The organism is Alteromonas sp. KUL49 (assembly GCF_006538345.1).
Taxonomy (GTDB): Bacteria; Pseudomonadota; Gammaproteobacteria; order Enterobacterales; family Alteromonadaceae; genus Alteromonas.
Map to the genome: position 1 here is coordinate 115,343 of NZ_BJKL01000006.1, position 57,671 is coordinate 173,013.

The 57,671-nt window shown below is 44.7% G+C and carries 54 protein-coding genes, 1 tRNA gene, 3 pseudogenes and 2 riboswitches (2 of these 60 running past the window's edge); of the genes and pseudogenes, 21 read left to right on the forward strand and 37 right to left on the reverse strand.

Features of this window, described 5'->3' with window-relative positions:
- The 5 genes from EYS00_RS11900 to EYS00_RS11920 form a co-directional block, all read left to right on the forward strand.
- A protein-coding gene (locus EYS00_RS11900; protein WP_130636827.1) for a tryptophan halogenase family protein crosses the window boundary here: on the forward strand, window positions 1-940 show its 3' portion. 593 nt of this gene lie to the left of the window's left edge; only the last 940 of its 1,533 coding nucleotides appear in the window; the start codon falls outside the window, past its left edge; its stop codon occupies window positions 938-940.
- A 13-nt stretch (window positions 941-953) separates the two neighbouring features.
- Entirely contained in the window at window positions 954-1,703 is a 750-nt protein-coding gene (locus tag EYS00_RS11905) for a SapC family protein (RefSeq protein ID WP_130636829.1), read from the forward strand.
- A gap of 20 nt (window positions 1,704-1,723) precedes the next feature.
- Window positions 1,724-3,181: an SLC5 family protein gene (locus tag EYS00_RS11910; RefSeq protein WP_130636832.1), complete on the forward strand. Its 1,458-nt coding sequence runs from the start codon at window positions 1,724-1,726 to the stop codon at window positions 3,179-3,181.
- Window positions 3,182-3,404: 223 nt separating this feature from the next.
- Window positions 3,405-5,534 (forward strand): alpha-galactosidase, encoded by a 2,130-nt coding sequence (locus tag EYS00_RS11915; RefSeq protein WP_130636834.1) that lies wholly within the window; start codon window positions 3,405-3,407, stop codon window positions 5,532-5,534.
- Window positions 5,535-5,645: 111 nt separating this feature from the next.
- On the forward strand, window positions 5,646-6,935 hold the full coding sequence (locus EYS00_RS11920) for a hypothetical protein (protein ID WP_130636836.1): 1,290 nt from the start codon (window positions 5,646-5,648) through the stop codon (window positions 6,933-6,935).
- A gap of 134 nt (window positions 6,936-7,069) precedes the next feature.
- On the opposite strand, the gene EYS00_RS11925 is transcribed toward EYS00_RS11920, so the two are convergent.
- The 11 genes and pseudogenes from EYS00_RS11925 to EYS00_RS11980 form a co-directional block, all read right to left on the reverse strand.
- Window positions 7,070-8,914: a TonB-dependent siderophore receptor gene (locus EYS00_RS11925; protein ID WP_130636838.1), complete on the reverse strand. Its 1,845-nt coding sequence runs from the start codon at window positions 8,912-8,914 to the stop codon at window positions 7,070-7,072.
- Between the two features lie 135 nt (window positions 8,915-9,049).
- A riboswitch (cobalamin riboswitch) is annotated at window positions 9,050-9,213 on the reverse strand.
- Window positions 9,214-9,300: 87 nt separating this feature from the next.
- A complete protein-coding gene (locus EYS00_RS11930) occupies window positions 9,301-10,182 on the reverse strand; it encodes a cobalamin-binding protein (RefSeq protein ID WP_130636841.1) in 882 nt (293 codons plus the stop codon).
- On the reverse strand, window positions 10,182-10,787 hold the full coding sequence (cobO, locus tag EYS00_RS11935) for a cob(I)yrinic acid a,c-diamide adenosyltransferase (protein ID WP_130636843.1): 606 nt from the start codon (window positions 10,785-10,787) through the stop codon (window positions 10,182-10,184). Before cobO ends, EYS00_RS11930 begins: the two co-directional genes overlap by 1 nt.
- Window positions 10,788-10,797: 10 nt before the next feature.
- Entirely contained in the window at window positions 10,798-12,261 is a 1,464-nt protein-coding gene (locus tag EYS00_RS11940) for a cobyric acid synthase (protein WP_130637255.1), read from the reverse strand.
- Window positions 12,262-12,274: 13 nt separating this feature from the next.
- Window positions 12,275-12,925, reverse strand: coding sequence for a histidine phosphatase family protein (locus tag EYS00_RS11945; protein ID WP_130636845.1), 651 nt, complete (start codon window positions 12,923-12,925; stop codon window positions 12,275-12,277).
- Window position 12,926: 1 nt separating this feature from the next.
- Complete coding sequence (gene cobU / locus EYS00_RS11950) at window positions 12,927-13,460, reverse strand: bifunctional adenosylcobinamide kinase/adenosylcobinamide-phosphate guanylyltransferase (RefSeq protein WP_130636848.1); 534 nt, start codon at window positions 13,458-13,460, stop codon at window positions 12,927-12,929.
- Window positions 13,461-13,472: 12 nt separating this feature from the next.
- Window positions 13,473-14,239, reverse strand: a pseudogene (locus EYS00_RS11960) (adenosylcobinamide-GDP ribazoletransferase).
- Between the two features lie 3 nt (window positions 14,240-14,242).
- Window positions 14,243-15,310, reverse strand: a complete 1,068-nt coding sequence (gene cobT, locus EYS00_RS11965) for a nicotinate-nucleotide--dimethylbenzimidazole phosphoribosyltransferase (protein ID WP_130636855.1) — start codon at window positions 15,308-15,310, stop codon at window positions 14,243-14,245.
- A 12-nt stretch (window positions 15,311-15,322) separates the two neighbouring features.
- A complete protein-coding gene (locus tag EYS00_RS11970; protein ID WP_130636857.1) occupies window positions 15,323-16,327 on the reverse strand; it encodes an iron ABC transporter permease in 1,005 nt (334 codons plus the stop codon).
- The gene (locus EYS00_RS11975; RefSeq protein WP_130636859.1) at window positions 16,324-17,151 is read right to left on the reverse strand and encodes an ABC transporter ATP-binding protein; all 828 of its coding nucleotides are present in this window, start codon (window positions 17,149-17,151) and stop codon (window positions 16,324-16,326) included. Before EYS00_RS11975 ends, EYS00_RS11970 begins: the two co-directional genes overlap by 4 nt.
- Window positions 17,152-17,269: 118 nt before the next feature.
- A riboswitch (cobalamin riboswitch) is annotated at window positions 17,270-17,412 on the reverse strand.
- 41 nt (window positions 17,413-17,453) lie between these two features.
- Window positions 17,454-17,675, reverse strand: coding sequence for a hypothetical protein (locus tag EYS00_RS11980; protein ID WP_130636861.1), 222 nt, complete (start codon window positions 17,673-17,675; stop codon window positions 17,454-17,456).
- 188 nt (window positions 17,676-17,863) lie between these two features.
- Here EYS00_RS11980 and EYS00_RS11985 point away from each other — a divergent pair, with 188 nt between their 5' ends.
- Complete coding sequence (locus tag EYS00_RS11985) at window positions 17,864-18,739, forward strand: dihydrodipicolinate synthase family protein (protein WP_130636863.1); 876 nt, start codon at window positions 17,864-17,866, stop codon at window positions 18,737-18,739.
- A 14-nt stretch (window positions 18,740-18,753) separates the two neighbouring features.
- On the forward strand, window positions 18,754-19,935 hold the full coding sequence (locus tag EYS00_RS11990; protein ID WP_130636865.1) for an MFS transporter: 1,182 nt from the start codon (window positions 18,754-18,756) through the stop codon (window positions 19,933-19,935).
- A 7-nt stretch (window positions 19,936-19,942) separates the two neighbouring features.
- On the opposite strand, the gene EYS00_RS11995 is transcribed toward EYS00_RS11990, so the two are convergent.
- Genes EYS00_RS11995 through EYS00_RS12005 form a run of 3 tightly spaced genes read right to left on the reverse strand, consistent with a single transcriptional unit; the run spans window position 19,943 to window position 22,117 of the window.
- The gene (locus EYS00_RS11995; RefSeq protein ID WP_130636868.1) at window positions 19,943-20,947 is read right to left on the reverse strand and encodes a pyridoxamine 5'-phosphate oxidase family protein; all 1,005 of its coding nucleotides are present in this window, start codon (window positions 20,945-20,947) and stop codon (window positions 19,943-19,945) included.
- Between the two features lie 34 nt (window positions 20,948-20,981).
- The gene (locus tag EYS00_RS12000) at window positions 20,982-21,620 is read right to left on the reverse strand and encodes a glutathione S-transferase family protein (protein WP_130636870.1); all 639 of its coding nucleotides are present in this window, start codon (window positions 21,618-21,620) and stop codon (window positions 20,982-20,984) included.
- Window positions 21,621-21,652: 32 nt separating this feature from the next.
- Window positions 21,653-22,117: a nuclear transport factor 2 family protein gene (locus EYS00_RS12005; protein WP_130636873.1), complete on the reverse strand. Its 465-nt coding sequence runs from the start codon at window positions 22,115-22,117 to the stop codon at window positions 21,653-21,655.
- A gap of 119 nt (window positions 22,118-22,236) precedes the next feature.
- Here EYS00_RS12005 and EYS00_RS12010 point away from each other — a divergent pair, with 119 nt between their 5' ends.
- A complete protein-coding gene (locus tag EYS00_RS12010; protein ID WP_130636875.1) occupies window positions 22,237-23,133 on the forward strand; it encodes a LysR family transcriptional regulator in 897 nt (298 codons plus the stop codon).
- Window positions 23,134-23,142: 9 nt separating this feature from the next.
- On the opposite strand, the gene EYS00_RS12015 is transcribed toward EYS00_RS12010, so the two are convergent.
- Entirely contained in the window at window positions 23,143-24,033 is an 891-nt protein-coding gene (locus EYS00_RS12015; RefSeq protein ID WP_130636878.1) for an AraC family transcriptional regulator, read from the reverse strand.
- Between the two features lie 165 nt (window positions 24,034-24,198).
- On the opposite strand from EYS00_RS12015, the gene EYS00_RS12020 reads away from it, so the two are divergent.
- The 5 genes and pseudogenes from EYS00_RS12020 (at window position 24,199) to EYS00_RS12040 (ending at window position 27,998) form a co-directional block, all read left to right on the forward strand.
- A complete protein-coding gene (locus EYS00_RS12020) occupies window positions 24,199-25,149 on the forward strand; it encodes an SDR family oxidoreductase (protein WP_130636880.1) in 951 nt (316 codons plus the stop codon).
- Between the two features lie 68 nt (window positions 25,150-25,217).
- A pseudogene (locus EYS00_RS12025) lies at window positions 25,218-25,874 on the forward strand (fibrobacter succinogenes major paralogous domain-containing protein).
- Window positions 25,875-25,923: 49 nt separating this feature from the next.
- Entirely contained in the window at window positions 25,924-26,445 is a 522-nt protein-coding gene (locus tag EYS00_RS12030; RefSeq protein ID WP_130636883.1) for a hypothetical protein, read from the forward strand.
- Between the two features lie 164 nt (window positions 26,446-26,609).
- Entirely contained in the window at window positions 26,610-27,557 is a 948-nt protein-coding gene (locus EYS00_RS12035; RefSeq protein WP_130636885.1) for a DUF3034 family protein, read from the forward strand.
- A gap of 15 nt (window positions 27,558-27,572) precedes the next feature.
- Window positions 27,573-27,998 (forward strand): group 1 truncated hemoglobin, encoded by a 426-nt coding sequence (locus EYS00_RS12040; protein ID WP_130636887.1) that lies wholly within the window; start codon window positions 27,573-27,575, stop codon window positions 27,996-27,998.
- Window positions 27,999-28,054: 56 nt separating this feature from the next.
- On the opposite strand, the gene proC is transcribed toward EYS00_RS12040, so the two are convergent.
- The 8 genes and pseudogenes from proC to rimK form a co-directional block, all read right to left on the reverse strand.
- On the reverse strand, window positions 28,055-28,882 hold the full coding sequence (gene proC, locus EYS00_RS12045) for a pyrroline-5-carboxylate reductase (RefSeq protein ID WP_130636889.1): 828 nt from the start codon (window positions 28,880-28,882) through the stop codon (window positions 28,055-28,057).
- Window positions 28,883-28,885: 3 nt separating this feature from the next.
- Window positions 28,886-30,134: pseudogene (locus tag EYS00_RS12050) on the reverse strand (glutamate-5-semialdehyde dehydrogenase).
- Entirely contained in the window at window positions 30,134-31,234 is a 1,101-nt protein-coding gene (gene proB, locus EYS00_RS12055) for a glutamate 5-kinase (RefSeq protein ID WP_130636891.1), read from the reverse strand. The pseudogene EYS00_RS12050 and the gene proB overlap by 1 nt, the downstream one beginning before the upstream one ends.
- Before the next feature lie 14 nt (window positions 31,235-31,248).
- Window positions 31,249-32,748, reverse strand: coding sequence for a sodium/proline symporter PutP (gene putP, locus EYS00_RS12060; protein WP_130636893.1), 1,500 nt, complete (start codon window positions 32,746-32,748; stop codon window positions 31,249-31,251).
- A 203-nt stretch (window positions 32,749-32,951) separates the two neighbouring features.
- Complete coding sequence (locus EYS00_RS12065) at window positions 32,952-33,431, reverse strand: MarR family winged helix-turn-helix transcriptional regulator (RefSeq protein WP_130636896.1); 480 nt, start codon at window positions 33,429-33,431, stop codon at window positions 32,952-32,954.
- Window positions 33,432-33,597: 166 nt separating this feature from the next.
- Entirely contained in the window at window positions 33,598-34,023 is a 426-nt protein-coding gene (locus tag EYS00_RS12070; protein WP_130636899.1) for a RimK/LysX family protein, read from the reverse strand.
- A gap of 1 nt (window position 34,024) precedes the next feature.
- The gene (locus tag EYS00_RS12075) at window positions 34,025-35,059 is read right to left on the reverse strand and encodes a succinylglutamate desuccinylase/aspartoacylase family protein (RefSeq protein WP_130636901.1); all 1,035 of its coding nucleotides are present in this window, start codon (window positions 35,057-35,059) and stop codon (window positions 34,025-34,027) included.
- Entirely contained in the window at window positions 35,059-35,964 is a 906-nt protein-coding gene (gene rimK / locus EYS00_RS12080; protein ID WP_130636903.1) for a 30S ribosomal protein S6--L-glutamate ligase, read from the reverse strand. The genes EYS00_RS12075 and rimK overlap by 1 nt, the downstream gene beginning before the upstream one ends.
- Window positions 35,965-36,186: 222 nt before the next feature.
- Between rimK and EYS00_RS12085 the strand changes: the two genes are divergently transcribed.
- Entirely contained in the window at window positions 36,187-37,152 is a 966-nt protein-coding gene (locus EYS00_RS12085) for a zinc transporter ZntB (RefSeq protein WP_130636906.1), read from the forward strand.
- A 1-nt stretch (window position 37,153) separates the two neighbouring features.
- Here EYS00_RS12085 and EYS00_RS12090 read toward each other — a convergent pair whose 3' ends face one another.
- Window positions 37,154-38,014 (reverse strand): LysR family transcriptional regulator, encoded by an 861-nt coding sequence (locus tag EYS00_RS12090; RefSeq protein WP_207301701.1) that lies wholly within the window; start codon window positions 38,012-38,014, stop codon window positions 37,154-37,156.
- A gap of 80 nt (window positions 38,015-38,094) precedes the next feature.
- The gene (gene maoP, locus EYS00_RS12095; RefSeq protein ID WP_130636910.1) at window positions 38,095-38,466 is read right to left on the reverse strand and encodes a DUF413 domain-containing protein; all 372 of its coding nucleotides are present in this window, start codon (window positions 38,464-38,466) and stop codon (window positions 38,095-38,097) included.
- Between the two features lie 161 nt (window positions 38,467-38,627).
- On the opposite strand from maoP, the gene EYS00_RS20535 reads away from it, so the two are divergent.
- From EYS00_RS20535 to EYS00_RS20975, 3 genes are all read left to right on the forward strand, one after another.
- A complete protein-coding gene (locus tag EYS00_RS20535; protein WP_207301702.1) occupies window positions 38,628-38,771 on the forward strand; it encodes a hypothetical protein in 144 nt (47 codons plus the stop codon).
- Window positions 38,772-38,990: 219 nt separating this feature from the next.
- Window positions 38,991-39,533 (forward strand): GyrI-like domain-containing protein, encoded by a 543-nt coding sequence (locus tag EYS00_RS20970; RefSeq protein ID WP_242618755.1) that lies wholly within the window; start codon window positions 38,991-38,993, stop codon window positions 39,531-39,533.
- Between the two features lie 10 nt (window positions 39,534-39,543).
- On the forward strand, window positions 39,544-39,795 hold the full coding sequence (locus EYS00_RS20975; RefSeq protein WP_242618756.1) for a GyrI-like domain-containing protein: 252 nt from the start codon (window positions 39,544-39,546) through the stop codon (window positions 39,793-39,795).
- A gap of 190 nt (window positions 39,796-39,985) precedes the next feature.
- Here the strand turns inward: EYS00_RS20975 and EYS00_RS12105 are convergent, their stop codons facing one another.
- The 5 genes from EYS00_RS12105 to EYS00_RS12130 form a co-directional block, all read right to left on the reverse strand.
- Entirely contained in the window at window positions 39,986-40,807 is an 822-nt protein-coding gene (locus EYS00_RS12105) for a nucleotidyltransferase domain-containing protein (RefSeq protein WP_242618757.1), read from the reverse strand.
- Complete coding sequence (gene rtcA, locus EYS00_RS12110; protein ID WP_130636912.1) at window positions 40,797-41,846, reverse strand: RNA 3'-terminal phosphate cyclase; 1,050 nt, start codon at window positions 41,844-41,846, stop codon at window positions 40,797-40,799. Before rtcA ends, EYS00_RS12105 begins: the two co-directional genes overlap by 11 nt.
- Window positions 41,847-41,854: 8 nt before the next feature.
- Window positions 41,855-43,087 carry an RtcB family protein gene (locus EYS00_RS12115; RefSeq protein ID WP_130636914.1) on the reverse strand — a complete coding sequence of 411 codons (1,233 nt, stop codon included), beginning with the start codon at window positions 43,085-43,087 and terminating at the stop codon, window positions 41,855-41,857.
- Between the two features lie 88 nt (window positions 43,088-43,175).
- On the reverse strand, window positions 43,176-44,330 hold the full coding sequence (locus tag EYS00_RS12120; protein WP_130636916.1) for a slipin family protein: 1,155 nt from the start codon (window positions 44,328-44,330) through the stop codon (window positions 43,176-43,178).
- Window positions 44,331-44,578: 248 nt separating this feature from the next.
- A tRNA-Phe gene (locus EYS00_RS12130) sits at window positions 44,579-44,651 on the reverse strand.
- Window positions 44,652-44,921: 270 nt separating this feature from the next.
- Between EYS00_RS12130 and rtcR the strand changes: the two genes are divergently transcribed.
- A complete protein-coding gene (gene rtcR, locus EYS00_RS12135) occupies window positions 44,922-46,529 on the forward strand; it encodes an RNA repair transcriptional activator RtcR (protein WP_130636918.1) in 1,608 nt (535 codons plus the stop codon).
- A 37-nt stretch (window positions 46,530-46,566) separates the two neighbouring features.
- On the opposite strand, the gene EYS00_RS12140 is transcribed toward rtcR, so the two are convergent.
- From EYS00_RS12140 to EYS00_RS12170, 7 genes are all read right to left on the reverse strand, one after another.
- Window positions 46,567-47,121, reverse strand: a complete 555-nt coding sequence (locus EYS00_RS12140; protein ID WP_130636920.1) for a single-stranded DNA-binding protein — start codon at window positions 47,119-47,121, stop codon at window positions 46,567-46,569.
- A 282-nt stretch (window positions 47,122-47,403) separates the two neighbouring features.
- Entirely contained in the window at window positions 47,404-47,847 is a 444-nt protein-coding gene (locus EYS00_RS12145; RefSeq protein WP_130636922.1) for a hypothetical protein, read from the reverse strand.
- Between the two features lie 43 nt (window positions 47,848-47,890).
- Complete coding sequence (locus EYS00_RS12150; protein ID WP_130636924.1) at window positions 47,891-48,427, reverse strand: helix-turn-helix transcriptional regulator; 537 nt, start codon at window positions 48,425-48,427, stop codon at window positions 47,891-47,893.
- Between the two features lie 240 nt (window positions 48,428-48,667).
- Entirely contained in the window at window positions 48,668-50,230 is a 1,563-nt protein-coding gene (locus tag EYS00_RS12155; protein WP_130636926.1) for a sodium/sugar symporter, read from the reverse strand.
- 250 nt (window positions 50,231-50,480) lie between these two features.
- Entirely contained in the window at window positions 50,481-51,620 is a 1,140-nt protein-coding gene (gene galK / locus EYS00_RS12160) for a galactokinase (RefSeq protein ID WP_130636929.1), read from the reverse strand.
- Window positions 51,613-52,668 carry a UDP-glucose--hexose-1-phosphate uridylyltransferase gene (locus EYS00_RS12165; RefSeq protein WP_130636931.1) on the reverse strand — a complete coding sequence of 352 codons (1,056 nt, stop codon included), beginning with the start codon at window positions 52,666-52,668 and terminating at the stop codon, window positions 51,613-51,615. The genes galK and EYS00_RS12165 overlap by 8 nt, the downstream gene beginning before the upstream one ends.
- A 132-nt stretch (window positions 52,669-52,800) precedes the next feature.
- Window positions 52,801-53,823 carry an aldose epimerase family protein gene (locus EYS00_RS12170; protein ID WP_130636933.1) on the reverse strand — a complete coding sequence of 341 codons (1,023 nt, stop codon included), beginning with the start codon at window positions 53,821-53,823 and terminating at the stop codon, window positions 52,801-52,803.
- 215 nt (window positions 53,824-54,038) lie between these two features.
- On the opposite strand from EYS00_RS12170, the gene EYS00_RS12175 reads away from it, so the two are divergent.
- The 3 genes from EYS00_RS12175 to EYS00_RS12185 form a co-directional block, all read left to right on the forward strand.
- The gene (locus tag EYS00_RS12175; protein WP_130636935.1) at window positions 54,039-55,040 is read left to right on the forward strand and encodes a LacI family DNA-binding transcriptional regulator; all 1,002 of its coding nucleotides are present in this window, start codon (window positions 54,039-54,041) and stop codon (window positions 55,038-55,040) included.
- Between the two features lie 381 nt (window positions 55,041-55,421).
- Window positions 55,422-57,155 (forward strand): diguanylate cyclase, encoded by a 1,734-nt coding sequence (locus EYS00_RS12180; protein WP_130636938.1) that lies wholly within the window; start codon window positions 55,422-55,424, stop codon window positions 57,153-57,155.
- Window positions 57,156-57,172: 17 nt separating this feature from the next.
- A protein-coding gene (locus EYS00_RS12185) for a hypothetical protein (RefSeq protein ID WP_130636940.1) crosses the window boundary here: on the forward strand, window positions 57,173-57,671 show its 5' portion. It continues 80 nt past the right edge of the window; 499 of the gene's 579 nt are visible here — the first part of the coding sequence; the start codon lies at window positions 57,173-57,175; its stop codon lies beyond the right edge, outside the window.

Below are 57,671 nucleotides of genomic sequence, written 5' to 3' on the forward strand. Positions count from 1 at the left end.
CACCAACAACATTGAAAGCATCACCTTAGATAATGGTGAATGTTTATCTGCCGATTTGTTCATTGATTGCTCTGGTTTCAAATCTTTGCTGCTGGGCGAAACGCTACAAGAGCCCTTAGTGTCAACTGACGATGTGCTATTTAACAACTCTGCCTTGGCGCTTCACGTACCTTATGAGGGTGACTATGAAATCAAGCCATACACTCAAGCCACTGCACAAGAAGCGGGTTGGATTTGGGATATTGGCCTTGCTTCGCGCAGAGGCGTAGGACACGTTTATTCCACCAATTTTATTTCAGATGATAAAGCGGAGACCCTACTAAGAAACTATGTGGGTGACCAAGCGGGCGAGCTCAGTGCTCGCGTTATCCGTTTTAACTCGGGATACCGCAAAAACATCTGGAAAGGCAATGTAGTTGGTATTGGCCTTGCTGCTGGCTTTGTCGAACCACTTGAAGCCACTGCGCTCATGCTTATCGAAATTTCTGCACGATTCGTCGCAGAACAAATGCCACTTCCCAATGCAGCTATGCCCATCGTGAGTCAGCGCTTCAACAAACAAATGCAATATCGCTGGCAACGTATCATCGATTTTCTCAAGCTTCACTATATTTTCAATCAGCGAAGTGAAGACTATTGGGTGGCTAATCGCAATCCAGCAACAATTCCAGATTCACTAAAAGAAGATTTAGAAATCTGGAAGTACCGCGGACCCCAAATCGCTGATTTTTCGGCTGCTATCGAGTTGTTCCCGGCAGCTAGCTATCAATATGTTCTTTACGGAATGGGATTTTCACCAGATTTTTCTCTTCAATCTCATTTCTACAACGAGCGTGATTTAGCAACAAAGGTTATTCAGCAAAATCAGCTCATTACTCAGCAAAAACTAAGTAGCCTACCCAACCACAGAGACTATATTGCTCAGTGGTTGGCGAGCTAACGAGAATAATTACATGGCAAACTTTCAACCACTCAGCGCTGAAACGCATAACACAATCGGTGTAGACGAATCTAAATTGGCGACAACTTTTTCAACATTTCATTTGGTAAATGTTGAGGTAAAAGAAGCAGTGCAGGCTGCCAGCGAGTTTCCGCTATTCTTCACCAAAGTAGCTAACCAACAAACATGGACAATCTCAGCCGTATGCGGTTTTGCTCCGCAAGAAAACGTCTTTGAACTCAACGGGAATTGGCATGCTCAGTATACGCCGTTGAGTCTGCGCACTTTACCTTTCACTACACAGTTGATGGAAGGTAATTCCGAACCCACGATTCATATCGATGAAAGTTCGCCTTCGATAGTAACCAATGGCGGAGAAGCACTGTTTTTAGAGAGTCTTCGTCCTACTGCCTATTTAGACAACAAAAAGAAACTACTTTCTGAACGCATAGGCGCAATGCAGCAAAGTGTTGCGTTAGTTAACGAGATCAACAAGCTAGAGTTGATACAAGCAGTAGATCTTATCATTGAGTATGCCGATAACACCCAACAACGTATTGGTGGCTTGGCAACGCTCAACGAAATGAAGTTACAAAACCTTTCTCCTGGAGCACTAGAGTCCCTCAATAAACAGGGTCTGTTGTCAGTGGTTTTCAATATTCTTGGTTCTATTTTTCAAGTTAATCGAGTAATTCGACTTCATAACAATAAGTTTGCCGACCGAATGGTTAGCAACATTAAATTCGAAACTTCAAAGTCATAACTCAAACCAGGAGCTATTGAATGTTTTCCAACACACTTCAGTTGTCAGTTTTTGTTTTTGTGACAGCGCTCATTGGTTTCTTAACCTATTTGAGTTGTCGCGGACAAAATAGAAATTCACAAAACCAAAACCGAGAGTATTTTCTGGCTGGAGGCGGTCTAGCGTGGTACTTCGTTGCTGGTAGTATTACGCTTACCAACCTGAGTACAGACCAACTCGTAGGCATGAACGGTAACCAAATGGCCTTATTAGCCCTTTGGGAACTGTCTGCAGTTGTGGGGCTTTTCGTACTAGCCAAAGTGTTTTTACCTGTTTACTACAAGTTCAAATGTACCACTACCACAGAACTTCTAGAACAGAGATATGGCGACAAGCATATCCGTGCCGTAATAAGTGCCTTATTCTTCCTAGGTAGTGCTCTCATATTCTGTCCAGCAGTAATCTATTCTGGCTCTTTATTCATGCAGTCTATGTTCAACGTAGAACTGCCTCTCATGTATATCGCCGTAATATTCATTATTGTTGGTGCGCTTTATGCCATCTTCGGTGGTCTTCGTGCTGTTGCGGTATCAGATACATACTCGGGTGTATTGTTGCTTACTATGGCAGTGTTGGTGGTAATACTTGCACTTCAGGCTATCGACTATAACTTCGATGGCATTCCCGCAGAGCGTCTTACGCTAATTGGTGATGATGAATCACCTATCCCTTGGCACACACTACTTACCGGCATGATCTTTATTCAGATGTTCTATTGGGGGACTAACCAAGTTATCACTCAAAGAGCCATGGCTGCGCCGTCGCTAAAAGAGGCGCAAAAAGGTGTATTTGCTGCGGCAGGGATCCGCTTGTTAATTGTACCAGCGATCATCGTTATCCCAGGTATCGTGTCTTACAAGTTATTCGGTGACATTGGTGATAGTGCTTATGGGAGGATTGTCGCCACTTTACTACCCGACTGGTTATCTGGCGTTTTTGCTGCGGCAATGGCAGCAGCGGTACTCACCACATTTAACAGTAACTTGAACTCAGCAACAGCCTTGTATGTGTGTGATATCCACGAGAGCTACGTTAATAAGTCGCCCAACGTGCCTAAGTTGAGTGCCTTTGTAACGGTAATTTTGTGTTTAGTATCTCTCGCACTGATCCCCGTATACCAGCAAGCTGACAGTATCATTAACCTTATCCAGAAGCTTTACGGTTTATTGAGTATGCCAATTCTTTCAGTATTTATTGTTGGCCTACTGTTTAGAAACGTTCACGCATTTGCGGCTATTGGAGCTGTGGTAGTTGGCGTAGCAATGTATGCAGGTATGTCATTTGAAGTATCACCTATATACGCGCCATTTGGGCTTCACTACATCCACCTCATGTTTGTAACGCTCATCTCATGCGTATCGTTTGCCCTGATTGTTAACCGAGTTATTTTTAATCAGAAAGCTGAATTTACACTCGCGTTGTACAAGAGCGAAGCGTAAAGACATTTCTATCTTCTGTACCCGAGGGCGTACTCGCCCTCGACCTCTGTTGTAAGTAGATAAAAAGATGGAAAGTAAGTAAATATTCACTTTCCCTACAGCAGAGAGTAAACGTTTACCTTGAGAGAGTGAGCGATATTCGCTAAACCGTCTATTATGGTAAACACACCTAATAATTTCGTTAGTCTGCTTAGACTAACATCTTTGTTTTGAGAGGTTTTAAATGTCGTCTCTTCCAACATTCATCAAACTGTCTAACGAAAAGACTACGCTAATCTTTGACTGCCAAGGACGTATGCCGTCATTAATGTATTACGGTGCGGTACTTAACGATGCAACGACGCCTGCTATGTTGGGCATTCTTAGCACTCGCCAAGAAGCGAAATGTGCCCCCGTTATCGAGCCACCTATATCTTTAGTGCCTACTCATGGCGAGGGTGTAACAGGTTCACCGGGCTTACAAGTTCATGGCAGTAAAGACCAATGGTCTGCTGGCTTTGAACTCACAGCAATAGAACAAGACGGTCTAAGTGTTGTGTTCAAAGCTTCAGATAACAACCGCGAACTCACTCTTATCACAAAAGTCACCCTGGACGCAGATACCAGTGTGGTCAGCTACCAAAGCACAGTGCAGAATGATGGGAGCGATAAAGTAAACGTCAATTTCCTCAACGCAGCAAGTATTCCATTGTCTTCTCACGTAGATACCATTCGCAGCTTCGAAGGGCGTTGGTCAAGCGAGTTTGTTACCTCAGACCAAGAATGGAACTTTGGTAGTTATGTACGTGAAAACCGCCGAGGAAAAACCTCTCACGATACTTTCCCAGGCTTGATCACCTTTCCTAAAGGTACCACCGAGCAACAAGGCGAGTGCTATGGTTTTCATTTAGGCGCCTCTGCGAATCACAGTATACGCGCAGACTTGATGGCTGATGGTCGACGTTACGTTCAATTTGGTGAGCTACTCTTCCCGGGTGAAGTATCACTAGCAGAAGGTGAGAGCTACACTAGCCCAGTACTTTACAGCGGCTATGCGAGTGAAGGATTGTCACTGTTATCACAAGAGTTTCATAATTATATTCGCGCAAACATACTTACCCATTCGGCAGAATCTAAGCCCCGCCCAGTGCACTACAATACATGGGAGGGTATTTATTTTGACCATGATGTAGATACCCTGAAAACCCTTGCAGACAAAGTCGCCCCGTTAGGTATCGAACGTTTTGTTTTGGACGATGGTTGGTTTAAAGGCCGCCGTCATGACCATGCTGGGTTGGGTGATTGGTTTGTTGACGAGGCAATTTATCCTGACGGTTTAGATCCACTAATTGACCACGTAACGGGATTAGGCATGGAGTTCGGTATTTGGTTTGAGCCAGAAATGGTCAACCCAGACAGCGACTTATTCCGCGCACATCCAGAGTGGGCGTTGCAAACCAATAACAATCCTCATGTGCCATTCAGACATCAATACGTGTTGGATCTCACCAACCCTGAAGTGGTTGAGTATTTATACAAGGTCATTACCGACATACTCACCGCCTACCCTAAAATTAGCTACATCAAATGGGACATGAACCGCGACGTCAACCATCCCGGCAACCTTGATGGTCAGCCAGCCATGCATGGACAAATGCAGGCGCTTTATGAGCTTATCGACCGTGTTAAAGCCGCGCGTCCGGGTATTGAAATCGAGAGCTGTTGCTCTGGGGGCGGACGTGTAGACTTGGGTATTTTACCGCACACCGACCGCTTCTGGACTTCAGACTCTAACGATGCCCTCGACCGCTTATACATTCAACGAGGCTTTTCGTTCTTCTTCCCATCAGAAGTTATGGGTGCTCACGTAGGCCCACGAGACTGTCATATCACGGGTAGAAACCTTTCCATCGAGCTTCGTTCAGCGGTAGCTATGTTTGGACATATGGGGATTGAAATGGACCCCCGAGAACTTACCGACCACGAGCAAGAAACGTTGAAGGAAGCTATTGCCCTGTACAAAGCACATCGCCATATTACCCACGGCGGAGACTTATTCCGCATGGACGACGATGGACTTAACGTGAATTTTGGTTATGTGTCTAAAGACAAATCAGAAGCTTTGTTTGCGTATAACAGTGTAAAAGAAACCACTCGCACTACACCGAATAAGTTTCAGTTTGTTGGATTGGATCCCAACAAATCATACACACTGAGCCGTGTTTGGCCCAACACACTGAAAGAGTATTCACCGTCTATTTTGCAAAAAACTGACGGCCAAGTGTTTACCGGTGAAGCATTGATGCGCTTTGGTATGCAACTACCGGTTCTGTTCCCACAAACCTCATTAATTTACAGCGTTAAAGCAGTTTAACCATGTTTTATCAGTGTGTTGGCAAAGTTGGGCCAACACACTGGGCTTTCCCCATATTTCTTGCTAATTTGTGTTTAAAATACAACACCACACACTGCAACGGCGATATTTATGGAAGAAACTACTGGCTCTCGGAGTTGGCTTCAGCGACTTAAAGAAGAAAGTTGGGAAGCCGAACTTTTAGTATCTGCTATTGCTACATTCGCCGCCTTCCAACTGTTTCAACTCACCGACTGGACCATTTATCGGGCGGTAGATATTCTTCACCCTGATCAGTATTTCTATGCTTATACCATTGTATTTATGGGGATGATTGCCGTCAGCGTACTCGTGACCATGTTTGTCATTCATTTTATGCTGAGGTCATACTGGATAGGGCTGGTTGGGCTTAATTCTGTTTTTCCGGACTATGGCTTGGAAGACAGTGCCTACTCTAAGTTGTACACAAATAAGTTTAGAGACTTGCTCCCAAAACTTACACACACCATCGACCAAGTCGACGAGCTTTGCAGTGTAATATTCTCAGCAGCCTTTGTAAGTGTGGTGGTTTATGCTTATTTCAGTGTATTGAGTGCACTTTATCTAATGCTGTTTAACATACTCAATGAACTGATACCCACTTGGATATTGCTACTTCCCATTTTTACGCTAGTCGTACTCGCTGGTTTGCAAGGACTCCTCACCTTTCTTTCAAATATTCAAAAAATCAAAGACAACGACACTATTCAGCTCTTTCTATTCCGTATCGTTAAGCTGACCAATATGATAATGCTGGGGCCAATATACAAAAGCGCACTGCAAATAAGCATGACTTTCGGTTCAAACTTCAAGCGGAAAAAGCATATTGCCTATATGGTCATAGGCTTCGTATTTTTTGGATGTATAGTCGCAGGCATCAAATTCGCTAAATCCGATCTTACTTTATTAATAGATAGCGAAACTTATTTGTCGCAACACGTTCATCGCCCAGATGTGTATCGCAGTGACAACAGTCATTTCGAGTTTTTGATTGGCCCAGAAATTTCATCTGATGTAATTACCGACACCGTGTTGAGAGTTTTCATACCACGCATGCGCCACGAAAAAGCCATACTCAAAGAGCAATGTGAAGAGTTTGAAGCGCCGGAAGACAAGAGTGACAGAGAAGTAAGCATTCTGCGCGATGCTCACGAAACTAGCTGCTACCAGCGCTTTTACTCTATTTTAGTAAATGACCAAGAAGTTCAGAATGAGCTTCGTTATGCTTATCACCCAACGACAGGTCAACTCGGCTTTGTTACCTATATCGACTTATCCAATACTGAGCGAGGCAATCATAGCTTGATTGTGATAAAGACCTTAGGCGAGGAACTTGAGTACCATTGGAGCGTCCCTTTTTATTACTCACCCGATCAGGACTAAATAACAACAGGTAGTACAAAGTAAGGGTCGCAAAACCGAAGAAAAGAGCACAGTGTCAGTGAATAAGTGTGCCCAGCAATATGGGCACACCTAAATATACGGTGCGGGGCCATCTAGGCTCCGCGGTCACTAGCTTAGAAAGAGTAACGTACACCTGCGTTAAATGTGCGACCTGCAACGTTAAAGCCTGTTACTTCTTGGTAGTCAGTGTCTGTGAGGTTTTCAATGCGAGCAGTTAATACGAAGTTGTTAGACAAGGAGTAAGTCGCACCCAAGTCTATTACTTCGTAATCGTCCAAAGCGATACCACCCACATCAATGGCATCCTTAGATACGCGAACATTAGCCAATGCACTAAGTTTACCTTCTGCGTATTGCACACCTAAGTTAGCTAAATGTCTTGGGCGGCGTAGGCGAGCAGCGTCTGCAATATCTTTCGCGTCATTGTATGTGTAGTTGGCGATAATACTGATCGTATCCACTAACTGCCAATCGGCAATAAGCTCAATACCTTCCGAACGGGCAATACCTAGGGTTTGCACGTAGCCAGAGAAAGCTGCTAAATCAAAACTAATACCGTCTTCTACTTTTTGGTTGAAGTAGATTGCTTGGAATGTAGAGCCCTGTTCTGTGTATAACTCAGCACCAAACTCCACACCCGAAGTTTTTTCTTCTTTTAATGGCGTATCTGTTGCTGGAGAGAAACCAAAGCTATTGTTGTAGTTGATCTCAAACAAGCTTGGAGCACGGAAACCCGTGCCGTAGGCACCTCGGAACTTAACCGTATTGTCACCTAGCGATAGCAGATAAGCAGATGATACGCGGTAGCTGGTATGCTCACCAAAGTCTTCGTTGTCATCGTGACGAACACCTGCAGTGACGAACCACTGGCTGGTTAGTTCGTCTTGATACTCCACATAGTAGCCTTTTTGAATTCGGGTCAAATCGCTAGAGGTCACCGTTTCTTGCTCCCAGTCGAAGCCGTATACCAATTGACCAGTGTTTGAAATTTCGCTCTGTCCTAAGTACTCGATACGCTCGACATTACCTTTAGCGAAAAAGTCCATAACACCGGTATTGAAGGATTCGCGTTCCACTAGAGTTTTCGCGTAGGCTAACTGATGCTGACTCGTATCACCTTGGTAATTGAGTTCACCGCGAACATTTTGTTGTTCAAAATCACTTGTACAATCATGGCTGTAGCTGTCGCCAAAGCCACAACCATCGTACTCGGTCTCGCCTTCAGTATGTCTACCAACCACTCTAACCGACCAGCTATCATTAAAGCTATAACCTACTTTTCCATGAAAGGTTGAGTTGTCGTATCCATCGTCGTCCTGAAGGTCACTATCGGCGGTTCTGCGATTAAATCCATCGCTTGAAAAGTCTGCAGCAGAGAAGAAGTAGTTCACATCGTCAGTGTTACCGCCCACATTCGCACTTAAATTATAAGTGTCGAAGGTACCTGCTTCTGCAGCCACATTGCCAGCAAATGCTTCATCTGTAGCTTGGTTTTGTATATTGATAACACCACCAGCATCAGCACCATACACCATACCTTGCACACCACGAAGTATCTCTATACGCGCCAGATTACTCGTTAACAAATGCGCTAGCTGAGGCTGTACTTGTGTTCCGGTAGGGTCAGAAATATCAACACCATCAATACGTACCAAAGTTCTAAAAGCTTCTTCGCCGCGAATGCGCACGCTTGTTGCCGCGCCTGCTCCACCAGAATTAGATGCAGCAATACCTGGCTGTAACCTCAAAAGGTCAGCTAGGTTTACTACACCACGAAGTTCTATTTCTTCTTGGGTGATAAGTGTGACTGACGTTGCAAGCTCTCGCAGTGGCTCAGCAACGCGGCTCGACACAACAACATGCTCAATGCCACTGATATCGGTAGGTTGTGATTCCGCAAGTACTACACTTGAGCTCAAAGAGAGTGCAATCGCTAGCGTAAGTTTATTCGTTTTCATGTGTGCCTCAATGCGTTTTACAATAACGATTGAGGGAGGGGAAAGGTATGCAATAGCACGTTTATAAGAAGGTAGTGCTATATCAAAGCCATAGGCCAAGTCGATGCATTCCAATGAAGCCCTCCGCTCCATTCGCAAAAATAATGTACTTTAGGCCGGTGTCGGGCTCCTCTTAAAAAGAGATACCGTTGCGGGGGCAGCGGAGGCTTAACGTCACACACCACACAGTGACGCATTACCACACTTCCCGTTTAACCTATCCAGACCAGCTTGGTGAATCCTATTCAAAAACAATTAAATAGCGTCTGGCCGACAGGCACCTAAAAGCGCGGCAACATTACAAATAGTTAAGAGCAATGTCAAACGCCTGTTAGACACAGTTGATATTACTTATCTTGTTGAGCGTAGAAGTCTCTTGCGGTTTGCAGGTGGGTACACAATATCGAAAGCTCATCAAGCATACGAGTGGTCATACGATGGACTTTGTCGGAGTTTGGATGAAAGATAAACCCGTTAGCTACCGCTGACAAATAGTCGTAATCTTGCCAAGTAATTCCGTCGATAGCAGACTCTCCATGCTGAGTGGGTTGTATAATCACTTGGGGCTGTTGTTCTAACACGCTTTCTAAACCAATTTGCGGGTAGTCTTCAGCGGCGTCCATGAAGGGATTCACGCCTCCGCACAAAGCCACTTGTTGCTGGGGCCATGCATTCCCAGCCACAGTACGTAGTGGTCTTGACCACAGCTCATAGAAGACCGATACAGGAGTGGCATTGGCATATTTGCGTTTGAGTGTGTCTAGCTCACTGAGGTAGTCAGTCGCTATTTGCTCTGCAGTTTGTGACCTGCCAGTTAACTGCCCAAGCATTTTTAGCTCACTGGCCACGTCTTCTAGTTGCTCTGGGTGTGAATACACCACCTCAAATCCAAGCTGTTGTAGTCTAGCGAGGTCATCTGGTGGGTTTCCTGTTTTCCAGGCAATAATAACGTCGGGTTGAAGCTCTATAACTCGCTCTATTTGGATACGGGCATAATTGCCAATACGAGGGATTTGCTGCGCTTCGACAGGATAATCGGCGTAGTCTGTGGTACCCACAATTTGGTGTCCCGCACCTATGGCATACATCGACTCCACAATGTGCGGTGCTAATACGACAAAGCGGTGACTTTGTTTGGGATTGGTACTTTCAGCGAATGTCACTCCCGAAACAAGCAACACTGCTAAAACAGCCACTAGTTTACTCACAAACATCGTCACCTTTTTCATTACCAATCGATTCCTTGCTGTGCTTTGATACCATTATCAAAAGCATGCTTTATTGATTTAACTTCACTGACGGTATCAGCAATATCCATAACTTTGCGATGACAGGCTCTGCCCGTAACTACCACGTTTTGATGCTTTGGACGTTCACTCAATGCCGCAACCACCTCGTCTACGTCGAGGTATTTATAGGTGAGCATATAGGTAATTTCGTCCAACAGAACAAGGTCAATGGAGTCATCCTTCAACCACACTTTGGTTTGCTCCCACGCCTTCTGGGCAGCAGCTATGTCCTTTTCTTTATCTTGGGTTTCCCAAGTAAACCCAGTACCCATTACATGAAACGGTACGCCGCATTTCATCAATAGGTCGCGTTCACCACAAGGCCATGTACCTTTTACATATTGCACTACCGCCGCTGACATACCGTGCCCCACCGCTCGAGTCACTGTACCAAACCCAGAGGTAGACTTACCTTTACCGTTACCGGTAATAACAATCAGAATGCCTTTTTCTTCTTGTGCTTGAGCCACGCGCTCGTCCACTTTCGCTTTGTGTTCCTGCATTCGCGCCTTATGGCGACTTTTATCATTATTGTCAGTGGTCATTGGATTACCCTTATAAATGCATAATTTTTGATAAAATGTCCCAATTCAAATGGGTACTACACGCGTCAGCCATGCGATTAATTTCTTGCTCCTGAAGAGCGTCATAGGTTTGGGTGAGTGCAATATCAGCACCTGCCCAAGCGATGATTTCAACCAAGGTTTGAGGATTGTCAAACACACCATGAAGGTATGTACCCGCCACTTGATTATCAACGGATATGCATCCGTCGTTCTCGCTACTATTTAACTTGGCAAAAGGCACCGCGTTATCGGTAATACGAGACTGGCCAACGTGAATTTGGTAGCCCGATACTGAACAGTCTGCTGTTGAGTCACTACCGCTACTGAGCAACAATTTACCGCTATCTCGGGTGAGTTGTTTCTCTTGCTCAAGGGTAGTTTGTATGGGTAGTAACCCCAATCCATCACTCTTTCCAGGAACGCCTTCAACCCCATTGGGATCATCTATCCACTCTCCCAACATTTGATATCCACCACAGATACCCAATACTTTTCCGCCGTATCTTAGGTGGCGCTTTATTTGAAGGTCCCATTGGTTTGCGCGAAGCATGGCAACATCTGCGCGCACATTTTTACTGCCCGGCAATATAATAAGATCAGCAGGCGGTATGTCACTTTCGGGTGGTACTAGCACTAGGTTTATTTGGGGGTGAACCCGAAGCATATCAAAATCAGTATGATTACTTATGCGACTGAACACGGGCACAGCTACGGTGATTTTGGCAGGTTCAACACCATCAGTTTGCTCTACATTAATGGCATCTTCTGCGGCAAGCTGAAGATTGTGAAGGTAAGGCAATACCCCTATCACCGGCTTTCCCGTTTTCTCTTCTAACCAGTCGAGCCCAGATTGCAATAAGCTGATATCACCGCGGAAGCGGTTAATTACAAAACCTACCACACGGTCTTGTTCACTCTGTGATAGCAAGGCGAGTGTACCCACCAAATGGGCAAACACCCCCCCCTTGTCTATATCTGCAATAATAATGACTGGGCAATCAGCGGCTTCAGCAAAACCCATATTGGCAATGTCTCGATCTCGTAGATTGATTTCGGCAGGGCTGCCCGCCCCCTCAACTAACACAACATCGTATGCCGATTGCAATCGAGTGAAAGACGACATTACTGCCGACATCGCTTGGGTTTTATATTCGTGATAAGGCTTGGCTTGCATATCACCAACAGACTTACCATGAACAATCACTTGTGCCCCCGTGTCTGAACTGGGCTTGAGCAATATGGGATTCATATCGACATGGGGCTCTATACCCGCTGCCTGTGCTTGTACTGCTTGGGCACGACCTATCTCTCCACCTTCAGCAGTCACCGCACTGTTCAGCGCCATATTTTGCGGTTTGAATGGAGCGACTTTCACTCCTTGTTGCAATAGGCATCGACACAAGCCTGCGACAAGGGTACTTTTTCCCGCATCTGAGGTAGTGCCTTGCACCATGAGTTTAGTCACTTCAATTCCCCATCGACTGATGTTGTAGTTCGCTTGCGGTTAGGCCAATAAATTTTATTTGCGGCACGGCACCAGCAAAGCGAGCAATTTGTATTCGAGTAACGCTGGCATAACGAATATCTAGCTGCCGATATAGCTTTTGACTACGCCAATCAAGCCCAAGAATAAAGGCGAGGATCTGGCGAATGACGCCACCATGACAAATCACAGCGATGTGTCCAGAGGTATGGGTTGCGGTAATGTAATCCCACCCTCGGGTAACACGGTCATAAAGTGCATCTACGGTTTCCCCTTGTGGTGGCGGGTTTTCAAAAGGTGAATAGAAAAACTGCTCAACGGCTTTCCACTCAGCGCCCATACTCTCAAAGGGTACGCCATCCCACTCACCAAAATGGCATTCTTTTATTTCCTCAAGCTGGTCTACGGCTACGCCTCTTTGTTTCGCCAGTTCGAGAGCGCTATTACTACATCGTTTTAGCGGTGAAGTAACAACATGAGTGATCGCAGGAAGCCAAGTCAGCACATTGCTTACCGCACTATCACCTGCTTCACTTAGCTCGATGTCTGTTAGCCCGTATAATGCCGCAGGACCATCTACCGCACCGTGACGAACTAAGTCGAAGGTAGTGACATTGGATGAATCAGGGAGCATATTACGCTGTCTCTTGAGGTTTCATGGTCAAAGGTAAACCGGCTGCCATAAAAGTCACCCGAGTCGATACCTTTGCCACTGCCTGATTTAACCAACCTGCCAAATCAACAAAGCGGCGACTAATGTCTCCCATAGGAATAACACCAAGCCCTACCTCATTGGCGACCAATACCACATTGCCTTTGCAATGGGTCAGTGCATGACACAGCTGTTCGAAAAGCACATCAAAATCTTGTTCGGGATAATAATGCAGCTGATTGTTGAGCCACAGGGTGAGACAATCCACCAGGATAACTTGGGAGTCACTGCATGAAGCGAGCTGTGAAACTAGGTCAAGAGGCACCTCTTTCACACACCAATCTTCGGGACGATTATTCTTGTGATGGGCTATTCGCTTATCCATCTCATCATCAATATTCTCTGCTGTCGCTATGTAAATCACGGAAGATGTGTTGTGGCCGCTCAATTGCTCAACCATTTGCTGAGCGTAAGCAGATTTACCCGACCGCGCACCACCAATCACAAAATGAATCATGCTCAAGCTCCCTCAACTATTAGCCAGCAACACGGTATAAATAGCTATTTCTTGCACTTGCTGCGCGGCGCCTAGGGTATCTCCGGTAAATCCCTCGATATGACGTTTCATAAAGCTGTTCAAAACAAAAAAAGCACACCACACACTAAGGCAATAGCAATGCACTCCCACAATGACAACCAAACAATACAGATACCAGCGGTAGCAAAAAGCACCAGCCAATCTTGAGATTGCATTGGCCAAGCAACAGGACCACTTTTGCTACTTTGTGAACTAGACACATAAGGTAAAGTCCCAATATGAAGCAGCGCAAAAGCTCTAGACACGGCATACGCGGTTAAAAGAGCAATAGGCAAACGCTGTGCTTCGATGAGAGCTTCAAAGGCCGCAAACTTTGCCAGCAATACTAATCCTATCGCTAAGGTCCCGTAAGTCCCTAAACGACTGTCTTTCATAATGGCTAGCTTATGCACTTTGTCCTGTCCGCCGCCGAAAGCATCGGCAACGTCTGCAAGGCCATCTTCATGGAGAGCACCGGTAAGCAGAACGCTTACTGTCATCAGCAAAACTACAACAACACTGCTGGGTAAGAAGGGAGAAAGAAACGTGTACAGGCCGATTAACAGGACAGCGAGCAACAATCCTGTCACCGCAAAGTAGCGTCGAGACTGGGCCATTTCCTCATCGCTATACTTGGCCCATTGGAATACGGGAATACGAGTAAAGAAACCCAAGTTGAGCAAAACTAAATTAACGTGTTTTCTCATGTTCCCTGTCATTGTCTAAAGCACAACCTGCGCACTTTCAAAGGTGGCCATGTCGTTGTAAAACGCTGCCGCCGCTCGTAACAATGGTATAGCGAGAGCGCAACCAGTACCTTCTCCCAATCGCATCTCTAAATTCAACAACGGCTGTGCATCTAATACCTGCATTACCTTTTCATGTGCTTTCTCTGCACTGGCATGACAGAACACCATAAAGTCTCGCACTTCCGGCTTCAACTTAACTGCGACGAGTGCTGCCACAGAGCAAATGAAACCATCAACAAGGATCAGCTTTTTCTCACTTGCACAGGCCAACATAGCGCCCACCATATGGGCAATTTCAAAACCACCTAGTTCTTGCAAGACAATCAGTGGCGATGCAGTAGCACCTTGTATGCGAGACAGTGCTTGTTGAACAAGCTGTTGTTTAACAAATAGTTGGTCATGGTTTATCCCAGTACCTAAACCAACGGATTCGTTAACAGGCATGTCACTAAGCGCGGCAAGTATAGCTGATGCACTGCTTGTATTGCCTATACCCATCTCGCCAAACCCCATCACATTTGTCCCTTGTGAAAGTTCAGCAAAAGCCAAGGCAGCCCCCTGAGATATAGCCGCTTCAACCTGACCAAGGGACATCGCTGGTTCAACAGAGAAGTCTTTAGTGCCCGCCCCCATTCGTGAAACGACAAAGTTGTCGCTGTCAGACGTTATTGGTTCAATAACGCCACAATCTACGACTTTCAAACGAACGTCGTTTGCTGAACAAAAACAGTTGATAGCCGCCCCACCGGCTAAAAAATTATGAACCATTTGCTCGGTGACGGCTTGTGGCGCAATACTTACCCCGTGGACAGCAACACCATGGTCGGCGGCAAATACCATAATAGTTGGCGATGTCACCTCGAGTTCAACAAACTCACCATGCAGTTCACACTGCACATTCGCCATTTGTCTCGCTAGCGTTTCTAATTGCCCGAGCGCTCCAGGCGGTTTGGTTTTGTTATCAATCTTTAAACGAATATCCTTGTCAAAACCATAAGACAAAGGAGTAACTGCGTCGAAAATAGAAGAAAGCGTAGACATGTATAAACTCATTTATGTTTTGCGCATAGCAAGCAGAAAAAACACGCTACCAATGGCAGACGTAATGATACCAATAGGAATTTCTTGGTTTGGAACGGCGGCGCGAGCAATAACATCAACCCATACCATAAAAATACCACCTAACAACACACAGCCAAGCATGAGCCTTCTGCTAGTGACGCCAAACCAACGACGCACAATATGGGGAATCATTAACCCAACAAAACCGATGCCACCACAGTAAGCAACGACCACAGCCGTCAGCAAAGCACACACAACAAGGCAGAGCATTCTGAGTTGCTGCACATTAACACCCAACGTCAGAGCGCTTTCATCTCCGAGTAACAAGGCGTCTAATCTGGGGCCAAGCAGCATCAGCAAGACTGTGCAAACCATTACGATGCCCAATAACCCCCACATATACGCCGTATCCACTCGCGACAAGCTTCCCATTAACCAAAAAATCACTTGATTGGTTGCATAAGGGTCACCGATAAAGAGTAGAAAATGAGTTAAAGCGCTGAGCATAAATGACACCGCAATCCCTGCCAGCAACATGTGTTCAATTCGTCCTCCGAGTGAAGAACTAGCAATGCTTCTGACTAAAAGCACTGCAAGCAAAGACCCCGTAAAAGCGAACATAGGAAGCAAAAACGGCTTAATTTCTGGCGGTATTGGGGCAGCTAAAAAGGTCTCATTAGCAAAAAGTAAGCTCGCGATACTGGCACCAAACCCTGCACCAGATACCACACCGAAGAGATACGGATCGGCTAAACTGTTTCGCGTCACGTTTTGAAGTGTGGCACCCGATATGGCCAGAGCACTACCGACTAAGAACCCCACCATGACTCTTGGAAACCGAATATCCCAGAATATACTTTCGCTCACCACGCTACTGCATTGTTCGACCAAGCAACCGGTAATGTCTTGTACTGAAAGACTGGCAGCACCAAAAAATAAACTGCCTATTGGAGCAGCCATGGCCAATACCACTAAGAGGATCCATTTGAACTTCACTGTAAAGTATCCTCTGAGCGGGACGAAGAATGCCCTTCTATACTAGGGTACAAATCGACTTTGATTCGTCCGTCTTTGGTACTGGTTCTAATATCGCTATCCACACTAAACACATGCTGGATGAGTTCATGCGTAATTTCAGTTTCTGGCGCACCTATTGCTCTGAGCTGTCCCCGTTGCAACACGCCAATGGTATCGCAATACTTACTCGCCAAATTCAAATCGTGAAGACTAATGACAATGGTTTTGCCCTGAGTTTTAGCCAGTGTTTTTAACAACCCCAATATTTGATGCTGGTAATATACGTCGAGATGATTTACGGGCTCGTCGAGCACGAGCAGTGAAGCTTGCTGCACTAACGCACGGCCTATTAAGCAACGTTGCTGCTCACCACCGGATAACGCACTAAAAGCCTGAGTTCGCTTGTGTTGCAACCCCACATAATCAAGGGCTTGAGACACACTTTTTTTATCATGTCGCGAATGGCGAGACAGCAGCGATTTATGAGGTAGGAGCCCCATTGCCACTACCTGCTCCGTCGTTAAAGCAAATATAGGCGCATTAGTTTGATGCACTACGGCAAGCTTTTTTGCACGCTGCTGCGCTGATAGCCGTCGCAGTGACTCATCACGCCAAAACACATCGCCATCAAAATCTGTCAGCCCAGCAATAGCGTTGAGTAAACTAGACTTTCCTGCACCATTGGGGCCAAGCAATCCAAAAATTTGCCCTTGGGCAACGTCAAAAGATACGCCACTGAGAATATGGTGTTTTTCTATATGATAATTAATGTTTTCAACGCGTAGCGCTGGCTTTAACACCATGAAATACAATCACTCTAAAAAAAGTGAGGAATACAACGCGCACAGAAACCAGCAACTGCTTTGCTAGCAAGCTGCCTAAAGGAGAATCTATGTTTCTATCGTGTTTTCCCGCACGAGAATACAAATTAGGTGGTTAGGCTGGTATCTGACTTGCCAACGAAACAGTGGCTTACAGTTGCGGGTACAGTTTTGGTTTTTCACCAAATTCCCATTTAATTGCCTTTAAAAACACAAAGACAAACCTGAACGCGGTTCGAGTGTATCAAGAGTGATGTGTACAAACCAGTGGTAATGATTCTTAACTACGTTTGCTCTGATGCATCGGTCTTTCTGCTTGCGAATGCGATAGCTGCCGCAAAATATCCCAACCACGAGAACAAAATAACGATGACAAACCAAAACACTTTGTCTGAAACGTCTCTTTCTGATTTGATAACCAAAACAAGCGGGACAAGATAGAGGAAAATAGCTATAGCAATGATTACCAGCGGAGAAACTAAAAAGCCAAGTATAGTTTCGTTCATAAAAATACCTTTTTAAAAATAACAATCCATAGTGCTTCTAGAGTCTACTTTAACGCAAACCTTTCCTTGGACAAAAGCATATTGGACGAAATGTCATGCGATAGTCTCGTGTTTATCTTCATGAGTCGTTCTTTTTACGTTAACTTAAGAGTTAGCCCGCATATCTACAATTTGAACAAGGACTCACCATGTTTAATGGACTTTCAGCCTTTCCCATTACCCCATTCAAAAACGAAGCTATCGACTTCGATGCGTTTGAAAAAATTGTAGATAATTTAGTTGATGCGAAGGTAGATTCCATCTGTGCCATGGGGTCTACGGGTTTGTACCCCTATTTGAAACCCGACGAAATATTTCAAGTTGCTAAGAAAACGGTAGAAATTGCCAATGACGTTCCAGTAATGGCGGGAGTCGGTGCGCTTCGCACTGTGGATGTGCTGAAGAATGTTGAAGCGGCACAAAGGGCTGGCGTGAGCGCCGTGTTACTTGCCCCTGTGTCTTATCACCCGTTAAATGATCAAGAAGTCTTCTCTCTCTACGAAAAAGTTACTCAAGAACTATCTGTATCCCTATGTGTATACGAGAATCCTAGAGTCACCCAGTTCACCTTCAGTGACGACCTCTATAAATCGATCACCCAACTCCCCAATGTTGGTGCTATCAAAATTCCAGGAATGCCTTTTGCCACGGACGAGGGCAATGCTCGGTTAGCCCAACTGAGAGCAATAGTTCCCTCAACTGTGGCTATAGGTGTGAGTGGGGACCAGTTTGGTGCTGCTGGCATGCAAGCAGGTTGCGATTTGTGGCTTTCAGTACTGGGAGGTTTGTTTCCACGCACAGTACAACGCCTAATAAGAGGTAGTGACATAGCGTCGCTTCAGCAAAAACTCACGCCTATGTGGCAATGTTTTGTTGAACATAAAGGGGGCTTACGAGTGATGGCAACGGCGGCAGCTATTCTAGGTTATAGCGAAAGTAATTGCTTACCTTCACCGCTATTACCAGTATCAGGTGAACACCGTGATGCCCTTGAGAAAATGTTAAATCTACTCGCGCTAGATTAGGAACATTAACAAAGATGACCAACCCACTCGCCTCTCGGTATTTTGTTCAGTACATGTTTGCAGCTGTGCTGTCGCGTATATGCACCGGTGGGGCTATCATTGCTGTCATTTTGCTAGCCAAAGAGTACGGTGCCGACAGTAAACTTGCTGGCGCGCTGGCCGCATGCCTCACGGTGCCGCATTTGCTCGGGCCTTTTTACGGTAAGTGGTTAGACACGGCGAAAAATCCTAACCTGATTTTGGCATTCTTTGCAGGACTCTACACAATAGCGTTTCAAGTTGCCATACAGTGTTTTCAGCACAACACCTTACTCGGTGTATTTGCTTCATTGTTAGTGTGTGGTGTATGTAGCGCCTTTATGATGGGTGGATTAGGGACGCAACTTATCTATATCATTCCGGATAACCTCAACTATCGCCGCAAAGGACAGAGCTTCGACACCTTTACCTATGGTATTGGTCATACCCTTGGCCCATTGACAATAGCACTACTCATTACTCAGTTTTCAACATCAATGAGCGCTACGATCCTCACATGTTTACCCGCGGTAGCGAGCGTATTTATTGTGTGCTTTCCAAAGCGCCATTCTGAACATGCGATATCACAAAAATCGACGCCTAATTTCAATGAGATCTGGCACACATTTCTTAGCTCATCGTCACTGAAAATCACGCTATTTATGACGTCAAGTGCCTCATTTGCCATTGCCGCACTTCCCGTGTTAGCTGTCTACTTGAGTGAAGGTTGGAATCAGCCTGAGGAAAATGGCGCCTATCTCGCTACACTTTACGGCATCGGAGGGTTATGTGGTGCGCTATTATTGTTAGTGTCTCCGTTAAAAGGAGAGGCCTTGCAGCTGCTCAAGCGCATTGGAAGCCTATTGTTTCTAAGTATAGTGTTTCTTGCTATTTCCTGGAGCTTCCCACTAGGGCTTTCCGCCTATTGGGTCTGTGGACTCATCAACGCGTTATTCTTCGCATCGACCCTTGCTGCGCGTACTGAATACGCCCCAAAAGAGGGTGCTGCGCAAGTGTATATGTGGGTGGCCGCGGCGAAAGTGGGCGCGGGCGCATTAGGGGCATTCACCACGGGTATCCTGTTGGAATATCACGTTAATGCCCCACTAATGCTGTCGCTGAGTGTATTGGGAGGAATGTTGTTTCTCTGCTTCTATACCTCGATAGCCAAGAAATAACTGTGTGTTACCACACAGCAACTTCGCTCCAATGCCCGGTCATTTTCAAATGCGGAGAAAACTCCTGAATTTCTCCTTGCATGGGAAGGTGATCTTCCAGTAGCGCCCAACGCTCCACCGTAACACTTATCAAACGCTCAGCGCCTTTAAACCCTGTCACTTCAGCGCCTTCCCAAACAATCTCTGCTCGACCAGATAAATATAAGGCATTTGAGCCGGCAAAATCAGGAAAGAACAAGCCAACACGCCCATCGGCTTCGATGTTTCCAACAGTATTGAAAAACTTGTTACCACTGTAGTCAGGAAACACCAATTTATTGGCACCCACTTTAACAAAGCCTGGCTTGCCACCGCGATGCGACACGTCAACACCGTGGCGTGCATCCTGCGTTAAGTCTTCAGAACGAGAAGCAATAAAAAAGGTGTCTGCTAGCTCAATAAACTCACGAGCCCGCTCACTCAGTAGATCGGGCCTCACCTCACTAGTATCAGGTGACACCAATAAGGGGATATCATCACGCCACTGTAAATCTCTCACTTGGATGTACTTAGGGCAGTTGCCAAAACTTTGGTCTACTTCAAGCTCAAAGCCACCATCATCACGCTGACTCACCACACCATTCATTCGATTACGACGTCGAGTAGACAATTGAATACCCAACACTCCTACTCTGTCGTTTTGCTCAAGACTCACCCCCAATGCTTTTGCCACTGGAGGCAGTGCATTGACAACCAAACGAGTCGATGATGGCGAATCTATAAATTGCTGATGTGATAGTCCCTTACCCTGATACGGGTCAAATACTGGCATCGCCCAAGGAAAGCCTTGTTCGTCAACAGCGCCAATGATCACATAGGGCAAATCACTAAAAAACGTCCTGTGTTGATCGGGCATGGCACGACGAATAAATCGGTCGTACATAGCCACTTGTTTTGTAATGCCCAATCGAGCATGAACAGCCTGCTCACCACCATGAAATGGCCACAATGACCCAGTGTCTTGCTTGTTCATAATGATTCCTCTTACTCAAGACGTTATTAATAATTTACGCTGCAATCGCTGAGCGTTGCATCCCAACAAAACGAGGGGGCGCTTCTACACGAGCTAGCCATGATCGAATAGCTGGATAAGACGCCAGACTGACTCCCCCCTCTTCAACGTGAGCAACGTAACTATAGGCAGCCACGTCGGCTACGGTAATTCGCTCATCTACAAGGAAGTCTCGTTGTGCTAGGTAGGGCTCGAAAATCGCAAAGAAACTATCAGTGCGTTGTTTTGCCGTATCATAATCAAGAGGCATCCCGAACAACTTCACAAGCCTTACTGCGCAAGGGCCGTTAAATATCTCTCCAGCAGCAACTGACAACCAACGCTGAACTTCAGCGGCGTGTTGGGGGGCAGTAGGTAGCCATTCGTATCCATCGGAATAGCGGGTGGCGAGATACACCAAAATCGCATTGGCGTCTGACACGGTTACACCGTTATCTTCAATAACTGGCACTTGTCCAAACGGATTTTTAGCCAGAAACTCTGGGGCTTTATGGGCACCGTTCATCAGATCTACGTCAACAATCTCATGGGGTAAATCAAGTAAAGACAACATCAACTGTGCCCTGTGGGCATGACCCGACAGAGGGTGACGGTACAAAACAATCGGCTTTTCAGCGGTAAACTGGGTATTCATGGTTATCTCCTCTTTGGTTAAGGGGTTAGCGGTTAGAAGCCAAGCTCAGTTAGGCTTGCATAATCGTCAGGGCGTCGCCCTTGTGGCCAAAGCATCACTCGCTCACTTTCGGTAATAGTGTGTTCGTTGATGCTGGCGATACGTCGACGCATCAAACCATTCTCGTCAAATTCCCAGTTTTCGTTACCGTAGGCGCGGAACCACTGGCCAGAATCATCACGAAACTCATAGGCAAAACGCACGGCAATTCGGTTCTCTGTGAAGGCCCATAGCTCTTTTACCAAGCGATAGTCCAGTTCTCGCGTCCATTTGCGGGTCAAGAACTCACGGATCTCTTGTCTACCGGTAATAAACTCGGCGCGGTTTCGCCATTGACTGTCTTCGGTGTATGCCATCGACACTCGCTCTGGGTCACGATGATTCCAAGCATCTTCTGCAAGTCGAACTTTCTGTGCTGCGGTGTCTTGTGTAAACGGTGGTAGTGGTGGACGTTGCATGGTGTAGCTCCTTACTTGTTAGTGATGTAACCACTATAGGAACTATCAACTGATAAATAATTAGCCAATTTTGAAATTTATTATTACGATATATGAAATAATAAACGGAGAGCCCGAGCGTGGATAAGCTTCATACCATGCAGATTTTTATCGAGGTGGCGAAACACCAGAGTTTTTCTGCTGCCGCCGAAGCCCTCAACCTGTCTGCACCTGCAGTAACACGGGCAATAGCCAACCTTGAACATGGGCTCGGCGTAAAGCTATTGCACAGAACCACCCGCCACGTCCGATTAACCGATGCTGGCCAAGGCTATCTAGGTGACGCAAAACGGATCCTTGAAAGCATTGAAGAAGCTGAGGCCGCCGCCACGGGTAGTTACGCTAAACCCAAAGGGACATTAACAATTACTGCGCCTGTACTATTCGGACAAATGCACGTGATGCCCATTGTCACCGAATATCTAGAACGTCATACGGGTGTTCAAGTCAGGGCTGTTTTTTTAGATAGAGTCACAAATCTTATGGAAGAGCAATTCGATGTGGCTATTCGTATAGACCATCTCAAAGACACTAGTCTGTACGCGACCCAAGTGGGACGAGTCGGTCGCATTGCCGTAGGCGCGCCGAGCTATTTTGAACAGTACGGCTACCCTCAGCATCCTAGTGAGCTCTCGGATCACCGAATTATCGCCACCTCTAGCGACCAAGTAAGTACGTGGAGCTTTAACGACAAAGGTAAAAAGCTGGCCGTAAAAGTGTCTCCAAGACTGGCTTGTAATCAAAGTGCTGCATCGATAAACGCCGCCATTAGTGGCTATGGGATCGCCAGAACTATGTCTTATCAAGTGGGAGAAGCAATCAATGACGGTCGTTTGGTCAGAGTACTCGAAGACTATGAGAATGTGCCGTTTCCAGTAAGTGTGGTTAGGTTAGAGGGGCGCCAAAGTAGTGCAAAAGTTCGCCATTTTGTCGACTTAGCAATAGAGCGACTGCGGGAAAATTCCTTTATTGGTTAGCGCCAAATACTATGCGCTATATACTCGTCCGTTCGATTGTCGCCACTGTTTAGGTGACTGTCCGTACAATCGCTTAAACTCACGGCTGAACTGAGAAGAGCTGGTATATCCTACTTCCATTGCGGCCACATTAACATTGGTACCCTCAGCTATTCGCATCGCTGCGTTATTCAGTCGCATAGACTTGATAAACTGAATCGGCGACAGATTAGTTGCTTGTTTAAACTTACGATGAAATACAGCGCGACTCATCCCAATATGACCCGCCATGTCATCGATAGTAATAGCCTCACTCAAATTTGATGACAAAAACTCGATGGATCGAGCTATCTCATTTCCCACGCCAAACGCACGTCTAGCAGCATACCCAGAATCACCTTTCAAAATGGCATAATACAGCTCTCGTATACGGCCTGCCCCCAGAATAGCGATATCAGTTGTACTACCTTCAAGGGATACCAAGCGAGTTAAAGCATCAGTAAACTCATCATCCCACCGTGCTGTTGTTAAGCCTTTCGGATGGGGTACGCCTTTGGGTAGATTGGTTGAGCCTAATGTACTCTCCAATTCAATGGCGAGCTCTGTCATTACTCGGGTATTTAATGTGATGTATACCCCGAGCAGCGGGTTAGTTGGCGACGCTTTTGGCGTTCCCGCTTCTATAGGCATAGACATGGTGCAGCAAATATATTTACTGTTGTCGTAAATGTGCTTCTCGCCATCGACAATGGCTTCTTTGGCGCCACTCACAACTGCGGTAATTGCAGGTTCGTAGACCGCTGGCGCACAACGGATAGACTCGGTAATTTTAAACAATTGCACCCCGGGTATACCCGTTTCTACCATGCCACCAGCGCTTACTCGCCGTTCTACTAACTCTGCGATTTTTGCTTTGCTCATTATCAATACTTCACTTATCAACACCGGAGCCACAGTATCAGGCAAATCTAGGTAGTTCAAACGAATGATACAAATAGGCATGTTTTAGCGATTAATTCGCCTATTTATATATCAATATAGTCACTAAAATGCATTTCAAGATTAAGATTGAGAAGGTAGCGAACCATGACTATTGACAACCAATTCGGTAAAAACGGCTGGACACCTGCAAACATAGATTCACAATCAGGCAAGACCTATGTGATTACTGGCGCAAATACTGGTGCAGGGTTTCAGGCGACACGCATACTCCTGTCAAAAGGTGCAAGCGTAGTTATGCTTAACCGCAATCCAGAAAAATCTCAAACCGCTATTAGTGACCTAAAAAACGAGTTTGGGGAAGACGCAAAGGTACGTTATGTCGTTATGGATCTAGCTGACTTGAGTTCGGTGAGAAACGGAGCATCTGAGTTACTTGCTAGTACTCCTCAAATAGACGCACTTATCTGCAACGGCGCTATAGCCCAAATCGCAAAACAAACGCTCACCGTGGATGGCTTTGAGAGCCAATTGGGCGTAAATCACTACGGACACTTTTTGTTATGTGGGTTGTTGTTTGACCGCATTGACGCTTCAAAAGGACGTATTGTGGTTGTATCAAGCGAGGGTCATAAAATAGGGCTCAGAACCATGCAGTTCGACGATATGAATTGGGACAAGAACTACCATCCCAACAAGGTTTACAGCCAAAGTAAATTAGCGCAAATGATGTTCGCTTATGAACTTCAAAACAAAGTTCGTGAGTCAGGAAAAGACGTAAGTGTGTATGTTTGCCATCCGGGAGCCTCAAACACCTCACTGATAAGAGACAGTGCGAACTTTGCCACCCGTGCTACTTGGTCGATTATGGTCAAACTCGGACTTGCACAGTCAGCAGAAAAAGGGGCATACCCTGAAGTCATGTGCGCTACACAAGCAAACCTAAAAGAACGCGCATATTACGGTCCTACGGGATTAATGAACTTTGGTGGCCCTGTGGGTGAATGCAAGCTTGAGTCTTTTGTACTCGAAGACACGGTTCTAAAGAGACTATGGGAAGTGTCTGAACAAGCAACGTCTCACAGTTGGAACGTATAGCTTTAGTTTTTCATACTAAACTTCACACCATGATAATGAGATTACTAGTTTTAGCTTCGGGGCTTACAATGACAGCATCATCAATATCTTCGAATTCGGTTGAAAGCTATAGAGAACATCAAGTAGCTCAAGATATTGACGGAAATCGATATAAAACCGTAGAAATCGGTGGTCAAGTTTGGCTTGCTGAAAATCTTAGAACCACTCGATTTCAAGATGGCTCTGATGTTTCAACAGGCTTTATCCCAAAAGACGATGAGTCTAATCTTCTACCTTATGGCAGGTTATACAACTGGGACGATGTGGCAGATGAAAGAAGCTTATGCCCAGCAGGATGGCGTGTTGCCAGTGATGATGATTGGAAAGCCTTAGAGCTGGCAATCGGTATTTCGCCACAGCAAGTTGACGCAGAAAGGTGGCGAGGAGAAGACGATATTGCGATTACCATCAAGAAGTCTCAACCAGATACCTTGTTCAAGACATTTGACCAAACTAAGGTTAATTCCTACCAATTTAATGCTACACCTGCCGGTGTTAAGGTGGGTAATTGATATATTACTCAAGGGGTTTACACCGAGTTTTGGACAAGCACCAGTGCGAGCATTAAAAAAGCCTATGCGAGAACATTAGCCTATTCTTGGTGGAATTCGCACAAAGGAGAAATCCGCCGAGCACAATTAAATAAGGAATACATGTTTTCTGTGAGGTGTGTAAAAATAAAATAGCAGCAGAGTTAAACAACTCACAATTACAACGATTCACGCGAGAATACTATTGTTACCAGCCATCGGGTTAGGAAATGAGCAAGCCAAATTAAAGGTATATATTGCCAATCGACCTAACTACTCTCACTACCCAGCGCTAACTTCCGTTGTAGATTTACCCGAGTCAGAAATACATCAAATCGGCGCGGCCTGTGGAAACGGCTGGAGAAAGGTATTTAACGTATATGCGAAGTTTATCTTTGCTTTGGGGCATGATGAAGCCAAAACGTTTGCTAGTTGGCAGCAATACAGAGATAAAAGGTTATTACAAAGCAACAGCGATACGAGTTTACTGTTCTCAGCGCCGGATTTAACCTGCAACGCCATCCGCATTGTCATGGGACGCACCTATGCTAAAGCGCTACTAAAGCAATCGCTGAGTCACATTGAACTGGATTGGTTAGATGATGAATTTGCCGTTTGCAAAACTAACAAGCTCATCGTATGTCCATATTTTGATTATCGGCAGTTGAGTAATATCAAAATTATTCGCTTAGTAGAACTCGTTAACGCGCTTCCTAACCACGTATAAAGATCTCGTTTTCAAATAGTTTCAATAATTTAAATGGATCTTTGACAAGAACCGCATATTATCAAGTACAGAGGCAGTCACTACAGGTGATGCCTCCACTCTAGCTCTCTTCAAATAACGCTGTGTTACTTACTTTTAAAAATAGTCTCTGATGGGGTACTAAGATGACTAAATACCTATGTTTAGCGCTTTCACTATATTCAATGTCGACATATGCAGGGACTGACTCTAGATTAATTGCTTCTGGGGGTATTGCTGGCTTCGAAGGTACAGCAGGCGGTGGCATTACACCATGGGCTTTCATTGGCGGTTACACTAGCAAAGAAGAAGTTGGGTATGGTGCAAACATTCAATTGCTAAATTTGAATGACTATACACTTACCACTGCAGGCGCAAGTGTCAGTATATTTGATAGAGTAGAGTTAAGTATTCAGCGCCAAAAGCTCGATATTTCAGCAGGTCTTACTAGCAATGTATTTTCATTACTAACCGACGGCGCAATTACTAACGCCAACTCAACAACTATTGGGCAGGATATTATTGGTGCTAAGGTAAAAATATGGGGCGATGGCGTATTCACTCAAGACACATGGGTCCCCCAAATTTCAATAGGTGCACAACACAAGCGAAATAGAGATTTCGACACCTCACTGCTACTGCCAGATGGTTCAGCGCCGCTGCCCAATATCGGCGTACCACAACTGCTTGGCGCAACAGACAACAGTGGAACTGACATTTATGTATCGGCAACAAAACTCTGGTTAGGGTTTCCAGCGGGTTACAATTTACTCACCAACTTTACTGCGCGTTTCACTAAGGCAAATAGCTTTGGGTTACTTGGATTTTCGTCAGAAAATGACGATAGCTACAGTACAGAATTGGAGGGCTCATTAGCGGTTTTAATTAGTCCAACAACCGCCATTGGCGCAGAATTTAGAACCCAATCGGACCGCTTAGGAGGTCTAGCCGAAGAAGACACTGTGGTAGATGTATTTGTCGCTTATTTTCCAAACAAATCACTGTCTATTACGGCTGCCTATGTTGATTTGGGAAACCTACCACTTCAAGAAAACTCTAACGGCTTTTACCTTACGTTAAATACAAACTTTTAGTTGGAGTAACTCGCTATGACTAATTCTAAAATTATTGCGTTATTCCTGATTCCATTAGCATTACTCGGTTGCTCGAGCACCACTGAACAAAGCCTTTACGATGAAATTGGCGGTCATAAAACGTTAGAGACTGTGTATGGCGTGGCAGTTACCCGTATTTATACGCACCCAGACATTGGACACTATTTTAAAGGCGTTCCAAAGCGACATTTACGCGACCAGTTGGTTACTCAAACCTGTGAGCTAATTGGAGGGCCCTGTGAATATGACGGCAAAAGTATGCTGGAGTCACATCAAGGATTAGATATCAAAGAAAGAGAGTTCTACATATTGGTCGAAATTGTGCAAGGCGCCATGCGTGATGTAGGTTTAACCTATCAACAAGAGAACCGCATTCTTCAAAAACTAGCGCCCATCAAATATGAAACCATAAATCTCTAACGAAAAAGACCAGTCAGTGTCATTGAAGAGTGCCCTCAATGACACTGACTCAGGCTTTAGTTTGTGTAGAGTTCGTTTGTACGAAACGCTGCTGAACGCATTGCCTTTGCAACAATTTCCTCCAGCTTACCCTCTTTTAAGCGGTTTAGTGCTTGCTCAGTAGTCCCCTTGGGCGAGGTAACTCTCTCTCGCAAAGTGGCGAGGGAGTCTTCACTTTGTGAAGCCATACTGATAGCTCCCAAAGCACTCTGAATAACAGTATCGGTTGCTATGTGCCTCGGTAAACCTTGAGCAACAGCCTCTGTTTCCATTGCCTCCATGAACAAGAAAAAATATGCCGGAGCGCTACCTGCAGTAGCGACGATAGCTGGCATTTGAGATTCCTCTTCAACCCAAACCGTTTTACCAATCGTACGCATTACACTATTTGCTTGTGCAATCTGGGCCTCGGGAACACAGGGATCAGAAAACAACCCAGTCACACCACGGCAAAGCGCAGACGGTAAATTTGGCATGGCACAAACCACTCGACGACGGCCACCCAGTGACTCTGATATCAATTGCCATGACACACCAGCTGCAACTGAAATGACCAAAGGATCTTTTTGAAGATCATTCATCTCACATCGCAACTCCTCACACACACTGGTAACTTTGTCTGGCTTAACCGCTACTATTACCACATCAGCAAATAGAACGGCTTGTGCGTTACTGCGCGATACCCTCACCTGATGCTTGTTCGCCATTCGCTCCCGAGTTTTTGATGATGGTGCACATACCATAAGGTTGAGGGGAGAATGGCCAGACAACAAAAGGCCCGATAATATAGCCTCGGCCATATTACCTCCTCCAATAAATGCTATTTTTAAATCAGGGTTCAACATAAGTTAAGCCCTTACTTGGCCATTGCCAGTAACAATAAATTTTTCCGTGGTCAAAGACTCTATTCCCATGGGGCCATAGGCATGCAGTTTTGTGGTAGCAATTCCTATTTCAGCACCGAGACCGAGTTCAGAACCGTCTGAGAATCGTGAAGATGTATTCGCCATGACTACCGATGCATCTACCGCGCGTTGGAATAGTTCAGCCCGCTCTTGGTTGGTGGTGCAAATCACTTCAGTGTGATTACTTCCAAACCTATCAATATGAGACAGTGCGTGGTCAAAATCGTCTACAACGCGAATAGCAATTTCCAGATCAAGGTACTCTTGTCCAAAATCGTCTTCTTCTAACACAATGCTGTCAGGAAAAAATGGTGCTGCGCGCTTACACGCATTTATCTTAACCTGTCGCGGCTCAAGTGCTCCTCTCACCATAGGTAAAAAGTCTTTCATGACATCTTTGTGGACTATCAAACCTTCTAGCGCGTTACACACGCCTGTTCGCTGAGTCTTTCCGTTTACCAATAGTTCGATAGCTGTTTGTAGATTTGCTTCGCTATCAATATACAAATGACACACACCTTTATAATGCTGAATAACAGGAACTTTGCTATTTTCGGTAACATACCTAATTAACCCTTCTCCTCCTCTTGGAATAATAACGTCGATGTAATCTTCTTGTTCCATGAGCTCTCGCATCAACTCACGGTCTGGTACGGGTACAACAGTAATCAGCTGTGGTGGCAAGCTGTACTCTAACAACACTGCTTTGAGCAACTCGGCAATTGCACAGCTTGTTTTAAGTGCTTCTTTCCCCCCTCGCAAAATAACGGCGTTGCCTGACTTGAAACACAAGGCTCCAGCGTCTGCGGTAACATTGGGGCGAGCCTCATAGATCATACAAACAACTCCAAGTGGCACTCGCATTTTACTGACCTCAATACCATTAGGGCGGGTCTCAACAAAACGACTTCGACCAACCGGGTCATCCAAGTGGGCGATAGTTTCAATACCAGCTGCCATATCTTCAATGCGTTGCGGCGTCAGTGTTAAGCGGTCGATCATTGCACTAGACAGTGCATCCGCTTTTGCTTGCATGACATCATCAGCATTCACTTTAATAATACTGCTCGCATTTTCCCGAATTTTTGTCGCCATAGCGCGAAGCACTTTGTTTTTAAAAACCTTCATCGACAAGCGCCAATGTCTTAGCTGCATTAGCAGCGTCACGTGCTAGATTTTTAATTAAACTCATTATTCCTCCAAAATTGCTATGTTGTTCTCTGAAATGATAGGGCCTGTTGTATTTTCGAAGTCTGCGGCGAATGCCCTATCATCTTGCTCAGCGAGAAAGCTCAACAGACAACTACTGTAATTGGATTTCGCTTTTGCCAACTTTGTCCCATCTTTCTTTCTGACGAGGATTGTGTCGCCCACCGCAAAATCACCTTTCACGGCCACAACGTCTTGACTGCACAACTTTTCACTCTGCTCATCGAGTGCAACATCGAAATTTTCTGGGACTACCACTTCTCCCTGAGCATTCGACGTATGAGTTAACCAGTGCTTGTGCTCCTGCATAGGAACTTCAAATGGCTGGAAGTGAGTCCCCGGATTGTATCCCTCCAACAGCGCGTTAAATGATTGGTCTGTAAAGCCATTTACAATAAAGGTGCTAATGCCATGAGATACCGCTTTTTCTGCCGCCTGGATTTTTGTTTTCATTCCACCAGTACCCACGTCACTAGTCGCACCGCCAGCCATCGCATGAATGGTGGCGTCGATGTGAGTGACCGTTTTTATAAGTGTGGCATCATCATTCTTGTGTGGGTTTTTGTCGTACAACCCGTCGACGTCTGAACAAATAATAAGCGCATCGGCATTTACTGATGCCGCAACCATGGCTGATAGATTATCGTTATCGCCCACTTTCAATTTGTCGGTGGTTATTGTGTCGTTTTCATTAACAACGGGAAGAATGCCATTCTTCAATAGTTCAAACAGTGTTTCCTTTACACTCACATAACGCTCACGATTTCGCAGGTCAGCATGAGTTAGCAGTATTTGCGCCGTGGGAAAATCAAACAGCTTATCCCAAGTTGCCATCATTTCTGTCTGCCCGGCGGCAGCCATCGCTTTTTTTAATGGCACACTGTTTGGCGACTGAGCGAAGTAGCCCGTACCTGCGGCAACCGATCCGGAAGAAACAAGGACAACTTCCACACCTCTGGCTCTGCATTTCACTATGAACTGTGCGATGCTTAACAGGTAATGACTACTACATCCTTTTTTACTCGGGGCAATAAGCGCACTCCCCACCTTCACCACTATGCGTTTCCAATTGAAATTACTCATTTTTTCACCATTCATTAAATTTGTTCCAGTAAGCTGCGTTCTGATTTTTTGTAAACCGCTGTGGCTCTCTCGCTTGGGCTCTGTCCCAGTATGGAAACTATCCAAATTGATAGACTGCTAATGACAAAACCGGGAACGATTTCGTATATGTGGTTACTAATCGTGCTTCCATCTGAAAACACCGGTACGCTTATTGAAAAAATAACGGTAGCAGCGCCGGTAACCATGCCAGTCATTGCGGCTGTATAATTGAGTGTTTTGCTGTATAAACAAAACAAGACTAAGGGACCGAATGCAGCACCAAAACCCGCCCAGGCATGACTTACTAATCCAAGGATTGAACTACTAGTGCTGGTTGCCAGAATCATTGCTATGACCCCCACACTGAGTACGCCCAGTCGACTGATAGCTACTGAGTAACGCTCACTAAGCAGGTTGGCCGAGCTTTTCTTGCGTGCCATCGTCAAAATATCTTCCGTAAGCGATGACGCCGACACGAGAAGCTGGGATGAGATCGTACTCATAATGGCAGCTAGAATTGCCGCGAGTAAAAAGCCAGTTATTAAGGGGTGAAACAGCACTTGCGTAAACACCACAAAGATAGTTTCGGGATCATCAATTGGAGTGTTGGTTTTACTTACATAGGCAACACCTACTAGCCCAGTGGCAAGAGCGCCTATGATAGATACCGTCATCCAACTTATCCCGATGTTGCGGGCGACAGACACCGCCTGAACCGAACGAATTGCCATAAAACGCACAATAATGTGAGGCTGTCCAAAGTACCCTAATCCCCAGGCAAGACTAGAAGAAAGACCTATGGTGGTCATACTGGTCAAACTTTCACTGAGAGAAGGTATTGTGCCTTGAGTATATGAAAGCATTCCTTCAGTGCTTTCAAACTGCTGGAATGCAACAACTGGGACCATGACCAAGGCTACAAACATAATGCAGCCCTGAACAAAGTCAGTAAGACTTACCGCCAAGAACCCACCTAATAAGGTGTAGGCAACGACCACGACGAGAGTAATCAACACACCATACTCAAAAGGTACGCCAAAGGCAGAGTCAAACAGCTTACCACCTGCCACTAGCCCAGCTGACGTGTAAAGTGTAAAGAAGACAATAATAACCGATGCTGAAACCACTCTGACACCACTAGACTGAAGCCCAAAACGTCTTGAGAAAAACTCTGGGATGGTCAAGCTATTGCCCGCTTGTTCGGTGAAAACACGTAACCTAGGCGCTACAAATAGATAATTTGCACAAGCGCCCAAAACGAGTCCAACAGCGATAAAAACAGTGTCAAAGCCCATCACAAACATTGCACCGGGTAACCCCATCAACATCCACCCGCTCATATCTGACGCACCAGCAGACAAAGCTGTTACTTGGGGGCTGACATTGCGCCCTCCGAGCAAATAATCAGAGACATTGCTAGAAGACTGCTTGTATGCAAATAAGCCAATTCCCAGCATACACAGAAAATAGAGACCTATAGAGACGAAGCTCATAACTCATCCTTTTTAATTAATCCAACGCTAACTAATTAGAACAGTAATAGTTAGAACACTAATTATATTACGCAGATAAAATGGATTTTTCAAAGTGATGATTTAGAAAGAGTGAAAAAATTGACGTTGAGGAAGGAATATGTACTCAAATATTTACGAAAAACACATTTGAGTACATTTTATATACAAGATAATTACATTGGTTATTCGGGAGACTTGGTTAGCTCACCAAGGTTGAGTACAGGTGCGGCATCAAGGTGTGACGCACCCAACATATCAGCTATTCTCTCGACGCTAGACATCAACTGTAGCTGTTCCCACTCTTGAAGAGCACTGAAACGTTGAATGAAGGTATCTTCTATAGCCTGAGGCGCATTGATCAGTATGGCTTTGCCTTCTTCTGTTAAGAACAAAGACACGCGACGCTTGTCTTTTTCACTCCTTACTCGCTCTACCACCCCGCGGCTCTCGAGCCTGTCTAGGATATTAGTAACAGTCGCCTGACTTAAGTTAACCTCGGTTGCGACCTCTTTTGCGGTAATTCCTTTAACCCGAGCGAGTTCCTGTAAAACCAGTAATTGGGGGCCGGTTACACCGGCCTCTTTACTTAACTTGCGCGAGCGAATATCAATTGCTCGGATAATTTTTCGTATAGAGACAAAAAGTTGTTCGTGTTTTTCCATAGCAAGGCCACCGTAAAATCATTGGTTGATCGGTGGATTATATGGCGAATTATTATCATCAACAATTAGTTTGAAATGAAAATATTAGTACTCTAATTAAAATTAATTAATACTGAGTATATATGCACATAACTATGACGATGTACCTTAACTTAATATTGTCACTCTACTCCAACACAAACTCCACCGACGGGTCGACCAAGAACCTATCTCCCATCCCTTGCCGACCAAAAAGCATTAAGTAAGTCATAGAGGACCTATCTGTGAGCGTAATCTCAATCGGCCAGCGCATATTCGCCATAATAATATCGGTTTCAATGGTATATCGACGCTCTAAAGTGGCTGTTGAACTCTTCACTCGTTTTTTACTCACAACTTTCGATTCTTTGCGAACCACCTTTGACACATCATGTATATCAGGATGCATGGTAAACCTAACCCAGGTTTCATTGTCTTTCTCGAACTCTTCAATGTCATCAACATGCAGTGATGAGGTTGCAGCGCCCGTATCTACGCGCACTGTCAAATTCTCAATGAGTAACTGTGGTAGGTCACAATGTTCCAATGCACCAATGATGGGTTTATTTTCCATATTACTGGTCCTGCTGAGCATTTAATTCAGATGGCACTAGACTGTCTTGAAGCCGTTCGACGTGCTCGGCCACAGCAACAGGTTGTTTAAAGTAGGCAATGTGGTAAATAGCCTCGCCTTCTTGTGCCAACGGAATATTTTGTTTTCCGACGACTATGCCTTCTGCGGGGCTGATAACATAATCATGTATTTCACCAAAAGGGTCCGAAATACTCGCGAGCTTATCCCCCTCGTATACATGGTCGCCTAATTGAGCAATGTGATTAATAAAACCACTCTCAGGGGCTCTCACCCATCCACTCTGATTTGCAATGAACGGTGTAAACTGACCTGTGCGTGGACGCTTATTTAACATACCAATGTGCCGCATGACGTTGATGACCCCGCGAACACCAGCTCGAATACTGAATTCATCGTAGCGAAGTGCTTGCCCTGCTTCATAGAGCAGTATTCTTACGCCAGCTTCACTTGCAGCTCCCCGAAGAGAGCCGTCGCGAATGTCTGAATTTAGCATAACTGGAATACCAAAGGCTTCAGCGAGTTCTCGAACCACCTCGTCATTAAGATCGCCCCGAATCTGCGGTAAGTTACTTCGATGAATCGCGCCAGTGTGCAGATCGATGCCCACGTCACACTTGCACACTATTTCATTGAAAAACAGATTAGCTATCCGCCCGGCTAAACTACCTTTTTTACTGCCGGGAAAACTTCTATTTAGGTCTCTTCTGTCTGGCAAATAACGGGACTGATTTAAAACGCCATAAACATTTACCATTGGCACAGCAATGAGTGTCCCTCTCAGGCGTTGGATAGATTTCGACTTGATTAATCGACTGACAATCTCAATACCATTAAGCTCATCACCGTGAATAGCCGCACTTACAAACAGGGTAGGGCCCGGTCTTTTTCCACGTTGCACGTATACGGGAATCCCCATACTGGTAGACGTATATAATGGTGGCATCTCAAGTTCAATCTTCTTGAACTCTCCCGGCGCAATATCATGCCCACCTATGGTCAACACAGACGTTTCCATCAACCTTTTCCTCGTGTTTTGGTGTTGTTCGGTCTTGCTGATTTTTCAATGAATTCGAACACCATGCCAGCTACGTTTTTTCCCGTCGCAGTCTCTATACCTTCAAGCCCAGGAGATGAATTCACTTCCATGACTACCGGACCATTATTAGAGCGAAGAATATCTACACCACAACAATTCAATCCCATCGTTTTAGCTGCATCAACGGCGGTTTTGCGCTCTTGTGGTGACAACCTTGTTAAACTCGCCGAACCGCCGCGATGTAAGTTTGAACGAAACTCACCTGGGGCAGCTTGACGTTTCATTGCCGCGATCACTTTTCCACCGACAACAAAGCATCGAATATCACTTCCGCCCGCTTCTTTTATATATTCTTGAACCAGAATACTTGCGTTTAACCCCATGAAGGCTTCAATAATTGATTCTGCCGCTTTGTGAGTATCAGCCAATACAACACCGATTCCCTGAGTACCCTCAAGTAGTTTAATAACTACGGGAGCGCCACCCACATTCTTGATCAAGTCATCAATTTTATCTGGTGAGTGAGCAAACCCTGTTCTGGGCATCCCGATACCTTTTCTAGATAGTAGTTGTAATGAACGCAACTTGTCTCGGGAACGACTAATCGCCACAGACTCATTGATGCTATAGGTACCCATCATTTCAAATTGCCTCACTACTGACGTGCCATAGAAGGTCACTGACGCACCGATACGAGGTATAACCGCATCATAATGTGGTAGCTTTTTGCCATGATAGCGCACTGACGGACTGTTGCTGGTGATATCCATATAACAATGCATAGTATCAATAACATCTACTTGATGACCTCTCTCTTGGCCAGCCTCAACAAGACGACGGGTGGAGTAAAGTTTTGGATTTCGGGACAATATGGCTACACGCATTTTAGTTCTCGTAGGGGCGTTATACTCAGTTTAATTGAGCGGTTAAAAGAGTGCGCTATGATGAAGAAATGCACAGTCTTTGCAAACGATAACTCTAAATCTAGACGGTATTTTTTTGTTCTTCACGACAATATTTTTTAATTTACTTATTTCGTAAATTCACCGTACATTGCGCGAAATTTATACTGAGATTTGACAGTCTCATTTCGGATGAAAATAAACATGACACAAGCAACACCAGAAGCCTTGTTATGGCAACTCCAACTTGACCAACAAGGGGGAATTACTGATGACATTTTACCTTCGCAGGGTTTGCTTCCTCACTGGATTCATATACAAAGTGACGCACCTGGTGCACTGTCTCTAATGCGCTCTATTGGCTTGCCCGAAAACGTTATTGATGCACTGTGCGCTAACGAAACTCGCCCAAGAGTAGTTTCTACACAACAAGGTACTATGCTGTATCTTCGCGGTATCAACAGAAACCCCAACGCCGATCCTGAAGACATGGTGTCGCTTCGCTTTTGGATATCTGACAACTTACTCGTTACAGCGCGCAAAAAAGATCGCGCATTGTCATCAGTACAGGAAGTAAAAAATTTACTGGTATCTAAAGAAGGCCCAACAGATATAGGTGGGGTTATTTGCGCCCTAGTAGAGAAAATTGCCGACGCCATCAACGAAACGGTAGATGACATCAGTGATGTGTTATCACAGTTTGAAGAAGCTCTTTCAGAAGAAAATACGCCTATCGATCGCCACGAGCTCGCGGGGTTGCGACGAAAGGCCGCTGCGATTAAGCGTTATCTGGCGCCCCAACGCGATGCATTAGAGGCACTTGTCCGTCATCGAAAATTTATCGACGACGCCCAAACTTTCGACTTGCGAGAGCAGATAGACAGAATGACTCGATACGTTGAAGACTTAGATTTGGCAAGGGAGCGCGCCGTCGTACTTCACGAAGAGCTCAGAAGCCAAATAGCCGACAAACAAGGGCTTCGTATGTATGTACTGTCTATGGTGACCGCGATATTTCTCCCCCTGTCTTTTCTTACCGGTGTATTTGGTATGAATGTAGGAGGTCTGCCAGGTGTGGAAGAGCCAGATGCTTTCTTTTACCTCAGCATGTGTATGTTGGGTTTAGCAATTATCGGTCTAGTTGCCATGATTTGGAAAAAATGGCTGTGATTCATTTTCCTAATGTATTCTCAAAATGAACTGGGTCAGCATAAAAGCGAAAGTACTCTTCTAAGGAAGTTTGCTGAGTACTTTTGAGGCATGAAACATACAAAGTCAGCGTTGTTGGGACATCACAAGACTGCAGCGCTACCAGCTTTTTGTTTGCAACCAGAGTATTGCCTAAAGACTCGGGTAAGACCAAGCAAGCTGCATCATTCAAATCCAATAGCTCTAGCGCAAGTGACAAAGATGACGTTTTAAACAACGCCTGTCTACAACGAGGGTTTACGGTTAAAAACTCGCTATTAAATTTGTTACTCCAACCAATGTGAATATAATGCTCAAATGGCGTATCTTCAGGCGTGTTAATCGTGCGGTATGCTCTTAACCGAACCTCCCCTAGCGGTACGGTATGAATATCGTCAGATTTTAGAGTCTCCAAACTAAACGCCACATCAACAGTTCGCTCCAACAACTGACGAGTGAGTTGTTCAGCACTGAGTACCTCACTTCGCAGCGACAAATCGGGTAAGTGTTTATTTGTCGCCTTCATGAGATCTGAAAAGACGATTTGCCAAGCATTGAGAGTACCCGCAAGAGACAGGTGCTGAACATCCACCTCTTCTAACGCTTTTCTCGCCTCTTGTAGTGTGGACACCATAGACTCAGCGTATGGGAGGAGTTTTTCACCCACACTGGTTAAGCGAATACTGTGACGTTCTCTGATAAAAAGTGGTGCATTAAAGTATTCTTCCAAAAGCTTAATGCGAGCACTGACTGCAGATTGTGTGAGATATAAATTTTCCGCAGCCCTGCCAAAGTGTTTAGTATTGGCTACTTCAATAAAGGTATTGAGAAAGCGTACATCCATGGAATTTGTCATTATAAAATCGAATTCCAATAATGACGCTTTGCCACACCAAGTTTCAAGCTATTTAGCACCAAAATGACTTATTCGTCAGCTTCGTAATCCATTGCGCCTTCTTCTGCCAAATCATTGTCACTGTCGGCGCCTTTGCATTTGCATTTGCTAAATACGGTGTAGAACCTGCGCGGAGAATTCGTCAATTTGCAGTACTTGAGCCAGGTTTTTTCCACTTTACTCTCTGGTAGTTTGTCACCTTTTAATACCAGTAAAAAGTGTTTCTCTTCTTCTGTTTCGGGCGCTAATTCTCCTTTGCTCAATCCCATTAAAACAGCACCAAGTGTAGTAAGTATGTCTGCTTCAGCAATACTATAGTCACCACACTTTCTGAATCCCCTCGGATAATTTTGGTTGTCTAAAAATCGCTTCGAACAACTTCTAAAACCCATAGCAGTCATAACCACCTCTAACCCAATAAGATAAATGTGTTGAAAACCCGCTTTTTTTAGCTAATTACGTGTCTATTGAACAACGCAAAAATTTTGACTCGAAGAATAAAATTTTTGTTTTCTGACTGGTAAAATTGGGATTATATTATCGGGATGTAATATTGGAGATTGTGAAAGTGGGAAAAGACTTTAGACATAGTAAAAGTGATTGGGAAGATAATGCTCCCTCGCAAACCTATAAACAAGAGTCTGAGAAACGTAAGCGCAAGCTAGAGCAGCAACGCAAAGCTAAGTTGCGTTTAACCCCGCCCTAAACAGCTCATTACGCTCGTCAAAACACAGATCTCTTAATTTATGCAATAATGTGGCGCCTTTGTGCTAACGCATTACTTCGGCAATCATTGAGTCATGTTGAATTGGATTGCTTACCACTCAATCTAAAATTTTATGCGTCCTCGGGATTCAGCAACTTTGGTCAAGATCGATAATGAAATAGTTTCTATCTTTGATTTGCTGAAGAGAGAACGAGTTATATGACCAGATACCGCGACCAGTTTACAGATGTAGTCAATTACATTGATACAAACCTCGACAGTGAGCTTGATGTTGAAAAGCTTTGTCGGTTGGCATGCCTTTCAAAGTACCATTTTCACAGACAGTTTTCGTCGCACTTTGGTATGCCAGTGATATCACTTGCAAGATTACTTCGACTTAAACGAGCTTCCTATCAATTAGCCTACAGGCGTGATACAAAAATTGTTGATATTGCAATGTCGAATGGTTTCGCAAGTCATGAAGCTTTTTCTCGGGCTTTTAAAAATCATTTTAATAAAAGTCCGTTCCAGTTTAGGAAAAACCCTGATTGGACTCCTTGGCACTCAAAATACGAGCCTGTTATAAAGCTAAGGACTAAGATTATGAATGATAATTATGATTTTGAAGTGAAGCTGATTGAATTCCCTGAAACATTGATCGCAGTTATGGAGCACCGTGGTGCACCAAACCTTTTAGGAAAGACAATTCAACAATTCATCGAGTGGAGGAAAATCAACCATCTTCCGCCTAAAAAAACGTAAGACCTTTAATTTGGTTTATGATGATCCCGCTGTAATAGCCCCAGAAAATTTCAGATTTGACCTATGTTGTTCCGTTAACGACAAAGTAGCTCCAAATGATTTTGGCATCGTCAACAAGACAATACCTAAGGGAAGATGTGCGGTTGTAAGGCACATTGGAAGCGATGAATCTATTGGCATGGCGGTAAGATTCCTCTACTCCACATGGCTTATCAATTCTGATTTTGAGGTGCGAGACTTTCCATTTTTTTTGAAAGAGTAAGTTTTTACCCAGACGTACCAGAGAATGAAATGATTACCGATATTTATTTGCCGATTGATTAGGCAAAGCAATACACCTGTTAATTCGGCCTCAATTTGCGGAGTTCTTTGATGTGGTTTGCCCTCTTTCTAAGAGGGCTTTACTCATAATTTATTGTTGTTCCCATCATTAAAGAAGGTTTCAATATTTTTTACCAAGTTGTATCTATCACAGCCCTGAACAGCGCATTGAGCACTTCAAAACTCACTTCTCTTGCTTCATTTCCAGCCGAAAAGGTTTCGAGACGTTCTAGTTCCGAATCGATAAATTGATTTATCACTGGAACTGCAGGCCCATACTCCTTTTCCATGATGACTTTTTTCTTAGCAAGTAAGCCGGAAATTGCATCGTTTAACACTTCATTTTCCGCAACCAGTGTACGCAACACATCAAACTCGATTGGTGCAGGTTCGTCATAGGTCTCTAACCATTTGATCGCGAGCAAAGGCCTAAGCACATAAAAATACTTCTTTAGCGGCACTGTATCTTTTTTCAAATAGCCACGAAAATTACCTCTCGCCATATGCAAATAGTGATAAATCCCCCTATGAGATGAAGCAATCGCAGGTAACAGCGCTCTGGATTTTTCTGCAAAGATGCCCTCGTTAACATAAACGATAGGAGATTGAAGCCACTCAACAAACGCTGGATTGGACTTCCAGAAAAGTTTTAGTGCTTTTCGAATATCCCACCCATTGATATCGATTTCATCAACAATTGGATATTCAATAACGTCTCGTTTGTTTTCAACATCGACAGCTAAATACCAATCACGCTCGTGTACGTAGATGAACCGAACATCATAATCACTATTGGGACTTGCAAATCCCCACGCTCTGCTGCCTGACTCTATTGCATAAAGAACTTTGACTCCGTGCTCTTTTTCTGCAGCTTCGATACGACGCATAACCTCTTCTCGCACATTTGCATCGATGGCGTTTTCAACATTCACTCTAAACGCTTTATCTTCCACTTTCCTTACTCACTCTTATTCGCCAACGTCCTTCAGCTTCCTCATGCACGTGTACACTGATATCTAGAAACTGCTTAATCACATCAATATTCGTTTTGGTGTGCATACTGAGCTCTGTTGTTGTGAACTCTCCTTCCCCGGCTAACGCCATAGGAACCAAGAGTTGATCGGCTAAACGTTCTTCAACGGCAGCACCAACCTTTAAAAACTTTTTAACTCGTCCAGCACAGCGCTTGGCGACCCGCTCCGATGACACACCCACTTCACCGACTTGTTCAAACACACTGGTGAATACATCACCTTTAATTTTTGCTTGAAAGCTATTCCCTGGCCCATTGGTTTTGTATCGCTCTACTTCACCCAGAGCTGCATTCCAGTTCAACGCTTTTCTGGCGGCTGTCACTTCTTTTTGACCAATGGTGTCAGGTAGTTCGCTCATTAGCGCCTTCAAATAACAATGCTTCTGCTCCTGTTCAAACTCCCTCCCTGGGGTCAGCAATGACATAGCTTTTAGTGTATCGGTCGGCTCAATAGTTAACGTCCACTTGCCACCTCCAGCGGGGTAAAACCCAAGAGAAGTGGTCTCTACTTCAGTCTTGACTCCCATGGCATTGAGTACTGCCAAATACGACTCTTTGAAAAAGCAAAGGGAGGGAGACATACCGTTGTGGGTTCCACCTTCAAAGGTGATTGTTGACGAGCCTTTAGCAAGTGCTAACACCGGAAGTATGGTTTGTGCCACTAAAACCGTACTTCCGGCGGTACCAATCACAAAATGGTAATCTCCCGTTTTCACTACCCCCGGTGAAAACCTGATGCGTTCCGCCCCTAACTCAACGTCTTCGGCGCTAGCCTCGCTAATGGCTTGAGCCGCCTTGACTGATGTTAGGTGCTGGCGTAAAAGCCCAGGCCTGTCTCTGTTGGCTCTTATGTTTACCAACTCAATAGGTGTTTGTGTTAGCACCGACAAAGTGAGTGCCGTCCTTAGCACTTGTCCGCCACCCTCTCCTTGAGAACCATCAATCACTAAAAAAGACATATTGCCTCCTACCCCTTAACACACACGACTTGTTTCAATGTGTAAACCACTTCCACTAAGTCTTTTTGCGCATCCATTACTTTCTCAATGTCTTTGTACGCATGTGGAATTTCATCTATCACTGACTCGTCTTTGCGACATTCCACACCCTGTGTTGCTTCAATTTGGTCTTTCACGCTATACACCTTTTTTGCCTTAGTGCGCGACATGACTCTTCCCGCACCGTGGCTACAGCTGTTAAAGCTTTCAGGGTTTCCAAGGCCACGCACAATAAAAGAACGGGCGCCCATACTTCCAGGAATGATCCCTATTTCATCTTTTTCCGCTCTAACGGCTCCCTTTCGGGTAACGAAACAGTCTTTACCAAAGTGCTTCTCTCGCGAGATATAATTGTGGTGACAATTCACCGCCAACTCCGCCGTCGAAAATGGAATAGGGATTTCTTTGCGAAGTGCTGAAATGGCGTTAATCATCATGATTTCGCGATTTTTCTTCGCATAGTCTTGTGCCCATTCCACAGCTTCAACATAGTCATCAAAATAATCATTTCCTTCAGACAAATAGGCCAAATCCATATCTGGCAAATTGATCTGGTGACGTTCCATTTCCTTTTTAGCCAGCTCAATGAAGTAAGTACCAATGCGGTTACCTACGCCACGACTACCAGAGTGCAACATGATCCAAACTGCATCATTTTCATCTAAGCAAAGCTCTAAAAAGTGATTTCCCGTTCCCATGGTACCCAAGTGGTTAACGTGATTACTCTTTCGAATTGCGGGATGCTTTTGGCAAATTTTTTCAAATCTCGCCTCTAACTTTTTCCACTCTCCTGCAACCACGTCAGGAATGTTTTGCCATGCACCTTTGTCCCTGCCTCTTTGCCCTCGTCTTCCACTTGTTCTTCCATGGGGAACCGCGGCTTCGAATGCACTCCTTATACCAAACAGGTTGTCTGGCAACTGGCTTGCAGTAAGAGTGGTTTTGGTGGCTACCATGCCGCAACCTATATCTACACCCACAGCAGCGGGGATAACCGCATCAACTGAAGGGATGACGCTACCAATGGTTGCCCCCTTGCCCATATGCACGTCTGGCATTACTGCGATATGCGAATGTACCAATGGCATACTGGCAATATTCTTTAACTGCTCTTGCGCTTGCTCTTCAAAAGGCACGCCTTTGGTCCATGCCTTAATGGTTGCCATTCCATCGTTTTCTATAACGTTGTAATTCTTACACATAACGTTTTCCTATATTCTTTCCTTTCAGCAGGGCCACCAATACACAACATGGCAGCCCCGCAGTTACTCTTTGCTTTGCGAACCAACGCTAAGCGATTTTAACCAAGCTGTTAGTTAAGCCTTCTAAACCACCGTATACCGTTAAGCTATCAATGCGGTCAGCGATTTTTTCAAGCGCCTCAAGTTCCTTTAAACGCATTAAGGTTGGGTTGTTTTCCATTACCTTTGCGGTGTTGTGCAAACTTCTTGTGGCAGAGGTTTCTTCTCTGCGTTTAATCACATTAGCTTCGGCCGCTTTTTGCGCCTCAACCACCTGATTCAATATGGCTTTCATTTCACCAGGTAAGATGATGTCTTTGACACCCACATTAAGTAAGGACACACCGATAGCTTTTAGCTGTTGTACGACTAGCTCTTTAACTGTCTCATTGACGTACAACTTATCTAAAAGAATGTCGTCAAGGGTCTTGGTACCCACGGCCTCTCTTAGCGCCAACTGTAAGATCTTGTAGGCATAATCATCGACTTTATCCACACTTTGAGCGACTAGCTCAGTATCATCAATCTTTATGCTCGCACTTAAGTTAATCCGTAAGCTCACGCGGTCCTTACTCAGAATCTCTTGACCTGAGACTTCCAACATCTTTGCCCGGCAATCAAAAGTTTTGAGTTCAACATCATGATTGAACTGCCAATAAGCGTGCCTACCCGGTGAAAGTCTCTTGATAAACTTACCGTCTACATACAAAAGACCCTCTTGATCTTTTGTCACCATAAGGTCGGCTATTGGCTTAGCAGCGACGGTGCGCTCGCTCCTAATCAATCTTGAAGCGCTATTTGCACCTGCTCGATTGATCAGAAACATGAGTTGCTCATCAACTTCTAGATCTTCATCAACAACCAAGGTATCCAATCGGATATCACCGGCATCCTTCCAGAGGTATACATGTTCACTTGGCGCAACAATGCCTCTCAGTAAGTCGTTAACATAAAGCAAACCCACTTGGTTGCTTTCTAGTTTCCAGTGAGAAACGTGTGCTTTAAGCACCTCACTATTGCGATACAAACGCTCGGCATTTCGCTCACTAAAATAGAGCTCATTAATATCGAACGTCACAAAATCATATTCTTTTTTGATATCCCAAATTTTATGCTTTCCTGGCATAAGAACGTCAGTCAGCACTTGATTTTTAAACACTAAAACTCTCTGATTTTCGGTGACTAATTTGGTTACACTAAACATTTTCTATTTCCTTTTTGTTCAGCTTTAAACGGTGTTAGTAAGGGTTAATTACTTGGCAAACAAAGGTGTGAAGCTTTGTAATAACAGGGAGCCTCCTGCTTGCTGTTAATCATCAACCTCTTACGTGTGCTAGCCAGTGGTAATAACAACTTACTAACTGTGTATCTAACATTGTGTTTTTTGGGTGGGACTCGAACCCACAACATCCGAATTAATTGTTCGGAGCTCTACCTGTTTGAGCTACCTAGAATTTAAGGAAGGATTCGAACCTTCGCCGACGGCATTTTTAAGCCGTTGCTCTATCCTCTGAGCTACTTAAATAGTTGTTTGATTAGGCATACGCAGTGACCACTTGCTCAAGCAAGGTCAGAGCGCACCGGAGTGATGTGTGAATCACAACCTCATAATCAGACACTCTATACATATCAAGTCGTGTACCAAACTCTTAAAAGTAGAAATAAAAATTAATAAATAATTGATTAATAAAAATTTATTAAGGATTTATGCTGGTATCCGTTAATCTCTTATAGATTTTCAAAACAGAAAAAAGTAATCTTAAAGATATAAATATATCTACTTGGATACACTATATTGAACAAAAAAACAGTAGCGGTGAGTTTAATCGGCTCACAACTGGATTTTGTGGGGAAGCGCGTCGACCGATGGGCGAGATGGCGTCCAAACGTAAGTTTGTGTAGCCAAGACAACTTAGTGATTGACCAGCTCCACATGCTGCATGACAACCATTCGGAACGTTTAGCGAATAACGTCGCTGTCGATATTGAGAGTGTATCCCCTGAAACAAGCGTGAGTTTGCACAACGTTAACTTCAATGATCCATGGGACTTTGAAGAAGTGTATTCCAAGCTCTACGACTGGTGTCATCGCCAAACCTTTGATACTGATACAAACGACTACCTGTTTCATATCACAACGGGTACCCACGTTGTGCAAATTTGCAGTTACCTGCTTACCGAGAGCCGTCATTTTCCGGGACGACTTATTCAGACCTCTCCCGATAAATACAACAAAAATCGATCGATTGGGCGTACACAGATCATCGACCTCGACTTGTCTAAGTATGACCAGTTGGCGACTCGATTCGACCGCGAGCATTTAGAGGGTAAAGCGTTTCTAAAAGGTGGTATCCAAACCAAAAACGGCGATTTTAACCGGCTGATTAGTCAGATTGAGAAAGTTGCTATTCGTTCTAGCGATCCAATGCTACTCACTGGCCCCACTGGGGCAGGTAAAAGCCAATTAGCCACCCGTATTTTTCAACTCAAAAAACGCCGCTCTATGCTGAAGGGGGATTTGGTCTCGGTAAATTGCGCAACCCTAAAAGGCGAAAACGCGATGGCCGCGCTATTCGGCCATACACGGGGAGCATTCACAGGCGCTCAGAAGGAAAGAAGCGGATACCTACTTACCGCCAATAAAGGGGTATTATTTTTAGATGAAATTGGTGAACTTGGCCTTGAAGAGCAGGCTATGTTACTCCATGCCATCGAGAACAAGTCTTTCCATCCCGTTGGGAGTGATCGCACTGTAGAAAGTGACTTCCAACTTATCGCCGGTACTAACAAAGACCTCAAAGATGAAGTTCACAAAGGAAGGTTCAGAGAAGACTTACTCGCGAGGATAAATCTGTGGACGTATAAATTACCTGCGCTCAAAGAACGAAAGGAAGATATTCCTGCAAATATTGATTACGAGATTGAGGTTTACGCACAAAAGAACAGCCAGCGCGTGCAATTTAATAAAGAGGCGAAGCTAGCTTTTGAAAAGTTTGCGGTATCACCAGAGGCGGTTTGGTCTGGTAACTTTCGCGATCTAAGCTCAGCCGTTACTAGACTTTGCACACTGGCAGACTCTTCTCGTATATCTGTTGATGATGTTGAAGAAGAAATCGAGCGATTACGTGCTTCCTGGCAAACTTCAAGCGAAGCTCTTACCGTAAATCACCTCAACAGGTATTTAACTGAGGAGCAGATAGCAAACCTAGACGACTTCGATATTCATCAACTCAGTTACGTTGTATCTGTGTGTCAACGTCACAATAGTATGGCGTCTGCTGGACGAGAGCTTTTTAACGTGAGTCGCACTAAAAAAGCACAAACCAATGATTCAACGCGTCTACAAAAATACCTCAGCAAGTTTGGTTTGAAATGGGCACAGCTAACAAAAAGCCCGCAGTAATAGCGGGCTTTTTTGAGTGTAAACACGTTTTGCGGCTTTAGAACGGAATATCGTCATCAAAGTCAAAGTCTGGCTCAGCCATAGGCGGCTTAGGTTGCTGCCCACCTTGCTGAGGCGCTTGTTGTGGTGCTTGTTGGTATCCACCTTGATTTTGGCCACCTTGATTGTACCCACCACCTTGCTGCTGGTATCCGCCTTGGTTGTTATTTTGAGGGCGCTGTTGGTAACCACCACCGCCACCTTGTCCACCTTCAGCGCGGCCACCAAGCATTTGCATTTGGTCACAAACAATTTCAGTAGTATAACGGTCTTGACCTTGCTGATCTTGCCACTTACGGGTTTGAAGTTTACCTTCAACATAGATTTGCGAGCCCTTTTTCAGGTATTCGCCAGCAATTTCCGCCAAACGACGGTACATAGTAAGACGGTGCCACTCTGTGCGCTCCTGAACCTGCCCCTGTTGGTCTTTCCAGCTTTCGCTTGTTGCCAAACTCAAGTTAGCAACAGCATTACCGTTAGGCATGTATCGTACTTCAGGATCATTTCCTAGGTTACCCACCAAGATAACCTTGTTTACACCGCGAGTGGCCATTTTTCTTTCCTATATTCTGGTATCAACGACAGCAAACGAATGTCACAAAAGCCTTGTGGCTTTGCATTTGTGGGCTCTCGAAGTACGCTGATTTCTTTACGTATGACTGATATTTTATCGCGAATCAGTTTTGTTTAGCTAGACATATTTGTGTCTAGCGCAAATGCGATACCTATCAAGAAGATGAAGAAAGATAGCACGTCATTCAATGCAAAACCACTGACGAAAGCCTAGGTTTTGCGAGGGTAAAGGGCCGATAGGCCCTCTACTTATTGACGATAATTAGGCGACTTGCTGATTAGCTGTTGCTTTTCTGCCTGTTAGCTTTAGTGCTAACCATGCACCCAACATACAAAGTGGAATAGGCGACACCAGTTTACTCAGTTGTCTCGCTAGTTCGTGCTCAGGGTGTAAGAAGATACTCAATACCCCATAAATCACAAAACAAATACCCAGACTGATGGCGTATTTGTATCCTTGCGTTTTCGTTTTCAACGTTAGAATAAACGCACACAATATACCTGCTATCACACTGAGAATTGCCGTACCTGTACTTAGAAACTCTGAGTTAATCGCCAATTCATTGAGTGCAGCATAGTCTGTTGGCACCTCTGACAAGGTGGTTTGCCATACCGCGGTTAATATTACAGTCATTGTTACGGTGGCCACAATGTACAACACAAATGCAATTGCGACTGGCTTGATACTAAAGTTTTCGTTGTTCATCTTTTAGTTCCTTTAAGATTTGCGTTTATCGCAAATTGATTAATTAAAAAGATGAGCCAATTCCATATTTCTTCGCGAGCTTTCTGGCTTGGTAGGCGAACAATAGGGCAGAACAAATCAGTACAATCGATAGAGCATCTTTAAACAACTTGAAGGTGTCGTAATCAATACGCTCCTCACCATAGGCTGTAAAAATGCCGTAAAAACCAAACATATGACTAAGAAAAACCACAAAAAATCCAATGTAAGCATGCTTGAGTTGACGCTTACCCTCTAATTTTTTGCGCTCATTATCTGTATCGTTTTCTTGGTTTTTTACTATCTCTTGAGTGATTGTTTCTGTTGTAGTTGCATCTACAGAAGACGTCGATGTTAACGCATCAGCATCAAACAGTTCATTGACTGATATTTCAAATACAGCTGCCAAGCATTTTATGCTTTCTTGAGAGGCGACTGATTTAGCTTCAATTCGCTGAACCGTTCGTAAGCTTAAGCCTGTCAACTCAGATAACTGTTGCTGTGACCAACACTTACTTTCTCTGAGTTGTTTTATCTTGTTTGCGTTAATTTTCAATTTCATTGTAGAGCTTCCTCTGTGGCTCGATTTCAAGCTACCAAGAAAACTCAATTTCCTTTACGTCACTTTGTCGTAATGGTTACGTAACCAGTACGACACTTGTTGTAAAACCCTTATAATATAAAGGATTTATTACACGTTGCAATTCGTTGCTACAACTAATATAACGCGAAATTGCAACATGCAAAACCAATAAAAAAGGCTTCGTATCGAAGCCTTTTTGCGTGTATTTCTAGTTCTTCGTTACCACCATACGGTGTAAAAAGCGATGAGCAAACATACCACAGCAATCGATGCCACATTGAAACCTGAAGTGGTTTTAAATTCGATGTCATTAAGGTCAACAGCGTTTTCATTGATACCATTTTTCTCTGCCAGAGAAGTAACAATAGCAAGTACAACACACAACAAAAATACCAACCCCACACGATCGATAAACGGTAACTCTGGCCAGAATTGTCTCAGCACTAAACTAAATACAAACGACCCAACCGCAGCCACCAAACCACCATTGGCGGTAGTTTTCTTCCAAAACATACCAAGGACAAACAACGCGCAAATACCTGGCGTAAAGAAACCCGTAAATTCTTGAATGTACTGAAAAGCCTGGTCAAATTGACCGAGTAACGGCTTAGCAGCGACCATGGCTATAATTAACGCAGTAAAACTTGCGATACGACCCACTTTTACATAATGATGCTGACTTTCGTCAGGACGCTTATCTTTGTATAGGTCCATGGTAAAAATAGTCGACACACTGTTGGTCATTGATGCCAATGAAGACACAATGGCAGCCACAAGTGCAGCAAAAATGACTCCTTTTAAACCTACCGGCATCATAGTCATTAACGATGGATAGGCTTGGTCGGGTTTAGCTAAATCTGGTACCAGTAATACAGCAGCGATACCCGGTAACACTACAATGAGAGGCATCAAGAGTTTTAAGAACGCGGCAAAAGCAATGCCTTTCTGTGCCTCTTGTACACTTTTAGCCGCTAGCGTGCGCTGAATGATGTATTGGTTAAAGCCCCAATACGACAGGTTCATGATCCACATACCGCCAATCAAAACTGAAATACCTGGCAAGTCCACATAGTGTGGATTGTCTTTAGCTAGGATCATATCGAACTTTTCAGGCAGCTGATTGGTAATGTCGATAAAGCCCTGAATAGGCCCTTGACCATCACTGATAAGATTAAGTGCCGTCCACGATAAAAAAAGACCACCGAATATCAGTAGCACGACTTGAATAATATCGGTAAGCGCTACCGCTTTTAAGCCTCCGTAGAGAGAATACGCTAGTGAGAAGACACCCAAGAAAATCATGCCATACACCATATCAACACCGGCTATAGTGTTAATGGCTAGTGCTCCTAACCAAAGTACTGCGGTTAAGTTCACAAATATGTAGACCCCAAGCCAAAACACGGCCATGACTTTTCGTACTCTATGGTCATAGCGCTGCTCTAGAAACTGCGGCATAGTGTAGATTTTGTGCTTAAGAAAGATAGGTAAAAAGTACTTTCCAACAATAATCAGTGTAATCGCTGCCATCCACTCATAAGATGCGATAGCAAGGCCGATTTGATAACCGGAGCCAGACATACCAATAATTTGTTCTGCAGAGATATTTGCTGCAATTAACGATGCTCCTATTGCCCACCAAGGTAAGCTAGAGCCTGCTAAGAAATAGTCGTTGGTATCCTTTTCATGACCGGCCTTCTCTCTGGATACCCACCATGCGATACCAATAAGCGCTATCACGTAAACAGAAAATAACGTGATATCTAACGTTGCAAGTTTCATAAATTGTCCCGAGTTTTTGTTTTAATTTGTGCATTTACTGCACATTGCTGGGGTACAGAAAGATGAATTATTATTGTTATGATTGCTTTTACACGTGTGACGCGCGATTGCTAAACCATAATTAACACATTTTGATGGTAGATATGAAGGGTAATTGTTTGGAAAATGTAAAAAACGCCGACCATTAAATATGCTCGGCGAAAGGGACAACCGTCGTTAAACGGAGGACTTGCAAATTGAGAGCACTCGCTTATGCAAACGCTCCTTGAGTAGCGGTACAAACGTAAACGTCTGCTTTATAGCCAGTTTCGTCAAAATAATTGTATTCAACGACCTGCTTAACTACATCGACTTGATCGGTTGGTACCAAGGCAACAACACAACCACCAAAGCCGCCGCCAGTCATACGCACACCACCAGTTTCACCGATTACCTCAGAAATAATTTCTACTAGGAAATCGATAGGCTTAACAGTAATTTCAAAATCGTCACGCATAGACACGTGAGACTCCGCCATGGCTTGGCTCACAGTAGCAATATCACCATCTTTGAGTGCTTGGGCAGCAGTAAGTGTTCTAGCATTCTCAGTAATGATATGGCGAGCGCGTCGATACACTACCTCTGACATTTCACTCTTGGTGTTTTCTAGCTGCTCGAGTGTAGCGCCTCGAAGTGAGGAGACGCCCAAGATTGACGCACTTTCTTCACACTGCTCTCTGCGCAAGTTGTATTCGCTATCAACGAGACCGCGTTTTACATTAGAGTTAATAATGACAATTTGGTGAGTCGACGGTAATGGCGAGTGTTCGATAGCCAACGACTGGCAATCAAGTAACATAGCCTTTCCTTCGTTACCCATTGCAGATATCAACTGATCCATAATGCCACACGAACAACCCACAAAGGTATTCTCGGCTTTTTGGCCAAGCAAAGCTGCTTGAACACCGTCAAGAGGCAGTTCATACAATGCGCTAATCGCCTTTAAGATAGCGACTTCAAAAGATGCCGAAGAGCTAAGGCCAGCGCCTTGCGGAACATTACCCGTTACCAGTAAGTTTGCTCCGCCAAAATCCGGCAAGGCTTCTTTAAGGACTTTAACCACACCACGCACATAGTTTGCCCAACCTTGTTCGTTGTCAAACTGAATGTCGTCTAACGGAAACTGGTTTTGCTGATTATCATAATCAACGGCAGTGACCAGAATAGTGTTGTCATCGCGCTTTGTTGCAGCCACCCACGTACCAAAGTTAATGGCCGCCGGGAACACAAAACCCTCGTTGTAATCAGTATGTTCACCGATAATATTAACGCGACCTGGGGCATGTACTAACACCTTAGGCGCAGCAGAATAAGTCTGCTCAAATTGTTCGGTAAATGCTTGATTATCCATTGCTCTTCTCATTTTTCTTGTAGTGTACTGTAGGTAATGCTTTCAATCGGTCAGCGGCTTGCTCTGGCGTTAAGTCACGCTGGGCCTCAGCCATCATTTCATAGCCCACCATAAATTTACGTACACTCGCTGAACGCAATAGCGGTGGGAAGAAGTGCGCGTGAAGCGTCCATTCTGGATGCTCTTGTTTGTCGAATGGTGCACTGTGCCAGCCCATTGAGTAAGGGAATGACGTTTCGAACAAATTGTCGTAACGAGCAGTGATTTCACCAATGATAGACGCCAGCGCTTTACCTTGTTCGTCGTTAATATGGTGTAGCGCTTGGACATTAAAGCGTGGCAGTAACAAGGTTTCGAAAGGCCAAGCTGCCCAGTAAGGTACAACAACAACCCAGTGGTCGTTTTGACACACTACACGCTCTTGCTTTGCCACTTCTTGCTCTGCGTAATCTAACAACATAGGGCGACCGTTTTCACGATAGTACTCGCCCAACTGGACCACTTTCTTAGCAGGATCCGATGGAATGTGCTTCTGCGCCCATACTTGACCATGAGGGTGAGGGTTAGAGCAGCCCATCATTGAGCCTTTGTTCTCGAACACTTGCACCCAGGTGTAAAGTTGACCCAGCTCTTCAGTTTGCTCCTTCCAACAATTAACCACATCAAAACGTTCTTCATCTGTCAGTTCAGGAAGAGTTTTGCTGTGGTCAGGCGAGAAACAAATAACACGGCTACAACCTTGTTCGGTCTCGAATCGGAATAAACCAGAATCTTCACCGTCTTGCACTGTGTCTTTCTTCAGTGCTGCAAAGTCATTTTCAAATACATAGGTCCCTGTGTATTTTTCATTCACTTCGCCATTTACACGAGTATTACCCGGACACAAGTAGCAGGTTGGGTCATAAGATGGCTTTTGCTCATTGTTTGGCTCTTCGGACTGACCTTGCCACGGGCGCTTCGCACGGTGTGGAGAGACAAGCACCCACTCGCCTAGCAACGGATTATATCGACGATGCGGATCATTTGTTGGGTCAAAGGACGTTCCCATAATTACTCTCTATTAAAGCCAAATCAAGGCAAAGGTTAAACGTTTACCCTAAATACTATATCAAGGGCGATAGATTATCAATTCTCCAATAAAGAAAATTATTTGTTAAATAATTGTAGTGTAAAAATACAATTACTCACCCTTCAATGAGAACTGGTAGCTAATTACCGCTTCGAAAGGCTTTTCTGGCGTAGCAATACAGTCTGGAAATTCAGGACGATTAGGCGCATCTGGAAAGTGCTGAGGCTCAAGACACAAGGCGCCTAGTTGAGGGGAACTCTGCAAACTGCCCGTGTAGAACTGCATACCGGGTAAATTGGTACGAAGCACCATTTCAATGTCAGTATCAGAGGCATAGACTATGGCTTGAGGTGAATCTGCATCATCTTGGCTCAATACGTAATTGTGGTCATAACCTCCCACCATATCGTAAAGCGGCATACCACTTCGGCTCTGCTCTCCAATGACGGTAGTTGTCGTGAAATCGAAAGGTGTAGTGGCTACATCGACCAATTTGCCAGTGGGAAGTAATGTAGCGTCAGCATCGGTGACTTTGGTAGCGTTTATAAATAACGATGTACTCTCAACCGAATCACTTTTACTCAGTGTAAAGTACGCATGTTGAGTCATACTGATAGGTGTTGGAGCATCGGTTTTTGCTTGCATGGTAAGGGTTAAAGTATTCGTGTCAGACAAAGTATATCTAGCCGTTACTTCTAAGTTACCAGGAAACCCGCCCTCGCCATCTTCACTCGTAAGCGTAAGTTCCACACCTACCTCGGTCTCAGAGTTGATAGCAGTGCCTTTCCACAACTTTTTATGGAACCCCGGTAATCCACCGTGAAGATTATGGTCACCGCCATTTTGGTCTAGGTCATATTGAATACCATTCAACGAAAAGCTTCCGTGACCGATACGGTTTGCATATCTACCGACGATTGCACCGCGATATGAGGGATCTTCCACATAGCCATTAATATCGTCATAAGACTGAACACAGTCGTGTCTATTACTTGTGCTATCAGGTACTGCAATTTGATGAATGATGCCGCCATAGGTCAGTATTTCGACCTGCATCCCTTTTGAATTGTTTAACGTGAACAACTCAACAGGGTTACCTTCAAGTTGACCAAATTCAGAAACGTCGACGTGCATAATTCCTCCAATCCCTGCGATTTAAGCGGTGTGCCTTTAGTGATTATTCGTTCATAGGTCGAATAATCGCAAAGGGTATACGTTTTCTCTAGGTTTTTACAACATTTAAACACATAAGACTTTTATGTTATTTTGTTCTTCTGAGGTACCCTGTTCTCTCAACGCGACTGTGCGTTAAGCGTCTACCAATAACAATAACGAAAAAAATTTAAGTAATGGCCACAATAAAAGATATTGCTCTAGCAGCAGGTGTTTCACTTGCCACTGTGTCTCGCGTTATCAACGACGGACCCAAAGTTGGCGATAAAACCCGGAAACGGGTGAAAGCTATCATGGAAGAAATGGGCTACCGTCCTAACGCAAATGCGCGGGCCTTAGTTACCCAGCGAAGTGCCTCGCTAGGTGTTGTGTTGGCCGAATTACACGACCCATTTTTTGCAATGTTGGCCCACGGTGTAGAGAGCGTAACGCGAAAAAAGAAAGTACAGATACTACTTAGTGCTGGCTCTATCGAAAAAGATACCGAAATGCGCGCCATAGAAACCTTACTCGAGCACCGTGTTGAAGCCATGGTCGTGCACAGTAAAGCGCTAGATGACAAGACACTCGTCGATTTTGCCAATCAGATTCCGGGTTTCGTTCTTATTAACCGCTATATTCCTGAAATAGCCAACCGTTGTGTGTGGTTAGACAATGTTACTGGCGGTAGAATTATGGCCGAATATGCGATCAATCAGGGTCATAAGAGTATCGCTGTAATCAGCAGTAGATATCGTATTGACGATCCAAATCACAGATTGGAAGGCATTCAGTCTGCCATACAACAAGCCAACCTAGCGCTGCCTGAAAGCATGATAGAGTATGCAGCACCGGATCAAGAAGGTGGCGAACTTGCGATGCAAAACCTGATTGCAACAGGCGCCAACTTTACTGCTGTGTTGGCGTACAACGATGCTATGGCGTCTGGCGCTATGACCATGCTTCAAGACCACAATATTGGCGTGCCAGATCAAGTGTCGGTCATGGGCTACGACGACGTGCTGTTAGCTAAGTATTGTCGCCCCAAATTAACCACGTTGCGTTATCCGATTGAGATGATGGCAGCAAAAGCCGCCGAACTCGCCCTCAAATACGCTTCAGGACACAAGCCTGAAGAAGGATTGACGTTCAAATACACACCAACAGTCGTAAAACGTGATTCTCTCACACGGATATAACACATTGCGCTTTCCCAATTTCGTTTTTACAGATTGGTCAAGTTATTCGCAATAACTTATCCCCAGAGCGAGATTATTCGTGATCTTAGTACATTACATGATCACGCTAGATCAATTACGTCTAAAAACACGTAACTCCCTATTAATAAAATACTTATTTAGATCTCAAAATCGCCTCTTGGGATCGAAACTTTCAGAACTGTAACACCTGTTACACAATTACCAACAAGTTGATCCACATTTTATCCACAGGCTTAGGACAAAATCCTCATTGTAATAGCACTAGTTATAATTAGGCGTATTTCAATTAATCCCTTGTGATTTTGTATTCCCAATCCCCTTTAGTGTATAGTCTCGCCCAGCATAACTTGAGTAAGCAGCATGGTAAGAGTATTCATCCTACTGAGTTTGTTGTTTGGAACATTCAAGGCACAGGGCAATGTCGATTTACAAAATTGGCAACAGGGTGCGATTGGTTATCACCTCAACTATTTCCAAGAGGACGATACCCCACTAACGTGGCAACAAGCACAGCGTACATTTAATAGTCGTTCTACATTCCGCAGCGCGGGTCAGTCTCTGTCGCTAGGTATTGGTGTTGCGCCCGTGTGGTTAAAAGCAACGCTGGTCAATAATACTGAAACCCCCATAGATTATCGCATGTCAGTAGAGACTCCGTGGCTCGATTACATCGACACATACTTGGTTCACAACGGAGAACTCGTCGCCCATATTGCTGGCGGCGATGGCTACCCGTTTGACCAGCGACCAATGGCGCACAGATACTATAGCTTTGACTACAGTTATGCCCCCGGGCAAACCGATGTTTTCATCCGTATTGATTCGGCTGGCCCTATGGCGATTCCTATACATTTGTCGCGCACAGCATTGGCCCAGACCCGAGACATTCGCGCAGGATATGAATACGGAGTGCTTTACGGCATTATGCTGGCTCTGGCGTTATATAACTTCATTTTGTTTATCAATATCAAGCAAGCAGAGTTTGGCTTGTATTCCCTTTACTTGATCGGGTTTATAGCGAATAGCTTGTCTTATACGGGACAGATACATGCTGTTTTTACGCCAGATTTTGGGCCCTATTTTCAAGACTGGGTAGATATCTTCTTGATGATTACCTATTCCGTGGTGGGATTATTATTTGCCAGAAAAGTACTTAACACCCAACACTATGCGCCAACCCTCGACAAGGTAACCCTTGGTTTTGCGACTATAATTCCAGCAGGTATGGTCATAGGTGCAGTAATCAATTCTTTGTTCCTATCCATGATATTGGCGTTTTTACTGAACACCAGCTTCGCTGTTTTATTCATTATTTTGGGCATTCGCGCGCTTAAAGCGAGAGTAGACTCTGCCAAGTTATTCTTGGTGTCATCGGTTACAGCGGCTATTTGTATTGCCATAAGCACTGGTGCCGTAGCAGGTATTTTCCCGTTAAATGACGTTACCTTTAAGCTAATCGAGGTGGGAATGGCGTTCGAAGCCGTGGTGCTTGCTGTACTGCTCGCGCAACGCTTCCGAAGTGCACAGCAAGATAAATTAATAGCGGAACACGTTGCCCAAACAGACGAACTTACGCAGTTGTTCAATCGCAGAGGGTTTCGCCAACGCTGCGACCTTGTTTTTGATAAAGACATTCATGAACATAGAGACATAGCGATACTGCTTATTGATATTGACAAGTTTAAGAGTATTAATGATACCTATGGTCACGCTGGTGGTGATGCAGTGTTGGAAAGTGTCGCTAAGTGCATATCATCGCACAAGCGGGGCGACCGTCACATTTATGCCCGATGGGGCGGAGAAGAATTTATTGTGTATCTCTCGGGTGTATCCCAACACGAAGCTGAGAGAGAAGCAGAGAGTCTTAGAGCACGCATAGAAAGTTTGATCACTGAGTTCAGAGGTATTCAGCTATCAGTCACCATTAGCGTTGGTGTGTCTGGTAGTAATGGAATGTCATACAACGGTGAACCTTTATCGATGGTTAGCATCGAAAGTATTATTAATCAGGCAGATATAGCTATGTACGATGCGAAAATTAGCGGCGGCAACCAAATTTGTAGCCAATATTTACTCGTACCAAGCATGGCGTAATAACACGGAAAACCCACATGGAAAGCAGGTTTCAAAAAACATATTTGGAAAAGAACCTTCGTAATTTAGCCTTAATCGCTATGGTAAATATTGGATTAGTGGGGTGTGAAGTCACACCTCCCGAAACTCTGGAGTCGACGCTAATTCCAGAGTCGACAAGGAAGGCGTACGAGTCAAAAATGGCGGAAGCTGAAAAATGTACGCTGTCTTTGAATGAAATCGCTGACACACGTCAAAACAAGCTGTTTACTGTAAATGGACATTCCATCGCACCAGAAAACGTGAATGCATGGCTTGAGAGCACGCTGAATAAGCTTCATGTAGGCGCAACTGATTCTGCTGGCGGTGAGGTGAATGTTTACTTATCGAAGATATTTGTCAACGCTATAGGCAAAACGCTAACCACCAACGTTGTTTTGGATGTGCAACATCGCCAAACACCCGCAGACACTTTTACTGAATTACAAAGTTTTAGAGGACAGAGTGTAACTGTTTATACGCCGGACACATCAAACA

Excerpts from the sequence above, each read along its gene's own strand:
- EYS00_RS11920 (WP_130636836.1), top strand. The coding sequence starts at position 5,646 with ATGGAAGAAACTACTGGCTCTCGGAGTTGGCTTCAGCGACTTAAAGAA.
- EYS00_RS11910 (WP_130636832.1), top strand. The coding sequence starts at position 1,724 with ATGTTTTCCAACACACTTCAGTTGTCAGTTTTTGTTTTTGTGACAGCG.
- EYS00_RS20970 (WP_242618755.1), top strand. The coding sequence starts at position 38,991 with ATGACCAGATACCGCGACCAGTTTACAGATGTAGTCAATTACATTGAT.
- putP (WP_130636893.1), bottom strand. The coding sequence starts at position 32,748 with ATGAGCTTCGTCTCTATAGGTCTCTATTTTCTGTGTATGCTGGGAATT.
- EYS00_RS12005 (WP_130636873.1), bottom strand. The coding sequence starts at position 22,117 with ATGCAACGTCCACCACTACCACCGTTTACACAAGACACCGCAGCACAG.
- EYS00_RS12115 (WP_130636914.1), bottom strand. The coding sequence starts at position 43,087 with ATGTGTAAGAATTACAACGTTATAGAAAACGATGGAATGGCAACCATT.
- EYS00_RS11985 (WP_130636863.1), top strand. The coding sequence starts at position 17,864 with ATGTTTAATGGACTTTCAGCCTTTCCCATTACCCCATTCAAAAACGAA.
- EYS00_RS11930 (WP_130636841.1), bottom strand. The coding sequence starts at position 10,182 with ATGAAAAAGGTGACGATGTTTGTGAGTAAACTAGTGGCTGTTTTAGCA.
- EYS00_RS12120 (WP_130636916.1), bottom strand. The coding sequence starts at position 44,330 with ATGTTTAGTGTAACCAAATTAGTCACCGAAAATCAGAGAGTTTTAGTG.
- EYS00_RS12070 (WP_130636899.1), bottom strand. The coding sequence starts at position 34,023 with ATGGAAAATAAACCCATCATTGGTGCATTGGAACATTGTGACCTACCA.
- cobU (WP_130636848.1), bottom strand. The coding sequence starts at position 13,460 with ATGATTCATTTTGTGATTGGTGGTGCGCGGTCGGGTAAATCTGCTTAC.
- EYS00_RS12165 (WP_130636931.1), bottom strand. The coding sequence starts at position 52,668 with ATGGGAACGTCCTTTGACCCAACAAATGATCCGCATCGTCGATATAAT.
- EYS00_RS12000 (WP_130636870.1), bottom strand. The coding sequence starts at position 21,620 with ATGAATACCCAGTTTACCGCTGAAAAGCCGATTGTTTTGTACCGTCAC.
- proB (WP_130636891.1), bottom strand. The coding sequence starts at position 31,234 with ATGAGTAATTTCAATTGGAAACGCATAGTGGTGAAGGTGGGGAGTGCG.
- rimK (WP_130636903.1), bottom strand. The coding sequence starts at position 35,964 with ATGCGTGTAGCCATATTGTCCCGAAATCCAAAACTTTACTCCACCCGT.
- EYS00_RS11995 (WP_130636868.1), bottom strand. The coding sequence starts at position 20,947 with ATGAACAAGCAAGACACTGGGTCATTGTGGCCATTTCATGGTGGTGAG.
- EYS00_RS12075 (WP_130636901.1), bottom strand. The coding sequence starts at position 35,059 with ATGGAAACGTCTGTGTTGACCATAGGTGGGCATGATATTGCGCCGGGA.
- EYS00_RS12035 (WP_130636885.1), top strand. The coding sequence starts at position 26,610 with ATGACTAAATACCTATGTTTAGCGCTTTCACTATATTCAATGTCGACA.
- EYS00_RS12155 (WP_130636926.1), bottom strand. The coding sequence starts at position 50,230 with ATGAAACTTGCAACGTTAGATATCACGTTATTTTCTGTTTACGTGATA.
- EYS00_RS11945 (WP_130636845.1), bottom strand. The coding sequence starts at position 12,925 with ATGCTCCCTGATTCATCCAATGTCACTACCTTCGACTTAGTTCGTCAC.
- EYS00_RS12170 (WP_130636933.1), bottom strand. The coding sequence starts at position 53,823 with ATGCACGTCGACGTTTCTGAATTTGGTCAACTTGAAGGTAACCCTGTT.
- EYS00_RS11915 (WP_130636834.1), top strand. The coding sequence starts at position 3,405 with ATGTCGTCTCTTCCAACATTCATCAAACTGTCTAACGAAAAGACTACG.
- EYS00_RS12085 (WP_130636906.1), top strand. The coding sequence starts at position 36,187 with ATGACACAAGCAACACCAGAAGCCTTGTTATGGCAACTCCAACTTGAC.
- EYS00_RS12020 (WP_130636880.1), top strand. The coding sequence starts at position 24,199 with ATGACTATTGACAACCAATTCGGTAAAAACGGCTGGACACCTGCAAAC.
- EYS00_RS12140 (WP_130636920.1), bottom strand. The coding sequence starts at position 47,121 with ATGGCCACTCGCGGTGTAAACAAGGTTATCTTGGTGGGTAACCTAGGA.
- EYS00_RS12180 (WP_130636938.1), top strand. The coding sequence starts at position 55,422 with ATGGTAAGAGTATTCATCCTACTGAGTTTGTTGTTTGGAACATTCAAG.
- EYS00_RS11975 (WP_130636859.1), bottom strand. The coding sequence starts at position 17,151 with ATGGTGTTAAAGCCAGCGCTACGCGTTGAAAACATTAATTATCATATA.
- EYS00_RS12040 (WP_130636887.1), top strand. The coding sequence starts at position 27,573 with ATGACTAATTCTAAAATTATTGCGTTATTCCTGATTCCATTAGCATTA.
- EYS00_RS12145 (WP_130636922.1), bottom strand. The coding sequence starts at position 47,847 with ATGAACAACGAAAACTTTAGTATCAAGCCAGTCGCAATTGCATTTGTG.
- EYS00_RS11940 (WP_130637255.1), bottom strand. The coding sequence starts at position 12,261 with ATGGTGCAAGGCACTACCTCAGATGCGGGAAAAAGTACCCTTGTCGCA.
- rtcA (WP_130636912.1), bottom strand. The coding sequence starts at position 41,846 with ATGTCTTTTTTAGTGATTGATGGTTCTCAAGGAGAGGGTGGCGGACAA.
- proC (WP_130636889.1), bottom strand. The coding sequence starts at position 28,882 with ATGTTGAACCCTGATTTAAAAATAGCATTTATTGGAGGAGGTAATATG.
- cobO (WP_130636843.1), bottom strand. The coding sequence starts at position 10,787 with ATGACCACTGACAATAATGATAAAAGTCGCCATAAGGCGCGAATGCAG.
- EYS00_RS11925 (WP_130636838.1), bottom strand. The coding sequence starts at position 8,914 with ATGAAAACGAATAAACTTACGCTAGCGATTGCACTCTCTTTGAGCTCA.
- EYS00_RS12090 (WP_207301701.1), bottom strand. The coding sequence starts at position 38,014 with ATGGATGTACGCTTTCTCAATACCTTTATTGAAGTAGCCAATACTAAA.
- EYS00_RS12065 (WP_130636896.1), bottom strand. The coding sequence starts at position 33,431 with ATGGAAAAACACGAACAACTTTTTGTCTCTATACGAAAAATTATCCGA.
- EYS00_RS12150 (WP_130636924.1), bottom strand. The coding sequence starts at position 48,427 with ATGAAATTGAAAATTAACGCAAACAAGATAAAACAACTCAGAGAAAGT.
- EYS00_RS11905 (WP_130636829.1), top strand. The coding sequence starts at position 954 with ATGGCAAACTTTCAACCACTCAGCGCTGAAACGCATAACACAATCGGT.
- EYS00_RS11980 (WP_130636861.1), bottom strand. The coding sequence starts at position 17,675 with ATGAACGAAACTATACTTGGCTTTTTAGTTTCTCCGCTGGTAATCATT.
- EYS00_RS11990 (WP_130636865.1), top strand. The coding sequence starts at position 18,754 with ATGACCAACCCACTCGCCTCTCGGTATTTTGTTCAGTACATGTTTGCA.
- galK (WP_130636929.1), bottom strand. The coding sequence starts at position 51,620 with ATGGATAATCAAGCATTTACCGAACAATTTGAGCAGACTTATTCTGCT.
- EYS00_RS12175 (WP_130636935.1), top strand. The coding sequence starts at position 54,039 with ATGGCCACAATAAAAGATATTGCTCTAGCAGCAGGTGTTTCACTTGCC.
- EYS00_RS12015 (WP_130636878.1), bottom strand. The coding sequence starts at position 24,033 with ATGAGCAAAGCAAAAATCGCAGAGTTAGTAGAACGGCGAGTAAGCGCT.
- cobT (WP_130636855.1), bottom strand. The coding sequence starts at position 15,310 with ATGTCTACGCTTTCTTCTATTTTCGACGCAGTTACTCCTTTGTCTTAT.
- maoP (WP_130636910.1), bottom strand. The coding sequence starts at position 38,466 with ATGACTGCTATGGGTTTTAGAAGTTGTTCGAAGCGATTTTTAGACAAC.